The organism is Bacillus sp. SJZ110 (assembly GCF_006715455.1).
In the GTDB taxonomy this organism is placed as follows: Bacteria; Bacillota; Bacilli; order Bacillales; family Bacillaceae; genus Bacillus; species Bacillus subtilis.
The window spans coordinates 173,015-230,685 of record NZ_VFNF01000006.1 but is presented as its reverse complement, the minus strand read 5'-3'; the positions used below and the strand labels follow the sequence as shown (position 1 = coordinate 230,685).

General features: G+C 44.6%; 45 protein-coding genes and 7 pseudogenes (2 of these 52 running past the window's edge). 42 read left to right on the top strand and 10 right to left on the bottom strand.

The window, feature by feature from the left end:
* Together gatA and gatB are read left to right on the top strand one after the other, a co-directional pair.
* Positions 1–1,439, top strand: the 3' portion of a protein-coding gene (gatA, locus tag FB592_RS17440; RefSeq protein WP_003242878.1) for an Asp-tRNA(Asn)/Glu-tRNA(Gln) amidotransferase subunit GatA. The gene continues 19 nt to the left of window position 1, outside the view; only the last 1,439 of its 1,458 coding nucleotides appear in the window; its start codon lies beyond the left edge, outside the window; its stop codon occupies positions 1,437–1,439.
* A 13-nt stretch (positions 1,440–1,452) separates the two neighbouring features.
* A complete protein-coding gene (gatB, locus tag FB592_RS17435) occupies positions 1,453–2,883 on the top strand; it encodes an Asp-tRNA(Asn)/Glu-tRNA(Gln) amidotransferase subunit GatB (RefSeq protein WP_003219444.1) in 1,431 nt (476 codons plus the stop codon).
* Here the strand turns inward: gatB and FB592_RS17430 are convergent.
* Positions 2,870–3,767 (bottom strand): annotated as a pseudogene (locus tag FB592_RS17430) (TetR/AcrR family transcriptional regulator). The gene gatB and the pseudogene FB592_RS17430 overlap by 14 nt on opposite strands.
* Positions 3,768–3,898: 131 nt before the next feature.
* On the opposite strand from FB592_RS17430, the gene srfP reads away from it, so the two are divergent.
* From srfP to FB592_RS17405, 5 genes are all read left to right on the top strand, one after another.
* Entirely contained in the window at positions 3,899–7,057 is a 3,159-nt protein-coding gene (srfP, locus tag FB592_RS17425; protein ID WP_141949863.1) for a surfactin resistance protein SrfP, read from the top strand.
* A 151-nt stretch (positions 7,058–7,208) separates the two neighbouring features.
* The gene (locus tag FB592_RS17420; RefSeq protein WP_003233894.1) at positions 7,209–8,120 is read left to right on the top strand and encodes a diacylglycerol kinase; all 912 of its coding nucleotides are present in this window, start codon (positions 7,209–7,211) and stop codon (positions 8,118–8,120) included.
* A gap of 255 nt (positions 8,121–8,375) precedes the next feature.
* Positions 8,376–9,761 (top strand): 23S rRNA (uracil(1939)-C(5))-methyltransferase RlmD, encoded by a 1,386-nt coding sequence (gene rlmD / locus FB592_RS17415; protein WP_141949861.1) that lies wholly within the window; start codon positions 8,376–8,378, stop codon positions 9,759–9,761.
* Between the two features lie 969 nt (positions 9,762–10,730).
* The gene (locus FB592_RS17410; protein WP_141949859.1) at positions 10,731–11,531 is read left to right on the top strand and encodes an SLATT domain-containing protein; all 801 of its coding nucleotides are present in this window, start codon (positions 10,731–10,733) and stop codon (positions 11,529–11,531) included.
* A 7-nt stretch (positions 11,532–11,538) separates the two neighbouring features.
* Positions 11,539–12,921 (top strand): reverse transcriptase domain-containing protein, encoded by a 1,383-nt coding sequence (locus FB592_RS17405; RefSeq protein WP_141949856.1) that lies wholly within the window; start codon positions 11,539–11,541, stop codon positions 12,919–12,921.
* Between the two features lie 438 nt (positions 12,922–13,359).
* On the opposite strand, the gene FB592_RS17400 is transcribed toward FB592_RS17405, so the two are convergent.
* Positions 13,360–13,935: a hypothetical protein gene (locus FB592_RS17400; protein WP_061671059.1), complete on the bottom strand. Its 576-nt coding sequence runs from the start codon at positions 13,933–13,935 to the stop codon at positions 13,360–13,362.
* A gap of 346 nt (positions 13,936–14,281) precedes the next feature.
* A pseudogene (locus FB592_RS17395) lies at positions 14,282–14,498 on the bottom strand (hypothetical protein); the annotation flags it as partial.
* Between the two features lie 314 nt (positions 14,499–14,812).
* Here FB592_RS17395 and FB592_RS17390 point away from each other — a divergent pair.
* Positions 14,813–17,680: an AAA domain-containing protein gene (locus FB592_RS17390; protein ID WP_141949854.1), complete on the top strand. Its 2,868-nt coding sequence runs from the start codon at positions 14,813–14,815 to the stop codon at positions 17,678–17,680.
* Between the two features lie 78 nt (positions 17,681–17,758).
* Here the strand turns inward: FB592_RS17390 and FB592_RS21300 are convergent.
* From FB592_RS21300 to yeeF, 7 genes and pseudogenes are all read right to left on the bottom strand, one after another.
* Positions 17,759–18,047: pseudogene (locus tag FB592_RS21300) on the bottom strand (immunity protein YezG family protein); the annotation flags it as partial.
* 93 nt (positions 18,048–18,140) lie between these two features.
* Positions 18,141–18,530, bottom strand: a pseudogene (locus tag FB592_RS17380) (immunity protein YezG family protein); the annotation flags it as partial.
* 34 nt (positions 18,531–18,564) lie between these two features.
* Positions 18,565–19,002: pseudogene (locus FB592_RS17375) on the bottom strand (antitoxin YezG family protein).
* Between the two features lie 40 nt (positions 19,003–19,042).
* Positions 19,043–19,531, bottom strand: coding sequence for an immunity protein YezG family protein (locus tag FB592_RS17370; RefSeq protein WP_141949852.1), 489 nt, complete (start codon positions 19,529–19,531; stop codon positions 19,043–19,045).
* 446 nt (positions 19,532–19,977) lie between these two features.
* Positions 19,978–20,448 carry a TIGR01741 family protein gene (locus tag FB592_RS17365; protein ID WP_260438899.1) on the bottom strand — a complete coding sequence of 157 codons (471 nt, stop codon included), beginning with the start codon at positions 20,446–20,448 and terminating at the stop codon, positions 19,978–19,980.
* A 78-nt stretch (positions 20,449–20,526) separates the two neighbouring features.
* Positions 20,527–21,000, bottom strand: a complete 474-nt coding sequence (locus FB592_RS17360) for a TIGR01741 family protein (RefSeq protein WP_014479086.1) — start codon at positions 20,998–21,000, stop codon at positions 20,527–20,529.
* A gap of 4 nt (positions 21,001–21,004) precedes the next feature.
* Positions 21,005–23,014: an LXG family T7SS effector deoxyribonuclease toxin YeeF gene (yeeF, locus tag FB592_RS17355; RefSeq protein ID WP_141949849.1), complete on the bottom strand. Its 2,010-nt coding sequence runs from the start codon at positions 23,012–23,014 to the stop codon at positions 21,005–21,007.
* A gap of 179 nt (positions 23,015–23,193) precedes the next feature.
* Between yeeF and FB592_RS17350 the strand changes: the two genes are divergently transcribed.
* The 34 genes and pseudogenes from FB592_RS17350 to lplD form a co-directional block, all read left to right on the top strand.
* On the top strand, positions 23,194–24,201 hold the full coding sequence (locus FB592_RS17350) for a hypothetical protein (RefSeq protein ID WP_141949848.1): 1,008 nt from the start codon (positions 23,194–23,196) through the stop codon (positions 24,199–24,201).
* Between the two features lie 142 nt (positions 24,202–24,343).
* Positions 24,344–25,186, top strand: coding sequence for a hypothetical protein (locus FB592_RS17345; RefSeq protein ID WP_231834192.1), 843 nt, complete (start codon positions 24,344–24,346; stop codon positions 25,184–25,186).
* A gap of 164 nt (positions 25,187–25,350) precedes the next feature.
* On the top strand, positions 25,351–26,481 hold the full coding sequence (gene rapH / locus FB592_RS17340) for a response regulator aspartate phosphatase RapH (RefSeq protein ID WP_042978008.1): 1,131 nt from the start codon (positions 25,351–25,353) through the stop codon (positions 26,479–26,481).
* Entirely contained in the window at positions 26,471–26,644 is a 174-nt protein-coding gene (gene phrH, locus FB592_RS17335) for a phosphatase RapH inhibitor PhrH (RefSeq protein ID WP_029317430.1), read from the top strand. Before rapH ends, phrH begins: the two co-directional genes overlap by 11 nt.
* 159 nt (positions 26,645–26,803) lie before the next feature.
* Positions 26,804–27,523: a YebC/PmpR family DNA-binding transcriptional regulator gene (locus FB592_RS17330; RefSeq protein WP_003233863.1), complete on the top strand. Its 720-nt coding sequence runs from the start codon at positions 26,804–26,806 to the stop codon at positions 27,521–27,523.
* A gap of 133 nt (positions 27,524–27,656) precedes the next feature.
* Complete coding sequence (gene yeeK / locus FB592_RS17325) at positions 27,657–28,088, top strand: spore coat protein YeeK (protein ID WP_038828347.1); 432 nt, start codon at positions 27,657–27,659, stop codon at positions 28,086–28,088.
* A 113-nt stretch (positions 28,089–28,201) separates the two neighbouring features.
* Positions 28,202–28,786 (top strand): TetR/AcrR family transcriptional regulator, encoded by a 585-nt coding sequence (locus FB592_RS17320; protein ID WP_103803324.1) that lies wholly within the window; start codon positions 28,202–28,204, stop codon positions 28,784–28,786.
* A 79-nt stretch (positions 28,787–28,865) separates the two neighbouring features.
* Complete coding sequence (locus tag FB592_RS17315; protein WP_038828344.1) at positions 28,866–29,309, top strand: nuclear transport factor 2 family protein; 444 nt, start codon at positions 28,866–28,868, stop codon at positions 29,307–29,309.
* A pseudogene (locus FB592_RS17310) lies at positions 29,306–30,174 on the top strand (NmrA family NAD(P)-binding protein). The gene FB592_RS17315 and the pseudogene FB592_RS17310 overlap by 4 nt, the downstream one beginning before the upstream one ends.
* A gap of 126 nt (positions 30,175–30,300) precedes the next feature.
* Entirely contained in the window at positions 30,301–30,549 is a 249-nt protein-coding gene (gene cotJA / locus FB592_RS17305; RefSeq protein ID WP_003219489.1) for a spore coat-associated protein CotJA, read from the top strand.
* A complete protein-coding gene (cotJB, locus tag FB592_RS17300; protein ID WP_003219491.1) occupies positions 30,533–30,796 on the top strand; it encodes a spore coat protein CotJB in 264 nt (87 codons plus the stop codon). Before cotJA ends, cotJB begins: the two co-directional genes overlap by 17 nt.
* A 14-nt stretch (positions 30,797–30,810) precedes the next feature.
* Positions 30,811–31,380 (top strand): spore coat protein CotJC, encoded by a 570-nt coding sequence (gene cotJC, locus FB592_RS17295; protein ID WP_003233850.1) that lies wholly within the window; start codon positions 30,811–30,813, stop codon positions 31,378–31,380.
* A 124-nt stretch (positions 31,381–31,504) separates the two neighbouring features.
* Positions 31,505–32,047 carry a GNAT family N-acetyltransferase gene (locus FB592_RS17290; RefSeq protein WP_021481270.1) on the top strand — a complete coding sequence of 181 codons (543 nt, stop codon included), beginning with the start codon at positions 31,505–31,507 and terminating at the stop codon, positions 32,045–32,047.
* Between the two features lie 22 nt (positions 32,048–32,069).
* Positions 32,070–32,373, top strand: a pseudogene (locus FB592_RS17285) (YesK-like family protein).
* 114 nt (positions 32,374–32,487) lie between these two features.
* Positions 32,488–33,117 carry a YesL family protein gene (locus tag FB592_RS17280; protein ID WP_103803325.1) on the top strand — a complete coding sequence of 210 codons (630 nt, stop codon included), beginning with the start codon at positions 32,488–32,490 and terminating at the stop codon, positions 33,115–33,117.
* Positions 33,114–34,847, top strand: a complete 1,734-nt coding sequence (yesM, locus tag FB592_RS17275) for a two-component system sensor histidine kinase YesM (RefSeq protein WP_019712808.1) — start codon at positions 33,114–33,116, stop codon at positions 34,845–34,847. The genes FB592_RS17280 and yesM overlap by 4 nt, the downstream gene beginning before the upstream one ends.
* Positions 34,847–35,953 (top strand): two-component system response regulator YesN, encoded by a 1,107-nt coding sequence (gene yesN, locus FB592_RS17270; RefSeq protein WP_049140817.1) that lies wholly within the window; start codon positions 34,847–34,849, stop codon positions 35,951–35,953. Before yesM ends, yesN begins: the two co-directional genes overlap by 1 nt.
* Positions 35,954–36,056: 103 nt before the next feature.
* Positions 36,057–37,340 carry an ABC transporter substrate-binding protein gene (locus FB592_RS17265; protein ID WP_103803326.1) on the top strand — a complete coding sequence of 428 codons (1,284 nt, stop codon included), beginning with the start codon at positions 36,057–36,059 and terminating at the stop codon, positions 37,338–37,340.
* Positions 37,337–38,266: a carbohydrate ABC transporter permease gene (locus tag FB592_RS17260; RefSeq protein ID WP_080351456.1), complete on the top strand. Its 930-nt coding sequence runs from the start codon at positions 37,337–37,339 to the stop codon at positions 38,264–38,266. Before FB592_RS17265 ends, FB592_RS17260 begins: the two co-directional genes overlap by 4 nt.
* Before the next feature lie 3 nt (positions 38,267–38,269).
* Positions 38,270–39,160, top strand: a complete 891-nt coding sequence (locus FB592_RS17255) for a carbohydrate ABC transporter permease (protein ID WP_049140819.1) — start codon at positions 38,270–38,272, stop codon at positions 39,158–39,160.
* A 15-nt stretch (positions 39,161–39,175) separates the two neighbouring features.
* Entirely contained in the window at positions 39,176–40,210 is a 1,035-nt protein-coding gene (yesR, locus tag FB592_RS17250) for a rhamnogalacturonyl hydrolase YesR (protein WP_049140820.1), read from the top strand.
* A gap of 22 nt (positions 40,211–40,232) precedes the next feature.
* Positions 40,233–42,518: a transcriptional regulator YesS gene (yesS, locus tag FB592_RS17245; RefSeq protein WP_049140821.1), complete on the top strand. Its 2,286-nt coding sequence runs from the start codon at positions 40,233–40,235 to the stop codon at positions 42,516–42,518.
* A gap of 13 nt (positions 42,519–42,531) precedes the next feature.
* A complete protein-coding gene (gene rhgT, locus FB592_RS17240; protein ID WP_134156845.1) occupies positions 42,532–43,230 on the top strand; it encodes a rhamnogalacturonan acetylesterase in 699 nt (232 codons plus the stop codon).
* Positions 43,223–43,885: a YesU family protein gene (locus FB592_RS17235; RefSeq protein ID WP_015715476.1), complete on the top strand. Its 663-nt coding sequence runs from the start codon at positions 43,223–43,225 to the stop codon at positions 43,883–43,885. The genes rhgT and FB592_RS17235 overlap by 8 nt, the downstream gene beginning before the upstream one ends.
* Positions 43,882–44,508: a YesL family protein gene (locus FB592_RS17230; protein WP_015715477.1), complete on the top strand. Its 627-nt coding sequence runs from the start codon at positions 43,882–43,884 to the stop codon at positions 44,506–44,508. Before FB592_RS17235 ends, FB592_RS17230 begins: the two co-directional genes overlap by 4 nt.
* Positions 44,509–44,646: 138 nt before the next feature.
* Positions 44,647–46,491, top strand: coding sequence for a rhamnogalacturonan lyase (gene rhgW, locus FB592_RS17225; protein ID WP_465072511.1), 1,845 nt, complete (start codon positions 44,647–44,649; stop codon positions 46,489–46,491).
* Positions 46,492–46,536: 45 nt separating this feature from the next.
* Complete coding sequence (gene rhgX / locus FB592_RS17220; RefSeq protein WP_141949845.1) at positions 46,537–48,375, top strand: rhamnogalacturonan exolyase; 1,839 nt, start codon at positions 46,537–46,539, stop codon at positions 48,373–48,375.
* A gap of 155 nt (positions 48,376–48,530) precedes the next feature.
* Entirely contained in the window at positions 48,531–49,184 is a 654-nt protein-coding gene (locus FB592_RS17215; RefSeq protein WP_003233813.1) for a rhamnogalacturonan acetylesterase, read from the top strand.
* 7 nt (positions 49,185–49,191) lie between these two features.
* Positions 49,192–51,183, top strand: a complete 1,992-nt coding sequence (gene yesZ / locus FB592_RS17210) for a beta-galactosidase YesZ (protein WP_141949844.1) — start codon at positions 49,192–49,194, stop codon at positions 51,181–51,183.
* 43 nt (positions 51,184–51,226) lie between these two features.
* Positions 51,227–53,800 (top strand): exo-rhamnogalacturonan lyase family protein, encoded by a 2,574-nt coding sequence (locus FB592_RS17205; protein ID WP_141949843.1) that lies wholly within the window; start codon positions 51,227–51,229, stop codon positions 53,798–53,800.
* 121 nt (positions 53,801–53,921) lie between these two features.
* The gene (locus FB592_RS17200) at positions 53,922–55,430 is read left to right on the top strand and encodes an extracellular solute-binding protein (protein WP_029726637.1); all 1,509 of its coding nucleotides are present in this window, start codon (positions 53,922–53,924) and stop codon (positions 55,428–55,430) included.
* A gap of 54 nt (positions 55,431–55,484) precedes the next feature.
* Positions 55,485–56,441 carry an ABC transporter permease gene (locus tag FB592_RS17195; protein WP_015482931.1) on the top strand — a complete coding sequence of 319 codons (957 nt, stop codon included), beginning with the start codon at positions 55,485–55,487 and terminating at the stop codon, positions 56,439–56,441.
* Positions 56,442–56,454: 13 nt separating this feature from the next.
* A complete protein-coding gene (locus tag FB592_RS17190; RefSeq protein ID WP_003242715.1) occupies positions 56,455–57,342 on the top strand; it encodes a carbohydrate ABC transporter permease in 888 nt (295 codons plus the stop codon).
* Positions 57,343–57,350: 8 nt separating this feature from the next.
* Positions 57,351–57,671, top strand: the beginning of a protein-coding gene (gene lplD / locus FB592_RS17185) for an alpha-galacturonidase LplD (protein WP_141949842.1). The gene runs 1,020 nt beyond the window's last position; 321 of the gene's 1,341 nt are visible here — the first part of the coding sequence; the start codon lies at positions 57,351–57,353; the stop codon falls past the right edge of the window.

The window sequence follows — 57,671 nt, the reverse complement described above, 5'->3', positions numbered from 1 at the left end:
AAATCACAGAATTAAAACAGCTCATACATAAAAAAGAGATTAAGATTTCTGATCTGGTTGATGAATCTTATAAACGCATCCAAGCGGTTGATGATAAGGTACAAGCCTTTTTGGCATTAGATGAAGAAAGAGCGCGCGCATACGCGAAGGAGCTTGATGAGGCGGTTGACGGCCGTTCTGAGCACGGTCTTCTTTTCGGTATGCCGATCGGCGTAAAAGATAATATCGTAACAAAAGGGCTGCGCACAACATGCTCCAGCAAAATTCTCGAAAACTTTGATCCGATTTACGATGCTACTGTCGTTCAGCGCCTTCAAGACGCTGAAGCGGTCACAATCGGAAAACTGAACATGGACGAATTCGCCATGGGGTCATCTACAGAAAACTCAGCTTACAAGCTGACGAAAAATCCTTGGAACCTGGATACAGTTCCCGGCGGTTCAAGCGGCGGATCTGCGGCTGCGGTTGCTGCGGGAGAAGTTCCGTTTTCTCTTGGATCTGACACAGGCGGCTCCATCCGTCAGCCGGCTTCTTTCTGTGGCGTTGTCGGATTAAAACCTACATACGGACGTGTATCTCGTTACGGACTGGTCGCATTTGCGTCTTCATTAGACCAAATCGGACCGATTACACGTACGGTTGAGGATAACGCGTTTTTACTTCAAGCGATTTCCGGCGTAGATAAAATGGACTCCACGAGTGCAAATGTGGACGTGCCTGATTTTCTTTCTTCATTAACTGGCGACATCAAAGGACTGAAAATCGCCGTTCCGAAAGAATACCTTGGTGAAGGTGTCGGCAAAGAAGCGAGAGAATCTGTCTTGGCAGCGCTGAAAGTCCTTGAAGGTCTCGGCGCTACATGGGAAGAAGTGTCTCTTCCGCACAGTAAATACGCGCTTGCGACATATTACCTGCTGTCATCTTCTGAAGCGTCAGCGAACCTTGCACGCTTTGACGGCATCCGCTACGGCTACCGCACAGACAACGCGGATAACCTGATCGACCTTTACAAGCAAACGCGCGCTGAAGGTTTTGGAAATGAAGTCAAACGCCGCATCATGCTTGGAACGTTTGCTTTAAGCTCAGGCTACTACGATGCGTACTACAAAAAAGCGCAAAAAGTGCGTACGTTGATTAAGAAGGATTTCGAAGACGTATTTGAAAAATATGATGTTATTGTTGGACCGACTACACCGACACCTGCGTTTAAAATCGGTGAAAACACGAAGGATCCGCTCACAATGTACGCAAACGATATCTTAACGATTCCGGTCAACCTTGCCGGCGTACCGGGAATCAGCGTGCCATGCGGATTAGCAGACGGTCTTCCGCTCGGCCTGCAAATCATCGGAAAACACTTTGATGAAAGCACTGTATACCGCGTTGCTCATGCATTTGAACAAGCGACAGACCATCATAAAGCAAAACCTGAACTGTAAGGGGTGAAAAGAATTGAACTTTGAAACGGTAATCGGACTTGAAGTCCACGTTGAGTTAAAAACAAAATCAAAAATTTTCTCAAGCTCTCCAACGCCATTCGGCGCGGAGGCGAATACGCAGACAAGCGTCATTGACCTCGGATACCCGGGCGTCCTGCCTGTCCTGAACAAAGAAGCCGTTGAATTCGCAATGAAAGCCGCTATGGCGCTCAACTGTGAGATCGCAACGGATACGAAGTTTGACCGCAAAAACTATTTCTATCCTGACAACCCGAAAGCGTATCAGATTTCTCAATTTGATAAGCCAATCGGCGAAAACGGCTGGATCGAAATTGAAGTCGGCGGCAAAACAAAACGAATCGGCATCACGCGCCTTCACCTTGAAGAGGATGCCGGAAAGCTGACGCATACAGGCGACGGCTATTCTCTTGTTGACTTCAACCGTCAAGGAACGCCGCTTGTTGAGATCGTATCAGAGCCGGACATCCGCACGCCGGAAGAAGCGTACGCGTATCTTGAAAAGCTGAAATCCATCATCCAATATACAGGCGTTTCTGACTGTAAAATGGAAGAAGGCTCACTTCGCTGTGACGCCAATATCTCTCTTCGTCCGATCGGCCAAGAGGAATTCGGCACAAAAACAGAATTGAAAAACTTGAACTCCTTTGCGTTTGTTCAAAAAGGCCTTGAGCATGAAGAAAAACGCCAGGAGCAGGTTCTTCTTTCGGGCGGCGTCATCCAGCAAGAAACTCGCCGTTATGATGAAGCAACGAAGAAAACCATTCTTATGCGTGTCAAAGAGGGATCTGACGACTACCGTTACTTCCCAGAGCCAGATCTAGTCGAGCTCTACATTGATGATGAATGGAAGGAACGCGTAAAAGCAAGCATTCCTGAGCTTCCGGATGAGCGCCGCAAGCGTTATATCGAAGAGCTTGGCTTGCCTGCATATGACGCGATGGTTCTGACGCTGACAAAAGAAATGGCTGATTTCTTCGAAGAAACCGTTCAAAAAGGCGCTGAAGCTAAACAAGCGTCTAACTGGCTGATGGGTGAAGTGTCAGCTTACCTAAACGCAGAACAAAAAGAGCTTGCCGACGTTGCCCTGACACCTGAAGGCCTTGCCGGCATGATCAAATTGATTGAAAAAGGAACCATTTCTTCTAAGATCGCGAAGAAAGTGTTTAAAGAATTGATTGAAAAAGGCGGCGACGCTGAGAAGATTGTGAAAGAGAAAGGCCTTGTTCAGATTTCTGACGAAGGCGTGCTTCTGAAGCTTGTCACTGAGGCGCTTGACAACAATCCTCAATCAATCGAAGACTTTAAAAACGGAAAAGACCGCGCGATCGGCTTCCTAGTCGGACAGATTATGAAAGCGTCCAAAGGACAAGCCAACCCGCCGATGGTCAACAAAATTCTGCTTGAAGAAATTAAAAAACGCTAATAAAAAAGCAGCCCTTAGAGGCTGCTTTTTTATGGTCAAATTGAGATAAAGACAGAGATGAGGGCCCGAAGCCTTTCAACTTCTTTGTCGTTGGTTCCGGTCAAATTGGACAGCATGCCTTTAATAATCGGCTTGCGCGGTTTATCCTGAGCCAATTCTTCCTCGATAACATCAAGTGACACGGTGATATCCTCGGGCAGCGTGCTGTTTTCTTTCACTTTCTGAATGTCCTCAAGCAGCTGGTCTTTCCCCGCAGGCATCGGGTTGAAAATGTCTTTTGGCACAATCGGATTGAGTGCTGAGCGGCTCAGCCCCTGTACAAGATCATCCAGTCTCTCGATGATAAAGGCTGAGATTTCTTCTGCACCGATATTAAGCTCACTGTTAAATACCATCACATTCATATAGGAATGCACGATGCCTCTTGCCATGATGGACAGATCTGCGACGTACGGCTCGATTCCTTTTCCATAGGACGACAGCAAGGCGTTCCGGTACAGCTTATCCGTCTCCATGGTTACTTTGTAAAAGTATTGCTTGATTTCTTGATTTTCCGGAATGATATTTTCGGTAAGCAAAAGTACGATAAAATCTTTATGATCACGAAAATCCTCAAATTGAGCGCCAATTTGTTTTTTCAAAACATCTTTAGGCGGCTTTCCAGCAAGATCTTCTTCTATATTTTTCATTTTGTTCATAGACATACCGATATAATATTCACAGGCAGATAACAGCAGCGCTTCTTTCGATTTGAAGTGCAAATAAAAAGCGCCCTTCGAAATGCCGCATTCACTGGCGATTTCTTGGATCGTCGTAGCTGCGAATCCTTTTTTCGCAAATAAACGAATGCTGGTTTTTATGATTCTCTCTTTTTTTTCATTCATGACGTGCTTCCCCTTAATCCTTGAAAAATTTAGTAAAATTTTCTGGTATATGAGTTGACGTTGTTGCGTTATAACGTTTAGTATTATATAGAATGACCAGTCAGTCAATAAAAAATGTAATGGAGGATATGATGAACCACGTTATTAATTTCGTTCTGAAAAACAAATTCGCCGTATGGCTGATGACGATTATTGTAACGGCAGCCGGCTTGTATGCGGGTATGAATATGAAGCAAGAGTCTATTCCTGACGTGAATATGCCTTACTTGACGATCAGCACGACATATCCGGGTGCGACACCAAGCCAAGTGGCTGATGAAGTGACCAAACCGGTTGAACAAGCCGTGCAGAACTTGGACGGTGTCAGCGTTGTGACGTCGACGTCCTATGAAAACGCATCGTCGGTCATGATTGAATATGATTATGAGAAAGATATGGACAAAGCGAAAACAGAAGCAGCTGAAGCGTTAGAAAACGTCAGCCTGCCTGATGACGCGAAGGATCCGGAGATTTCACGCTACAGCTTGAACTCATTCCCGATTCTGACGCTGAGCGTGTCCAGTGATAAAGATAACCTGCAAGAGCTGACGAAAAAAGTGGAGGACAGCCTCGTTTCTAAGCTTGAAGGCATAGAAGGCGTTGCGTCCGTCCAAGTATCGGGCCAGCAGGTGGAAGAGGTTGAATTCTCTTTCAAAGAAGACAAACTGAAGGAATACGGCCTTGATGAAGATACTGTGAAGAAAGTGATTCAAGGTTCAGATGTGACAACTCCGCTTGGATTGTACACATTCGGAAATGAAGAAAAATCTGTCGTCGTCAGCGGCGATATTGAAACAATTAAAGATTTGAAGAATATGAGAATTCCTACGGCATCTGCTTCAAGTGCAGGCAGCAGCGCAGCATCTCAAGCGGCGGCGCAAAGTGCACAAGCAGCTCAAAGTGCACAAGCTGCAGCACAGGCACAGCAAAGCGCAAGCACAGCAGTGCCGACGGTCAAGCTTTCTGACATTGCTACAATTAAAGATGTGAAAAAAGCTGAATCCGTTTCACGCACAAATGGCAAAGACAGCATCGGCATCAACATCGTTAAAGCAAACGATGCGAATACGGTAGAGGTTGCCGACAATGTCAAAGCTGAGCTGAAGAAGTTCAAAGAAGACCATAAAGGCTTCAACTACAGCGCAACTCTCGACATGGCGGAGCCGATCACACAGTCAGTTGACACGATGTTAAGCAAAGCCATCTTCGGTGCTATTTTTGCGATTGTGATTATTCTCTTATTCTTAAGAGATATCAAATCTACATTAATTTCGGTAGTTTCAATTCCATTATCATTGCTGATCGCACTCCTTGTGCTGCAGCAGCTTGATATCACACTGAATATTATGACGCTCGGCGCAATGACCGTCGCCATCGGACGTGTCGTCGATGACTCCATCGTTGTCATCGAGAACATTTATCGCCGCATGAGACTCAAAGACGAGCCGCTCCGCGGAAAAGCCTTGGTTCGTGAAGCGACGAAGGAAATGTTTAAACCGATCATGTCATCGACGATCGTGACAATTGCGGTATTCCTGCCGCTCGCACTTGTAGGCGGACAAATCGGTGAATTGTTTATTCCATTTGCCTTAACGATTGTTTTTGCGCTTGCCGCATCCCTGGTGATTTCAATCACGCTTGTGCCAATGCTCGCACACAGCCTGTTCAAAAAATCATTAACCGGTGCGCCGATTAAAGCGAAAGAACACAAACCAGGCAGACTTGCAAACATCTATAAAAAAGTATTGAACTGGGCGCTGAGCCACAAATGGATCACGTCTATCATCGCTGTTCTGATGCTCCTTGGAAGCTTGTTCCTTGTACCGTTAATCGGTGCCAGCTACCTGCCGTCCGAGGAAGAAAAAACGATGCAGCTCACATACAGCCCAGAACCGGGTGAAACGAAAAAAGAAGCCGAAAATGAAGCTGAAAAAGCGGAAAAAATCCTGCTTGACCGCAAGCATGTCGATACGGTTCAGTATTCATTAGGCTCTGGCAGCCCGCTCGCCGGAGGAGATTCTAACGGTGCGTTATTCTATATCAAATATGAAAGCGACACACCTGACTTTGATAAAGAAAAAGATAACGTTCTGAAGGAAATCCAAAAGCAATCTGACCGCGGAGAATGGAAGTCACAGGACTTCAGCTCTTCAGGCAATAACAACGAATTAACATACTATGTGTATGGCGATTCTGAAAACGATATTAAAGACACGGTCAAAGACATTGAAAAAATCATGAAAGATGAAAAGGATCTGAAAAACGTAAACTCAGGCCTTTCCAGCACATATGATGAGTACACATTTGTCGCTGACCAAGAAAAACTAAGTAAACTCGGTTTAACTGCGTCTCAAATTTCTCAGGCCTTAATGTCACAAACATCGCAAGAACCGCTCACCACCGTGAAAAAAGACGGCAAAGAGCTTGATGTGAACATTAAGACAGAAAAAGACGAGTATAAGAGTGTGAAAGATTTAGAGAATAAAAAGATCACTTCCGCGACTGGCCAGGAAGTCAAAATCGGCGATGTGGCAAAAGTGAAAGAAGGATCAACATCAGATACCGTGTCAAAACGTGACGGAAAAGTCTATGCGGATGTCACAGGTGAGGTTACATCTGACAACGTCACAGCCGTATCAGCTGCTGTACAGAAGAAAATCGATAAGCTAGACCATCCTGATAACGTATCGATTGACACAGGCGGTGTATCAGCGGATATCGCTGATTCCTTCACGAAGCTCGGTTTAGCGATGCTGGCAGCAATAGCGATCGTTTACCTTGTGCTCGTGATTACCTTCGGCGGAGCGCTAGCGCCATTTGCGATTCTGTTCTCATTGCCGTTCACAGTCATCGGTGCCCTGGTCGGACTTTACGTATCAGGTGAAACGATCAGTCTGAACGCAATGATCGGTATGCTCATGCTGATCGGTATCGTTGTCACGAATGCGATTGTCTTAATTGACCGCGTGATTCATAAGGAAGCGGAAGGCCTGTCTACGAGAGAAGCGCTCTTGGAAGCCGGCTCTACACGTCTCCGTCCGATCCTGATGACAGCCATTGCGACAATCGGCGCCTTGATTCCATTAGCACTCGGCTTTGAAGGCGGAAGCCAGGTCATTTCAAAAGGACTCGGCGTCACGGTTATCGGCGGTTTGATCAGTTCAACGCTTCTGACGCTCCTGATCGTGCCAATCGTATATGAAGTATTGGCGAAGTTCCGCAAGAAAAAACCGGGAACGGAAGAAGAGTAAAAAAACTAAAAGCCTCAGCTCTGCTGGGGCTTTTGTGCGTTTTCACCTGTAAGATTATGTACATTTTGTTGCGATTTTTTTAACTCATAGTATAATTAAAGGTTGTTAGTGTAAAAATGGATCGGATACTCTTAAGTAGGATGATGAGATAATGAAACGTGCACGCATAATATACAATCCGACTTCAGGACGGGAGATCTTTAAAAAGCATCTTGCCCAGGTCCTGCAAAAATTTGAACAAGCCGGCTATGAAACCTCCACCCATGCGACGACATGCGCAGGAGACGCTACACACGCTGCCAAGGAAGCGGCATTGCGTGAGTTTGACCTGATCATTGCGGCAGGCGGAGACGGAACGATCAACGAGGTCGTCAACGGGCTTGCGCCTTTAGACAACCGGCCGACACTCGGTGTGATTCCTGTCGGCACAACGAACGACTTTGCCAGAGCGCTCGGCATTCCGCGAGAGGATATTTTAAAAGCGGCAGATACGGTCATTAACGGCGTCGCCCGCCCGATTGACATCGGACAGGTCAACGGCCAGTATTTTATCAATATCGCCGGAGGAGGCCGCCTGACGGAGCTGACGTACGACGTGCCAAGCAAACTCAAAACAATGCTAGGCCAGCTTGCTTATTATTTAAAAGGAATGGAAATGCTGCCTTCACTTCGTCCGACAGAAGTCGAGATTGAATATGACGGCAAGCTGTTTCAAGGTGAAATCATGCTGTTTTTGGTCACGCTGACAAATTCCGTCGGCGGGTTCGAAAAGCTCGCGCCGGATTCCAGCCTGAATGACGGCATGTTTGATTTGATGATATTAAAGAAAGCAAACCTTGCTGAATTTATCAGGGTCGCCACGATGGCGCTCCGCGGCGAACACATCAACGACCAGCACATTATTTATACAAAAGCGAACCGCGTGAAAGTCAATGTATCAGAAAAGATGCAGCTGAACCTGGACGGCGAGTACGGCGGCATGCTGCCGGGCGAATTCGTGAATCTGTACCGGCACATTCACGTCGTCATGCCAAAGGAGAAAGCGGAACAGCTGGATGACTAAAACTTGGCTTTGTAAGCCAAGCTCAGAATGTTGACAAAATCCTAAAACAGTTTTCGTTTTAGGATTTTGTCATCTTTTCAGCGTGATTGAAAACCTTTGAAGTCTAGGAAGGGCGAGCATCGGAGCACAGCGAATGTTGAATTCGTGAGCACCGAAGCACAGGCCTGACAACGAATGCGAAGGTTTGCCTACACGCTGAAACTTGGCTTGAATAGGCCAAGTTTTTCTTTCGCTTAAAACAAGAGGTGAACATACATGAAAATGAAACCCCCAGTTGAAAAAAACGAATACTACGACGTGACATTTGAGGATTTGACCCACGAAGGAGCGGGTGTCGCAAAGGTCCAAGGCTTTCCGATCTTCGTGCCGAACGCCCTGCCGGAGGAAAAAGCCCAAATCAAAGTGACACGCGTCAAAAAAGGGTTCGCCTTCGGCCGTCTGATTGAGCTGAAGGAAGAAAGCCCGCATAGAACGGACGCCCCATGCCCGATTTACAAGCAATGCGGAGGCTGTCAGCTTCAGCACATGACCTACGAAGGACAGCTCCTGTTTAAACAGAAACAAGTCAAAGACGTCTTAGAACGCATCGGCAAGCTGGACCTTTCAAAAGTCACCGTGCACCCGACACTCGGCATGGAAGACCCGTGGAACTACAGAAACAAAGCACAGGTGCCGGTAGGAGAACGGGAAGGCGGACTCGTCGCGGGATTCTATCAGCAAAGAAGCCATGACATCATCGACATGAGCGCCTGCCTGATCCAGCAATCCAAAAACGACGAAGCCGTTCAAGCTGTCAAAGACATTTGCGCAAACTACGGTGTCAAAGCCTACAACGAAGAACGCCACAAAGGCTGGCTCCGCCACATCATGGTCAGATACGGCGTTGTTACAGGCGAAATGATGATCGTTTTCATCACAAGAACAAACGATTTCCCGCATAAAGCGAAGATCATCGAAGACATCACAGCGCAATTCCCGCACGTCAAATCCATCGTGCAAAACATCAACCCGAACAAAACAAACGTCATTTTCGGAAACGAAACAAACGTCATCTGGGGCGAAGAATACATCTACGACCTCATCGGAGACGTCAAATTCGCCATCTCCGCCAGATCGTTCTATCAGGTTAATCCGGAGCAAACAAAAGTGCTCTACGACAAAGCGCTTGAATATGCGGAGCTTCAAGGTGAAGAAACCGTCATCGACGCCTACTGCGGAATCGGAACGATTTCTCTCTTCTTGGCGAAGCAAGCGAAAAAAGTGTACGGAGTAGAGATTGTGCCGGAAGCGATTGAGGATGCGAAACGAAACGCTGAACTCAACGGCATCACAAACGCAGAGTTCGCGGTCGGAGAAGCGGAAACCGTGATTCCAAAGTGGTATGAAGAAGGCATTACAGCTGATACGCTAGTCGTCGATCCGCCAAGAAAAGGCTGCGACGAAGCCCTCCTGCAGACGATTATAGAGATGAAGCCGAAGCGGGTGGTTTATGTATCCTGTAATCCTGGCACGCTTGCGAGAGACCTGCGGGTGCTTGAGGATGGCGGTTATGCGACGCGCGAAGTGCAGCCAGTGGATATGTTTCCGCATACGAATCATGTGGAGTGTGTGGCTGTGCTGGAACTTAGAAAAGGCAACTAACCTCTTTGTGGGTGTTGCTTTTTTTATTGTAAAAAAAAGGCTTAAGTTTCCATGTTTTTCTTTAGCGATTTTATATTTAAATCACTAATTTCGGATATATGCCATTCAAGTGAGGTCATCATTTTGTGGATTTCGAACAGAAGTTTATCAACATCTTGAACATTGTTAAGATCAATGTGTTTTCTTTAGAAGTTTGTCCATATCGGTTAATAATACAGATAAATCATTTAGATTGTTCTTGTTGTTCTTTGATTTCTTCAACAGGCAGTATATTTGTTTGACCATTGTTATTTATTTTTTCTAGGTTTACAATTTCTCTTAATTGGTTATACATTGCTTCCACCCTTCTTGTTTTTTAAGTTTTTTATTCTGTTTAATTCGTAGTGGCAGTGATAATCATAAACTTTGTCCATCGATATAAAAAACGTCAGAGCCCCTTTTGAGTTTTACACCTTCTTTTTTACATCAGACGAGTTAATAGACTTTATCAAGGGTAAACGCAGCGATAACTCAGACCTATACCATTTTTACTTTCAGTATAGAAATGGCAGGTATGTAGAGGTTCGTGATCTAGAGTATAACGTCTCTAAATTCTATGACAGGTGGACGTTGGTTTCAGATTTAATTTAATAAATATCTTAATAAGAGGCATTTAGAGGTATACCCTTTGAATGCCTCATTTCTGTATTACTACGGCAATGTTTCCATCTAATACCTTGATAATATTGTAAAAATGTGCAGGGTATGAGATATTTAAAGAGAGTAAGGTTTCCAACCTAGTGACCTCATGAGGTGTTCTAATCAATGGTACATATCTATGTATCTATAGTGATTCCTACGGGAATATTCCATCCAAACCATCGGAGACCTTACTCACTCTATTTAAGAGGTGAATACATTGGTACAAGCAACTGAAACAAGGAAAAAAACAGTGAAACAAGTGATGCTGGAATAGGTGAAGAACCAAAAATGGTTTTTGATGAAACTACCCAGCCTCATATTGAAAAGAATACCGTAGAAGAAAAAAGCATTGGAAGCATAGATAGTGTTCTTTTAAATGAGGTCAGAAGGTTATTTCAAAATAAAAGTAATTCGGAAAATCAAGATTCCAAAGTTTTAAATGAAGTTAAAAAATTATTGATTGAATTAACCACTGAGGAAAGTTCAGATAAGGAAAAAGGTCTCTTAGCTGAAATAACATATTTTAAAGATCATAGAGTATGGGTTACAAAGAAAACTAGGATGGAATCAGAGGCACGCATGAATAATAACAACATTTTTTCACTATTCGTTGTTAACTTTTATACCTTAATTGTATTGTCCTTATCCATTTTAGGGCTTGTAATTATTGATAAAGGAATAATTGATAGGATATCAGTTCTAACAGTGATTTCCTCAGTAGCTTTATTTGGAATATCACTTTTTGTTTCCTTATACGGTTACAAAGAAAAGGCAATTTCCTATAAGCAATGTTACTTAGATTTAACAAGAATTGAAAGTCAATGTCAGGATCTTATACTTCAGGGTTTAGGTTATGAAAATAGACTAACTAAGTTTAACGAAATTAAAAAAGAGTACAATCATATCTTAGAAAAAACTGATAATCATAGCTTTGCAGACCGATTAGTTTATTTAAGAAACAACAAAAAGTTAAATTCACTTGATGATCAAATAGCCTATTATAAGTATAAATTTGTTAAAGGTATTATAAAATTTTCATTATTCTTTATTCCGATTGTTGCACTAATAATATTGTTTGTATGGAAGTGAAATGTAAATGTCATTACCAGCTTATAAACATTTTAAAGTACTATATAAAACAGAAAATTTAAAAGACCTGTATGAGAAAACAATACATTATAATACTGTCTCTGGAATAGATAGAATGGTAAAGAGAGTATTCGACAAAAAAGTGGATTTACATTTAGGTATCGTTACCAGAAAAGTCTTTAATGGTACATACAAATATACAGCATATAGGGAAAAGTTATTTATCAAATCTAAAAGTAGCTTTCCTAGAGTAATATCTATTCCGACTATTAGAGATAAAATAGTTCTTAAAGGACTACACAAAATAATTCAAGAATCGTTTTCAATTGAACAACCATTGGTTCAAACAGTAATTGGAGACATGAAAAACGAGTTAAAGAACTTTGACTCGTTTATTAAAATCGACATAAAGAACTTTTACGATAATATAAATCATAGTAATTTAGACAAGAAATTATCTAAAAGGATTAGAACACCTCTTGTAAAAAATTTAATTTTAAATGCAATTAGAACACCAACAGTATCCAAAAACCATTCAAAAGAGGACAGCTTATATTCAAACTGTGTAGGTGTCCCGCAAGGATTGTCTATTTCAAATGTTTTAGCAGAAGTATATTTTCAAGATATGGACAAAAAATACAAAACGAAAAAAAGATTACGATATTACAGATATGTTGATGATATCCTGATTTTATGTAATGAAAAAGATATACCTAATATCAAAAATGATATCTTTAAGGAAATTGAAGAAGAACATAAATTGAAATTGAATAAAGGGAAATGTAGTGAGGGAAGATTAGACCTTGTTGGCTATGATTTTTTAGGTTATAGAATTGAAAATTTAAAGTCAACAGGAGATATTGGTTTAACTATAAAGAAGTCTACAAAATTAAAGTTTGAAAAATCTATTGTTGACATGTTTTCTCGATACAGTCATTCAAATAATATTTCACCGAGAGAGTTTATTTTTTATTTGAACAACAAGATAACTGGTTCAATAAGTAATAAAGTAAATGGAACTTCCGAGAAAGAAAAAAAGTATGGTTGGGTTTTCTTCTATTCCCAAATAGACGATATAAATGTTTTTTATCACTTTGATTGGTTTGTGAAAAAACTGATCGACGACTTTAAACTTAAACAGAATTTTAAGGGGTTAGAGATAAAAAATTTCGTAAAGACCTATTATGAAATCATTTATAATAGATCAAGGACTAAATATATCCATCGCCCTGATATCCTTTCAATTGATGAAAAAAGGTTCTTATTGATAGATACGTTTAATGTAAAAGAAAGATCTCTTAAAACTGATGATCAAATAGAACGATTCTATTATGCAAAGGTTTATAAACCAATAAAATTGTTAGAACAGGATGTTCAAGATTTCTCGTGACTATAAATTATCGATCTCATATATTATTGCAAAAATCAAAACTCAGCACATTTAATTGAGGGGGGATTCATACAGAATAACAAGGCTGTTTTTCAATCAAAGTATCATTCAAAATAAAGGGGGGAGGGGGGTCTAAAAATTACCCTATAGGGGTTCCTAAAAACAGCCTAATAGAAACACACCTCACTATTAGCACAGCACCTATATAGCACTACCCCTTTAAGGCACACAGCCACTATAGATAGTAGGTAACAGCAAGGGGGGCATATAGGAGGCACACAGGCACAGCCACAGCACACATGGCAAGGAAAATATCAAAAATGGAATTTTATGGGAAATGGTGGTTAAGGAAATAGTGATCTATAAAAAGCAAAGTAGCTTCAAAAATTTTTCGGCAATTTTCTATAGCTTTTTCATAAAAAAAAGGACAACAATTAGTTATCCTTCTAGAGTTTTATATCTATCCCAATCTGTAAGCATAATGTGTAAAAAGTCATCTTTAGTACATTCAGTTTGGCTATATCCTAAATCTTTTCTTATTAAAACTATTAGTTCAGCTAGAATAATTATTACCTGTTTTGCCTCATATTGAGGAGTGTCAACGGTTAAAGAATACTTACGCCATTCCACGAATTTCTTTACAGTTTCGTCTGAGGCGAAAAAGAATAATTTTGTTCCTAAGTCTAACATTTTTTTGTTATGTTCTTTTTGTATTCTCTTGTCTGAACCTAATTTTCTTACATAGTCCTTGTCCGTTAAGCTGATTAACAGAACTTCAACTAACTTAGAAAATTCTTGTGTTTTATGAATATGTAGCTGAGATTCGTTTATCTTCATTAACTCTAAATCTGTTGTTAATTGATTCCTAAACTCTTCTAACTGTTTATTTAGATCGAGTTCAAAAGCCTTTAGATTCTTAGCGTGTACTTGGTCTGGTAACTTCTTCACATATGTATATAGAAACCAGCCAGCGAACAACAAAGCTAATTGAAATATAGCAAGTAAAATATCCAAATATTTATGCCCCCTTTTTACTCATTATACCATTCAATTAATATAGCAAAAGCAGCGATTCCCTTTTATGCCGATTTTTCAATACCATTTACACAAAAAGAGGACAAAAGGTATTTAAACCCTTGACCTTCATTGTCCTGATTCTATCTATTAAAAATTATCCCCAAATACAGAACAACTAATTATGTAAATTTTATCAATATTGAAATTTAATAGGAAGGGATTGAGAGACCGCAAAAAAAAAATTTTCAGGTGCAGTCCGCAAAAGGGAGTTTGGGTGTTTCGGGTTATATTTGTTTTTGTGGAGGTTAGCCAATCTCAATTTTTGAATTTGGGATTGCGGTTATCACGACTTACCAGTTTCATCATATTTTTTTAACAGCTTTTCTGTTTTATGCATTTCCATGAGCATAGGATTTCATGTAGTCGTTAGCTAATTCTAGATATGCTTTTGTCAAAGTGTCTAATTTGTTGTTTATTTTAGAAAAGCCTTCTTCGAATTGTACCTCGGATGAATGTTTGATAAAGTTTTTCGCCTCTTCGTATCTTTTTAATAGGGTCTCTGATTCTGTCAATTATTTTTTTAATCATTTCATGGTTATATTGATTTGATTAGCAATTCATCCTTTAGATAGTGTGCTCCTGTTTTGATTAACCAGATAAAGAGTTCTACCTGGTCGTGAAATAAAATTAGTTCTACAGTTATTTATATTACGTTTTATTAGTCTTTAAAAATGATATCTTATTTTAACCCTCACCACCTTAATAGAACCTCTTTGAAGTTTAATCAAGTTCTTTATTCCTATATATATATAGGATATAATTGTTTAAATATATATTATTACCACAGAATGCATATGCCCGGGAGGAACAGAAATTGACTGCCCATCATATAACAAAGTACTTCAGAGATAGCGTAGCTGCTGATCTGAAAATCAACTTCAAAAACATACTTTTCACGATAACGGATTTAAATAGTATTTATAAAGGAAAACTTAAAAAAGAGGATTTTCAAACCCTGTCAGATCGTCAGGGAGATAAATTAAATATTATCATTATTGCAAAGACGATTAAAACAATTTTTAATGGCCAGCAAAAGGTTGATGTGAATCAAGAGGAAATGAGCGGGATTCTATATATTCCAGCGATTTTATCTTCTAATGGTGTGCTTTATCCATCCGAAGATAAATATCCATGGATTCCGAGAGAACACCTTTATCCTATTATTGATCAAGACTTGGCTGTTGGTCATTTAGATGAGTTCAATGAATTTATGAGCAATAATTTTCAAAGATTGAAAAGAAATCTGAATTGGAATAATTATGTTGGTTTTGCAAAAGATATGTATGAGACTGTAACAGATACTGAATTTACCTCTCTCTCAGTAAAAGGTATTGAACTGGAACAAAACGTTTATGTAATCAAGGACAATGTGATAAATGCTACGGGACATATTTTAAAATTGTATGATCATCTTTTAGCAAACCAGACGAATCACCTTCCTCTTTACAATCGTTTTATCAAACAACAAGCTGAAACTATAACTCCTCTTACCCCAAATGGGCTTTCGGAAATGAAAATGCACGTCGGGCAAATGGGTGGAGAGTACCCTTTATCTCCGTCTCAAAGGGAATGTCTAAACCATTTTAATCACATGGAAGAGGGGGATATTCTTGCTGTTAATGGCCCTCCGGGTACAGGGAAAACCACATTACTCCAATCATTAGTAGCAAATTTATATGTACAAAGGGCGTTAAAGAAGACAGAGCCGCCTCTCATTGTCGCCTCATCAACAAATAATCAGGCTGTGACAAATATCATTGAATCATTTGGTCAAATTAAACCTATATGGCAAACTACTAATTTAGAATGCAGATGGATTGAAGGAGTAAGCAGTTTTGCCGTTTATTTTCCATCAGTAACGAAAGAGAAAGAGGCAAAGGAAAAAGGGTTTCAATATACAAATTCAAAAGGAGAGAACTTTTTTGACGAGGTAGAAAGTGAAGAGAATGTAGAGCGTTCAACAAAAAAGATGATAGATGAATGTAACCGTTATTTTGGAACACATCATACAAACATAGAACAGTGCGAGCGATCAATTTGGAATCGATTATCAACGATAGAGAAGATTAGACAAAAGTTATTATTAATATTCCAAGAATATGAACGTATTGCGCCTCAAAAAGGATCTATCGATACATACCATAATTATTTATTAGATGAAAAAAGAAAAGCTGAAGAATCATTTCAAACAATACAAGCGAGAATCGAAGAGTGGACTGTTCATTTTTCGAAAATACCTCTTGTTGGTCGATGGTTTTCCTTTCTGCCTTTCATAAAAAGGAAAATTCAAAGTCATGTTCGTTATTTTATAGGGCAAAATGAAAGTTTTCTAAATGAATCAATGAGCATTGACGATATTGTCTCTATTTATAGTGTTAAAGCCCAAGAGACAAGAGTAAAGATGCAACAAATAGATAGTATTTATCAATCCATCAGTAAATTGAATCAAAGATATAATAACATGATAAACAGTCTAGACGAAATGCAAATTTCTGTACATGAGCATAAAACAGTACACTCTTTAGATAACATGAACGAAAGATTGGATATAAGCATTAAATATGCTTCATTTTGGCTGGCGATTCATTATTTTGAATGCAGGTGGCTAAGGGAGAAAAGACTGACTGAGAAGCAGAAAGGGAAAAATTTCGAAAATGTTCTGAAGCAGTTCCATTTAAATATGAGTATGCTGGCGCCCTGTTTTGTCATGACGTTCTATCAGCTGCCTAAATTTTCCCTTGCCTATGATAATGGAAAAGAACACTTTATGTATAATGAAATCGATTTATTAATCGTTGACGAAGCTGGACAAGTTACTCCTGAAATTGCAGCATGCTCTTTTTCGCTTGCGAAACGGGCGGTAGTCGTTGGTGATGTTCATCAAATCGAACCCGTATGGAATATCAACCAGTCATTAGACGTATCATTAGCTCTATCAAATTGTGTTATAGAAACAATCGAGGATTTTGATAGGCTTCGCGAACTTGGGCTAAATACATCAGAATCAAGCGTTATGAGAGTAGCATGTAAAAGCAGTAAATATGAAAAATATAAAGAACGTGGTCTGTTCCTAAGTGAACATAGACGCTGTTACGACGAAATCATTGATTATTGCAACAAGCTAGTATACAAAGGGAACCTTGAACCAATGAGAGGTAAGGCAAGTAATGATAAGAAAAACCGTATTAATCGCTTATTAATCCTGCCCTTTGGTCACATACAAGTTGATTCTAACCATTCGAGCAAAAAAGCAGGGAGCCGTTATAATAAAGTAGAGGCCGAGGCAATTGCAGGGTGGATTAATCGGAATTTTAATGATATCTGTAACGCCTATAAAGGAGAAAATCAGGAAAGTCTTATTGGAATTATTACCCCGTTTAAAATGCAAGTTGGGATCATTAAACGAGCATTATCTCCTGCGGTGAAAAAATATGTTGATGTAGGAACAGTTCATACATTTCAAGGCGGAGAAAGAAAAATCATCATCATGTCCACAGTTTATGGGAAAAAAGATGGGTGTTTCTTTATAGATGCTAATAAAAGCCTTTTAAATGTTGCTGTATCGCGCGCAAAGGATAGCTTTATAATCATGGGAGATATCAATTGTTTATCGGATAGTGTTAGTAAGCCTAGCGGGTTATTAAAGAAAATGCTTTTGGAATATAATATTGTTTATGCTTAGAAATAGGAAGTGTTTTGTATTTGTTCCAGGGGAACCATTGTTACTTGTAAAAAAGATTCTAAAAACTCGAAATGTTTTTTAGAATCTTTTTCGTTTTAAATAATGTAATATTAACCTTTTAGCTTCAATAGATACAGTTCTATAAATTTTTCTATCATTTTTGTTTTCCGGGAAAATACCTAAATATTTAAGCTCCCATACCACTTGGCCTTGAGTACCGTTTAAGTCTGAGGTAATGACATCGATGTAATTGTAATATATTGAGAAATTCCCGCTTCGTTCTAGATGTAAAGAGAGGTTTGTCCAAGTCTTCATTGTTTGGTTTGAAATCATTCTGTAACTCTTCAAAGTAGTCATGCAGCTCAAACAGAAGTTCAACATAAATATCTTTATTTACGCTAAAGTGTTCTGGAATGTCATGAGAATTCGGCATAAAGAGCCACCTTTTCCCACTCAGACGGTCTCGTCTTTGAAGGTCATCAAGCTCAGACGATAAAGCTTCATCATAATTATAATCAATTGAAAACTTGCCGTTGTTTTCTAATTTTAAAGTGAGATTTGTCCAAATATCTTGGTTGCCTAGTTTAAATTCTTCTTTTAGTTCTTCAAATAGCTCTTGAAGTTCAATCAGCAGTTGATCGTAAATCACTTCGCTTACATTAAATTGTTCAGGTATATAATGAGAATATAAGTAATCACTATTATTTGGTGTTGTAAAATAAAAGTATATATCTGCTGAGTCATCAAGTATTTCAGCATATAAAATGATATTTTCCCATTGAGATGGAATCATTTCATTTAGATGTTCAGCAATCTTTTGATATAGTTCACCCATTTTTTGAGTTTCCATAAGATTAACCTTTAACTTTGAATTGTTGATGGCATTATTTAATATTTAAATAATCCTTAACAAATTCTTTATCCTCTTCGTCTTCAGGAAAAATACCCAAGTTATTGTACTCCCAAATAATTTGTCTTTGGTATTCGTCCAGAGTAGATTCAATAACATCTTCATAATCATAGTCAATTGAGAACGTTCCATTGCTTTCAAGATTCAGTGTCAAATTTGTCCATGCTTCAGGATTATTTTCTTTAAACTCATTGTGTTAACTGTTTAAATAACTCTTGAAGATCTATTAATAGTTCGGTATAAATTTTTTTACTGACTTGAAATTGTTCTGGAATCTCGTGAGAGTATATATATTCATCGTTTTCTGGTGTTTGAAAGAAAAAATACACTTCTCTGAACCGTCTAGTATTTCGGCATAAAGAACAACTTTGGTCCAATCAGCAGGAATTATTTTTCCTATGACATCAGTTATTTGTTAATAAGTGCTTTCTAACATCATTATCCCAACTTTATTAAATTGGATTTTCAGGATATTCTTCTAAATATTTTTTTATTAATTTTTGTAATGATGGATCCTTAGGTTCTTCTCCTAAATATTTAAATTTCCAGATGATAAGCTGATCACTGAAACTATAATCTGTCCTAAACCAATCTGTATAATCAAAGTTGACAGTTAATTTTCCTGATCTCTCTAAGCTAAGAGTGAAGGAATAAAATAATTCTTGATCATGATCTTTGAATACATCTCTCATTTTTTCGCTTAGTTTAAATAATTCCATCTCATACTGATCGAATTCATTTTCGTCAATATCAAATTCAAACGGAATTTCAAGACTATACTTAAAATGATTAGGTTCATTTTGAGAATTATAAAAAAAGTAAGTACCTCCGCCTGTCTCTGAAACCTGAGCATAGAACAAAAATTTCTCCCATGGTTCTGGTATCATTTCGTTAACGGTTTCAGCTATGCTTCTATATAATGCATTTAATTCATTTTCCAAAAAGAATCAACCCCCAGCATTAGCTATTTTGGACAAAGTTCTAACAAGTCATGAAATAAGTGAAGTTCTACCTCTACCGTGATTTGGGGACCGAATAAAGTAAAGGCTCTGTTTTTATATCAAGATCACAAATGACTTCGTTCATTTCTGGATAATCCAGTTCGTTGTATCACCTTTGGAGACCTTCTCATATTTAAGAAATTCAAAGTAAAATGAAGCAGAGGACCAGATTTCACCCATGCTTATATTCTCAAATTGTATCTCCATTGTTTTTACAAATGTTTTATTTCTTTGGGTAGTGTTAAAGGTTGATTGCATAATGATAGATAATTGTTCTAAGGAAGGTTAGCCTCATTATAGAGTTAATTTTATTTTATATAGAAAACATTTAAATCTATGGTTTATAAAAAATAGCTCAGCAGAGTAGGGGTGAGCCATTTTTTTATTTATAGACCTAGGTAGCTAATTACAAATTCTTTATCATCCTCATCTTCAGGCAAAATACCAAGGTTTCTATATTCCCATATTGCGATTCTTTCATATCCATCTAATTCTGATGCTAAAATATCATCATAATTATAATCTAATTGGAATTCTCCGCTACGATCCAATGTTAGTGTAAGGTTCGTCCAAACATCATCGTTATTATTTCTGTGTTCAGTTCTTAATTCTTCAAAAAGTTCTCTTAGTTCTCTTAACAACGTCTTGAAAATATCCTTGCTTACGTTGTAATGGCTAGGTATATCTTGTGAATAAATAATTTGATTATTTTCTAGTGTTCTGAAGTGAAAAAGAACCATTGTGGAATCATCTAATACTTCTGCATAAAGATAAATTTTTGTCCATTCACAAGGTATGATGTCATTTAATTTCTGACTAATAAGCTGATACAAATCTTGCATTTTTTTAGTTTCCAATCTTTTCACCTTCAATCGTCTAGAAATCTTAGTTATCAAAAATAGCCCAGCAGAGAAGGGCTGAGCCATTTTTTTGATTTATAGACCGAAGTAGTTTATTACAAATTCTTTATCGTCCTCATCTTTAGGCAATATCCCTAAATTTTGATATTTCCAAACATCTCGTCTTTGAAGGTCATCAAGTTCAGAGGATAAAACATCATCATAATTATAATCAATTGAAAACTTTCCGGTGTTTTCTAATTTTAAAGTGAGATTAGTCCAAATATCTTGGTTGCCTAGTTTAAATTCCTCTTTTAGTTCTTCAAATAGCTCTTGAAGTTCAATTAGTAGTTGATCGTAAATCTCTTCGCTCACATCAAAGTGTTCAGGTATATAATGAGAAAATAAATAATCACTGTTATTATTTGGTGTTGTAAAATAAAAGTATATATCCGCTGAGTCATCAAGTATTTCAGCATATAAAACGATCTTTTCCCATTGAGATGGAATCATTTCATTTAGATGTTCAGCAATCTTTTGATATAGTTCACCCATTTTTTGAGTTTCCATTAGATTAACCCCCAGCTTTATTCTTAATGATTGTTCTAACAGGTTCTTTATCCCCAACTTTATATACAACAATAAATTTAGAAGGTCTTAAAGAATCACCCTCATAAATGTTGTTAATTTTAACTGTCACCTGTTTCGGTGGTTTTTGACTTAAAGCTTTAGACCACACTTGCTCCATGTTGTACCATTTCCCGCCGCTTCTATTAATCTGAGAATTCATCGGCACGATATTGTCGAACTGGCCTGAGCCTTTGAATTGGGTGGCGATTAAATGGCCTCCGTCATCGTCAGGCTTTCGGTCCTGAGGCTTTCCAGCATTCGTCTGTGCATATTGGTTTCGTTTTGCTTCTCCCAGCTGCAAGTCTGCTTTGACACTTGTAATTCTACCATAGTTGTCAGTCGTGTATGTGTAGCCTTCTTTTGTTTTGTAGATGATATTGGGCTTCAGCACTTTCTTTCTGCTCCATTTTGCGTAGTGCTCGCCGTATTTGACGGTTACCGGCGGTACATGTGGTGCTGGAGTTCGTCTTCCGCTTGATGACGTTCCGTATGGTTTCGGAAGGATGACCTTGGCGAATTTTTGCAGTCCTTCTTTAAGCGTGACCCCGTTGACTGCGTTGTAAGGAACGCCTGCCGGCACTAAATCGTGACGGGGATGATAGGGGAGAATATCCGCAAGTGTGAGATCTCCGATTTGATTTAACTTGGTTTTGACGTGTTTTTTTGATACTTCTATGCCTGTGTTTACTTTTTGTTTGATGTGATCAACGGTTTGTTTTGAGACTGTTATGGCTTTTTGGGCTGTTGCAGATTTGCTTGCTGCTGTTTTGACTTTGGCCGTCACTTTGGCAGCTGTGCCTGTTTTAGAGACGGCTCCTACGCCTTTTGTGCCGACAATTGATGTGACAACAGTGCCAACCGCATATGACACCCATCTTGCTCTTGAGTAGGTGTCGCCATTCACCATGTCTTTTTGGTACGATTCTTCGATTGCCGCTGAAATGGCTTCATACGTTTTGATCGGGTGAGCCACAGCTCCTGTAATGGCTTCAACGGTTCCGCCCGGATCTGTGACCATATCCCACAGGCCTACGACCGCGTCTTTTCCGGAATCATAAAGGCCGACGGCAACCCCTTTGAAGCCTGCTTCAAGCTCACGCGTGTTTTCAATTTGGGTGAAATATCTCTGTTGTTCTGCTGTCAGATTTTCATAGCCGATCGTTTTTGCCATTGAGTAAAATTCATCGGCATCTGCATAATCGTAGTTTTTTAGTCTTTCTTTTAGTTTTTCAATCTCGCGTTCCTTCGCTTCCTCTTTCTTAATCTTCAAGTAAGCCTCAGTCCGCTTTTCAATGTCGCCTTTTTTCTTATGTATGTCACTCTCACGGTACGCTTTGGCGTTGTAGTGGATGGGTGTTGCGTTTTTGCCTTTGCCCGTTGCTTCTTGGAGCTTTTGGAAGTCGGATTTGATGAATTGTTCGTTTGGTTCTGACAGGGCGTATTCTGTTTTCAGGTCTTCGTCCAAGGCGTCCAATTTTTCCAGTGTTTTTTTGCGTTTGTCGTTGGCATCGGCCAGCTCGTCTTTGAAGGTTTCTGTTGAAAACAGGTCGAGCGGGAGGATGTCGTCGATATCGTTCAGGATGTCTTTCATCGCTTTTTTCTGTTCGGACATGATGGATTTTGATTTTTTATTGGCATTTGCCAGTTCGTGCTCCAGAAAGGATTCTTCGATGTATGCGTCTGAGAGGCCTTTGTCTTCGGCGGCTCCGGCGATGCTATTGAAAAATGCGATTTTCATGTCGATGTAGTCGATCCATTGGTCGGTGACGCCGACGTGGTCGTGATAGAAGGCTTTGATGTTGCTGGCGCCTTTTCCTGAAAATTCACTGTCACTGAGATCAGCGACTCCTTTTAATGCTTTTCTCAAGTTGACCATTTGCGTTCTTAGTTCTTTGTACTCTTTTGCACGGTCTGTCGCTTCCGAAAGCAGTGTTTTCGCTTCAAATACTTTCATGACCATTTCCCTTCTTTTGTTCGCTCAATATCAAAATTTTACCACGGTGCGGGATAAGGGTGGGGGTGAGAACGTATTTTGGTGGAAAAATGAGTCATTTGGCATGTGTCTTTATTCATGAAGGGATTGTGTAAACATAGTAGAAATGATTATTGGTAGACAGTTAAAGGAGCATTTTGATGAAGAAAAAATGCATTACATTCAGTTTATTAGGGTTAATGGTATGCATCATACTGTTTGTTCAGTTACGCAATAAAGACAGTATCCCTGTCCAATCTTCCGCCATCCACCCCGAAGAAGACCGCATCTTTTTTATTTACTCCAATCCTTTCATAAAAGAAAGCGTGCTGCTTTCAACCTCAACAGGCGAACGGTTTAACAGGCGTACGTTTAAGGTGGCGGATGTGCCTTATATTCAAACGAAATCTTATGCATCAATAGACCTTGTATTATTGGCGGAACACGAGCCTTTTTACTACACGCTGGAGAAGGATGTGATCAAAGAGCATCCGCTTTCAGATCCATTTGCGTTTTGGCATGAGGGGAAGGATGTCTCTGTTAAGGCCTATAATGTTGATACGATGGGAAATGAGATCCACATAAACGACAGAAAAACGAAAAAGGAATATACCCTTACCTTGCCTTCGCTTGTCACGCTGGGGGCCAGTGATGAGAACTATATTTATATCATTCAAAGCATGGCTATTTACGTGATTGACAGAAAAACAGAGGAAATGGTTGAGACCCTGAGTTTAGCCTCATACGCTGATCAATTCGCAGACTCGGAGGAATTTATTGTTGCGAGCTCGGAGCATGAATTGACTGTGATTGAAAAAGGGACATGGAAGACGACATATATTCCGTATCCTGAAGATCTTGAATATGCAGATACTGTGTATTATGACAAAGAAAGCGGCAGCTTTTACGTTACGTACGAGGACAAAGAGGGTGAGGCGAACTTGCTGGAGTATGGGAAGGAATTTTCTTTTCATACATATAGTTTGAATTTCCCTTATATGGAAGCGAAGTTTAAGGGGAATCTATTGTATATAGTTGCCCAGGAAGAGCATAAAAAGGGCATCGGCGGATACGTGGGTGTGTTTGATATCCATTCTAAGGAGATGCTTTATCAGTTTGATTTGCCTGAGGAACAGGTGAAGGTTCAGGATTTTGTTGTGGTTGATTAAAGTGAAAGCTCTTAGCGTCTTTTTCTTTTTTGTTCAAGAGTTGATCTTTGCTGATAACAGTGTCGAAATTCTATGAAACTTTCATTCAAAGTACGCGTATATGAACCAAAAGGAGGACGATGAAGCAATGGGTGGTTCATATTTGAGTGATTTGTGTTCAATGTATCAAAAAGATAAGTTCTTTACCGGATTTGTCCCTGAGGAGCTTTTGACATATGTTTGTGAGTTATTCCCGTTATCGAAGAAAGAAACGGTGACGGCCTTACTGAATTGTTCCATGGGAAGTAAAGCGAAAAGCTTTGTTATGTTTACGAGTAAGGGATTGTACTGGAAGAGATTTGGAGAACAAGAGGGATGTGTGACTTGGGAAGCATTCACTGATATCCAATCGATTAAATCGACGGATGATTATGAGATTTGGTTTGATGGAGTAGAGGTTTTTGATGTCGGCTTCAGTTCATATCCTGCGGATCTGTTGGCAGAGCTGTTGAGGATAATTCAGCAATTTCTTAGTGAAAATGGCTTAGATTTGCTTACGGAACCCCGGATAGATCATGTATCTGTTTCTGCCAGTGAATTGAGGGAAATCAGTATTTTGTTTCAGAACAGCCATGACAAGATGTTCGGTTTGACCAATGGGCTACTGGTCGGTAACGAGATTTCTGAAAAGAGAGAGGTACGATTGAGAAAACGGCTGCATATTCCTAAGAATCAGGAGATGATCTCCTTCTGGAGTACTTTTCCCGTGAAGCAAACAGATGGCATCACATTAACAGACAAAGGGATTTATTTTTCAGATCCTTTTCTCAGGTTATTTTATCCTTGGCATGTGTTTAAGGAAACGCCTGTAATGTTAAAAGATCAGGAGTTAATTGTGGGGAAAAAGAATGTCATTCAATTGCTGGAAAACCTGATGCCTGCTAAGGACGTATTTGCTTTTTTAGAACAAATAAAACGAAGAATCAGCGCTGTTACGAGCTGGTGAATACGTATATGAAATAAGATTGACATGGACCCTTGTGTAAAGGGTTCTTTTTTACGAAAAAAAACAAATTGACAGGATGAAAAAACAATTTCTTCCTTCTATATTGTTTTCAAAATTTGGGATTGATAGAATATGACATATCTCATAGAGAAGGAGGGAAGCCGTTGAGTCAAGCCATACCGTCTTCGCGTGTAGGTGTTAAGATTAATGAATGGTACAAGATGATTCGCCAGTTCAGTGTTCCGGATGCTGAGGTTCTGAAAGCGGAGGTTGAGCAGGACATTCAGCAGATGGAAGAAGATCAGGATTTACTGATCTATTATTCTCTGATGTGTTTTCGGCACCAGCTGATGCTTGATTATTTGGAGCCGGGACAAACATACGGGAATCGCCCTACAGTGACAGAGCTTCTTGAAACGATTGAGACCCCTCAGAAAAAACTCACAGGCCTTTTGAAATACTACTCTTTGTTTTTCCGCGGCATGTATGAATTTGACCAAAAAGAATATGTGGAAGCGATCGGGTATTATCGCGAGGCGGAGAAAGAACTGCCGTTTGTGTCAGATGAAATTGAGAAAGCGGAATTCCATTTTAAAGTGGCCGAAGCGTATTATCACATGAAGCAAACCCATGTGTCGATGCATCATATTCTTCAAGCCTTAGACATTTATCAAAAAAATCCCCTATATAGCATTAGAACGATACAAAGCTTGTTTGTGATCGCCGGCAACTATGATGATTTCAAACATTATGATAAAGCGCTCCCGCACTTAGAAGCGGCGCTGGATTTGGCAATGGACATTCAAAATGACAGGTTTATCGCCATTTCTCTATTGAACATCGCGAACAGCTATGACAGATCAGGAGACGATCAGATGGCTGTAGAACATTTCCAAAAAGCGGCGAAAGTAAGCAGAGAGAAAGTGCCTGATCTGCTTCCGAAAGTCTTGTTTGGATTAAGCTGGACATTATGTAAGACAGGCCAAACACAGCGGGCGTTTCAGTTCATAGAGGAAGGATTAGACCAAATGACAGCACATTCTCACAAATTTTATAAAGAATTGTTTCTGTTCTTGCAGGCCGTGTACAAGGAGACTGTTGATGAACGAAAAATTCATGATCTTTTAAGCTATTTCGAAAAAAAGAACTTGCATGCGTATATTGAAGCGTGTGCCCGGAGTGCTGCCGCTGTTTTTGAAAGCAGCTGTCACTTTGAACAAGCTGCTGCGTTTTATCGGAAAGTGCTGAAAGCCCAAGAAGATATTCTAAAAGGAGAGTGTTTATATGCCTATTAAGAAAAAAGTGATGATGTGCCTGGCTGTTACTCTAGTTTTTGGAAGCATGTCGTTTCCATTCCTGACAAACTCCGGCGGATTTAAGGAATCAACAGATCGAAATACGACGTATATCGATCATTCCCCTTACAAACTCAGTGATCAGAAGAAAGCCCTTAGCTAGGGCTTTTTCTTGCTTTACGGAAGACGTTCAATTTTCCATATCGCGGCATTCCTTCTATTTCTAACGCAAGACACTCGAAACAACCAAACCATTTGAGGTATAATGGATAAAGTGAATAACAGTATTTAGATTGATATATATGAAAGAGAGTGGAACATCATGGGCCGTAAGTGGAACAATATTAAAGAGAAGAAGGCGTCTAAGGACGCGAATACGAGTCGGATTTATGCGAAGTTTGGCCGTGAGATTTATGTGGCGGCGAAGCAGGGCGAGCCTGATCCGGAATCCAACCAGGCGCTGAAGGTTGTGCTTGAGCGTGCGAAGACTTACAGCGTGCCGAAAAACATCATTGAGCGTGCGATCGAGAAGGCGAAGGGCGGAGCGGAAGAGAATTACGATGAGCTTCGTTATGAGGGCTTCGGGCCGAACGGATCAATGATTATCGTTGATGCGCTGACGAATAATGTAAACCGTACGGCGCCGGAAGTGCGTGCGGCGTTCGGGAAAAACGGCGGAAACATGGGTGTGAGCGGATCTGTTGCTTACATGTTTGACGCGACGGCTGTAATCGGTGTAGAAGGCAAAACTGCTGACGAAGCACTTGAAATCTTGATGGAAGCGGATGTTGATGTCCGTGACATTTTAGAAGAGGATGACAGCGTGATCGTATATGCTGAGCCTGATCAATTCCATGCGGTGCAAGAGGCGTTTAAAAACGCGGGTGTCGAGGAATTTACAGTAGCGGAGCTGACAATGCTTGCGCAAAGTGAAGTAACGCTTCCGGATGATGCAAAGGAACAGTTTGAAAAATTGATTGATGCATTAGAAGATTTGGAAGATGTTCAACAGGTATATCATAACGTTGATTTAGGTGAGTAAGGAGTGAGCAGGCTGTTATGGCCTGCTTTTTTTGTCCTGGAAATTGTTTTAGCTGTATGTAGGCGGCCGCCTATACGATCTATAAGATATTCTCATACTCTGGACTGTAACCTATGTGAAGGAGAGAGTGAATATGACTGATACAAGACATATGTATGGCGGACCTGGTTTTGGTCATTATCAGGGCTTTGGTATTGGCCACCCGGGCTATGGCATGCAAAGCACAGGCCACCCGGGCTTTGGCATGTATGGAGGCTACCCAGATCACGGCATACATGGAGGTGTCGGCGGCTATCCGGGATATGGAACGTACGGAGGATACGGAGGATCCGGCGGTTACCCAAGCGGCGGCTATGGAGGCTCTCCGGGAACTGTAAATTATCCGAACATGCACCATGAAAATGATGGCCATCACCACTATTATCACCATCATCATGATGGAAAAGATAATCTTCATCACCATCATCACCATGTTGGAAAGGATAATTATCACCACCATCATGATGGTCATTATGGCCACCATCACCACCATATGGGCCACTGGGGAAAAGACGGTTATAAATAAAGAAGATGATGGTATAAAGAGGACACTCTTGCAGATCAAGAGTGTTTTTTATCTTTTTTCTTGACTGTTCAGTCTGGAAACTGGTAACATTTGTTTCAGGAGGTGATCTTTTTTTGGGGAGGAATAAAGAATTTGATACGGCACTTGTTCTTCACAGGGCGATAGAGGTTTTTGGAGAGTATGGCTACGAAGGAACGTCTCTTCAGGGTCTGCTCTCTCATTTAGGCATTGCGCGCCAGAGCTTGTATGATACGTATGGCACGAAGCGTGATTTGTTTTTGTCCGCTGTGAAAACGTATCTTGAAGGGAAAAACACTGCCGTTATGGAAAGGCTTGAAGCGCCAGGATCTGTAAAGGAAGCCATTCGTGATATTTTTCAGGAGGGTGTCAATGCCCTGAGGGATCCGGAACGGGCGAAGGCGTGCTACATTATGAACAGTGCGATTGAACAGATCCCGCATGACCCTGAGCTTGCCCGGTATTTTGAAAGACAATCCAAGCAGCTTGAGGACGCTTTTTATCAGGCGCTTTTAAGGGCGAAGGATCAAGGAGAATTGAATGGCGAAGATCATGATATATCTGCGCTCGCCCGGTACCTGAATCAGAGCAGGCTGTCACTGACATTTATTGCAAAAGTGACGGCAGATATGGATCGTCTTAAGGACCATGTTGACGTGAGTTTATCAGTGCTTGATTAACATGTGGTAAAGAATGCTTTGCCCATGTGTGTATTTTTTGGACTGAATGGTCTGAAAATAAAAAAAGAGGTGATGATGAATGTTGATGAATGAATTTGAAAAAGCATGTGAAACATTGAGAAAGTTTATGGCTTATATGCTTGAGAAGGACATGAAGAGCTGGATGGAGCTTTGGGATGAGAATGCTGTATTTGAGTTTCCTTATGCGCCGGAGGGATCACCAAAAAGAATAGAAGGAAAAGCGGCCATTTACAACTATATTAAGGATTATCCTAAGCAGATCCATCTTTCTTCATTTACCACTCCGACAGTGTACCGTTCAGCAGACTCGAATACGGTGATTGCGGAGTTTCAATGTGACGGCCATGTGATTGAGACTGGACTGCCTTATCGCCAAAGCTATATCAGTGTCATCGAAATGAGAGACGGCCGCATTGTGCGTTATAGGGATTATTGGAATCCGCTTGTTGTAAAAGAGGCCTTTGGAGGATCATTTTTGCAAACAGAGGAGAGTGGCAAATGATGAAACAGAATCCGATTTTAATCACGGGCGGGACTGGCACAGTCGGCAGCCGAATCGCCAGCCGTTTAATAAAGCTGGGATACAGAGTGCGTATTGCAAGCCGAAAAAAGGGCGCGCTTGCAAGTGCGGAGCATGTGTATTTTGATTGGAAGGATGCCTCCAGTTTTACGCCTGCTCTAGAACAGGTAAAAGACATCTATCTTGTTGCTCCGGTCGGTGTACTTGATCCGGCTCCCTATGTGCTTCCCTTTTTAAAGGAAGCAAAGCGTCTCGGCGCAAAGCGGGTAGTGATGCAAAGTGCGTCTGTTGTCTCCGAGAACGGTCCCGTGTTTGGCGCGCTTCACCAGGCAGTGCGCGAGTTTCCTGAATGGACGGTGCTGCGGCCCTCATACTTTATGCAAAATTTCATCAATGTCCAGCATCGCATGTCTATTCAAACGGAGGGCCGCATCACAACGGCTTCGGGTGAAGGAAAACTTGGGTTTATTGACGCTGATGACATCGCAGAAACAGCCGTCAGGGCTTTGATTGATGATGTTCCTCATCAAACACATCATATTCTGACAGGTCCCGAGGCGCTGAGCTATGCCGAAGCGGCGGAGATCATTGGAGCTGCGGCGGGACGCCGGGTGGAGCATGTCAGCATTTCTCGTTCCGAGCTGCAGCATAAAATGGAGGCAGGAGGTTTGCCCGCGGATTATGCCCATTTTATGGCGAAGCTTGATGAGGCAATCAGCCATGGTGCGGAACATCGGGTAACGGATACAGTGAAGCGTGTGACGGGAAAAGAACCTCGTTCGCTGTCAGAGTTTGCGGCTGCTCATGCTGCATATTGGAAACACTGACCTCATTTTGGACTGAATAGTCTAGAAAGACCTTCGGCGCTTCCGAAGGTCTTCTTATTGAAAAAGCTAAGTCGTGTTTTAGTCATAATCATGCCTCCTGCCTCATACCTATTAAGGTCATTGTTTTTGAGAAAGGAGGAGCCGGAATGAAGGATATGCAGCCGTTTACGCCTGTCAAATCATATACGCCCTTTCACAGCCGTTTTGATCCCTGTCCGCCCATAGGGAAGAAATATTACAGAACGCCCCCTAACCTTTATATGACCTTTCAGCCTGAGCACATGGAGCAGTTTTCGCCGATGGAGGCTTTGAGGAAAGGCACCCTTTGGAAGGATCTCTATGATTTTTATGAAAACCCTTATCGAGGGGGAGACGCACATGGCAAAAAAGGTTGACGCCGAATATTATCGTCAGCTTGAGCAAATACAGGCTGCTGATTTTGTGCTTGTTGAGCTGAGTCTTTATTTAAATACACATCCTCATGATGAAGATGCGCTGAAGCAATTCAATCAATATTCCGGCTATTCAAGGCACTTAAAAAGACAGTTCGAATCCTCTTACGGACCGCTTCTGCAGTTCGGCAACAGCCCCGCGGGCAAGGATTGGGATTGGGGAAAAGGGCCATGGCCGTGGCAAGTATAAGGAGGAATGCCTGAATGTGGGTGTATGAAAAGAAGCTGCAATACCCTGTCAAGGTCAGTACGTGCAACCCGACGCTGGCGAAGTATTTGATTGAGCAGTATGGCGGAGCGGACGGCGAGCTGGCCGCAGCTCTCCGGTATTTGAACCAGCGTTATACGATTCCTGATAAGGTCATCGGCCTTTTAACAGATATCGGCACGGAGGAGTTTGCCCATTTGGAAATGATTGCGACCATGGTCTATAAGTTAACAAAAGACGCCACACCGGAGCAGCTGCGTGAAGCTGGGCTTGGCGATCATTACGTCAATCACGACAGCGCGCTTTTTTATCATAATGCGGCGGGCGTGCCGTTTACCGCGAGCTATATCCAAGCGAAGGGCGATCCGATTGCCGATTTATACGAAGATATTGCCGCAGAAGAAAAGGCGCGGGCGACGTATCAATGGCTGATTGATATTTCGGATGATCCTGATTTAAACGATTCCCTGCGTTTTTTGCGTGAGCGTGAAATCGTACACTCTATGCGCTTCAGAGAAGCGGTTGAAATTTTAAAAGAAGAACGGGATAAAAAGAAGATTTTCTAATAGGCAGATTGGCCTCTCTTTCATACACCCTTTTACATACAGAGAAAATGGTCTGTTTTTGCAGTTTGGTCTGCATTATAATCAAGGTGTGTGTGCAAGCTTACTTTTTGATTGGGAGGCCTTTATGTCAGCTTTTAAGATTGAGAACGAAACGATTGCAGATGGATTTTACGCGTGTCCGGCCGTCTATGAGGATGCAGAATCGATTACCGGGTTGCTCGTCCGAACAGCTGAATGGCTCCGAGATCGGGGTTCTAACCAATGGAGCGGACTTCTCAAAGGGCAAGATATACATGATATCACGGGGTCAATTGAAAAGGGACATGTGTTTGTGTTTAAAAAAGATGAAGAGCTTGCGGCTGTCGTGATGCTGCTGCCTGAACCGAGCGAGTGGGACCGGACGCTTTGGGGAGACGATGGGCATGAGGAGTCCATTTATTTGCACCGCCTCGCAGTAAGCCGCCGGTTTGCGGGACAGGGGCTTGGAGCCCGCGTCCTTCAGTGGGCGGAGACGGGCATACACTTTCCGGGAAAAACACGGATCCGGCTTGACTGTGTCGCTGATAGCGACGCCCTGCATTCCTTTTATCGGCGTATGGGATATGAATTCATGGGTGCTGATGCGTCCGGATATCATTTGTTTGAGAAAGAGATTTCGGCAGAATAAGCGTCCTTTGCAGGGGGCTTTTTTGTCTTTTTCTAAAAGGGAGGGCAGGCGATGTGTGGCCAATTTTATTTGTGACAGGGATTGTGACGGCTTGTCTGTTTGCTGGCGTATCCGTTTTGATGCAGATGAGATTTCCTGACAAAAGTCGACCGGAATGGATGTTGGCCGGGCTGATCGTCCTTGGTGTGTTTGCGATCTGGTACAGCCTCGTGTATGTACGCGGCTGGGAAGGGGCTGCGCTCGGAATGCTTGGATTCAATGTCATTTTCGGAGCCATTGCCGGATATTTGATCGATAAGGCCATCCGGCGTTACAGGAAAAGATAAGGCTGCTGCCGTCTCTCATCATGTCGAAATTTTCACAGAACGGCAGGAATTTTCTTTCGAAAGGAGAAATACATATTACTTTAAAATGAAAGCGTTTTCCGAAGCGGGAAGGTGATGTTGATGATACACAGTGTGACAAATGGGCTGAATCGTTTTTGTACGTGGGTGATGAGACTGGCCTATTTGAATGTGCTTTGGATTTTGTTTTCTCTTGCAGGCCTGGTTGTATTTGGGCTGATGCCCGCTACTGCCGCGATGTTTACAGTGGCGAGAGAATGGGCGAAGGGGAATACAGATGCCCCGGTGTTTTCTGTCTTTTTTCGGACGTTTAAAAAGGAATGGCGGGCATCACAGATCCTCGGGCTTATCGTTGTGACGGCTGCCCTGTTTCTGTTTGCGGATATGCGGATAGCGGCTCAGATGGACCAGCCTGTGCTCGTCAATGTATTCCTGAGCATTAGTTTGATTTTCGTGTTTGTTGTGCTGTATGTGTTCCCGGTGTTTTCTCATTTTGATGTAAAAATCAGAGAGGTGCTGAGCATCAGCTTTTTGATTGCTTTCAGCCGTCCGGCGGTGACGCTTTTGATGGCAGCGGGCGCTGTCGGTGTGCTTTGTCTCGTTCTGTTTCATGTCACGTTTCTATTGTTTTTCAGCGGGAGTTTACTCAGCCTGATCTTAACGAAGCTGTCCTTTAAAGCGTTTCGGTCAATGGATCAGCGGCAGGAGAAAGAAAAGGCGGCATGAAGAAAAGAGTTGCTGGCTGGTACAGGCGGATGAAGATTAAGGATAAGCTGTTTGTGTTTCTATCGTTGATTATGGCCGTATCCTTTCTGTTTGTATACAGCGGGGTCCAGTATGCCTTTCATGTGTATGATGAGCAGATTTACCGCAAGTCCTCGGAGGTGCTTCGCATGTCTTCTGAAAGGATCGAAGACGAGCTGAAGAAGATAGAGGATGTGTCATATGAAATCATTACAGACGAACAGATTCAACGCATCCTGAGCATGCAAAATCGGGATGATACGTATGATCAATATCAAATGAAGCAGGAGCTTTGGGATCAGCTTGCGGGATATGCCAGTGATGAAAAGTACATAGATTCCATTCATTTGATTGATGCCCGCGGCTCAGAGTATTCAGCCGGAAGCAGTTCTTCAGATCTTTTGCAGCAGGAGCAGGAAGAGGTATTTAAGCGAGCGAAAGCGAAAAATGGAAGAAATCTTTGGATGACGCTCGGCGGGTCAGATCCTGTCCTGATTTCAGCACGGCAGATCAGGTCCTATCACCAGCTGAGTCTGAACGGCTTGGGCATGGTGCTGATCCAAGTCAATGTAAAACAAATGATTCGTGATGTGCCGAAGGATTGGGGCGATTCAGTCGGAGACATTATGATTGCTGACCAAGGCGGGAATTTGGTGTATACGGCACATGCATCAGCGCATGTTCCTGAGGCAGCAAAAGAGACGCTGAAGCACCCCGGTTATGACTTGATAAAAAAGAATGGCAAACGTTACTTTATTTCTTATCTTCAATCATCCTACCAAAATTGGAGCTACTATAACGTTATCCCCTTTGATCAGATGTTCGCGAAAATTTCCTTTATGAAAACAGTGATCGGCACATGCTTTCTCCTCTTTTTCTGTGTGGTTTTGCTTTTCGGAAGGAAAATCGCCAACAGCATCACGGAGCCGATTGAACAGCTTGTGACCGCGATGAAATCGGTACAGCACGGCGGTATTGAAGCAGGTGTGTCGCTTTCTCTGCCGGAACATACACAGGATGAGGCCGGCATGCTGAACCGCCATTTTACTGTCATGATGAAACGGATTAATGAGCTGATGGAAGAAAATGTGGAAAAACAGCTCATTATTAAAGAAACCGAATTGAAAGCACTGCAAGCCCAGATCAATCCGCATTTTTTATATAACACGCTCGAGTCCATCAATTGGCTGGCCAAGGCGAATCAGCAAAAGCAAATCTCAAAAATGGTGGAATCGCTCGGTTTTCTTCTGAGAAACAGCATACATATGAAAAAGGATATCGTGACCATTCAGGAGGAGGCGGACATTTTACGTCACTATATGACCATTCAGCGATTTCGATTTGAAGAGCGCCTGAATTTCACGTTGGATATTGACGATGAGGTGAAGCATTGCCTCATTCCGAAACTGACGCTCCAGCCGCTTGCGGAAAATGCGATTCAATACGCGCTTGAACCCTTTACAAGGCCATGCGCCATCCGGATTCAGGCGAAAAAGGCAAAGGAATGTGTCTGTATTACGGTCGAAGATAACGGTCCTGGCATGGATGGACGGATTCTTGAATCAACGGGCGGAAGAGGAATCGGACTTTGGAATATTCGCGAGCGCATCAGCCTGACATTCGGAGAGCCATACGGCTTGCGGATTCATAGTGAGCATGAAAAGGGGACGAGGATTGTGATCACAATACCGTGCCGAAATGAGGTGGTGTGATGTATAAAATACTGCTGGCTGATGATGAGAGGATTATCCTTGATGGAATGGCAGGAATCATTGAGTGGGAGTCGCTTGGCGCCTCATTGATCGGTAAAGCGCAGAACGGACATGAAGCATATGAAAAGATTGTACATAAGCAGCCGCATATCGTCATCACAGACGTCAAAATGCCCGGTATGGACGGGCTTGAGCTGATCAAAAAGGTGTCAGCCATCAGTCCGTCGGTGCAATTTATCGTCCTGTCCGGGTTTGGAGAGTTTGAGTACGCAAAGGAAGCCATGAAATATGGGGTGAAGCATTATTTGCTGAAACCCTGCAATGAACAGCAGATTATCAGCTCGCTGGAGGAAATCATTGCTGAGCTGAAGCGGCAAGATGTGCACAAAAAGAAAACAGCCCATCTGAAACACGAGCTGGACCATATCCGTTCCTTTGCAGCCGATCAATACTTGGAAGGCTTGATCGCAGGTGTAGCCCAGTTGTCTCCGCCGCCTTCACTTGCCGGAAAAAAGATCCGCCTCTTGATCTTAAAAGGGGAACAATCTATTGATGCCGCAGCCAGAGAGGCACTCGGATCGGCACTGACAGCGGTTTGCAGCAGCGGAGAATGGACAGTGCTCGCCGTAGAGGAGAACGCCGCTGAAAAGGCGGCGGAGGTTTTTGCGGACCGCAAGATGGCCATCAGTCAGGCGGGAGAACTCCGGCACGCGGGGCAGCTGTTTCGTGACACAGCTGAAGCGTCTGGTGACCTGCATGGGAGCGCAGTGATTTCAAAAATGATCAGGCTTATTGCCGACGAGCTCGGAAATCCGAATCTGTCCTTAAAATGGGCGGCGAAGGATATGCTGTTTATGAATCCTGATTATCTCGGGAAGTTATTTAAGCAGGAAACAGGCGAGAAATTTTCCCAATATGTTACACGAGTGCGTCTTGAACATGCGATGAAACAGATGAAAATGAGGCGGGACGCGAGTGTATCAGAAATTGCTGAAGAAATCGGATTTGGCGATAATCCGAAGTATTTCAGTCTTGTTTTTAAAAAATATACCGGTCTGACACCGTCAGAATTCAGAAGAAAACAGGGAGGCGCTTCCGCAGGATAGCCATCTCTGTTTTTTTGACTTTCGCCACTGTTTTTTGAGTGTTTCGCCCTATCCGAACGCTTTAAAATAAAATGTAAGCACTTACATTAAAGGGGGGATTGGTTTGAAGAAGATTTGTTACGTTCTGTTATCGCTTGTCTGTGTCTTTATTTTCAGCGGATGTTCTGTGGGCGAAGAGGCATCGGGGAAAAAAGAAGACATTACGCTCAGAATCGCGTGGTGGGGCGGGCAGCCAAGGCATGATTATACAACAAAGGTAATTGAACTTTACGAGAAAAAGAATCCTCACGTCCATATTGAATCGGAATTTGCGAACTGGGATGACTACTGGAAAAAGCTTGCGCCCATGTCTGCCGCCGGCCAGCTTCCTGATGTCATTCAAATGGATACCGCTTACTTAGCCCAATACGGAAAGAAGAACCAGCTGGAAGATTTAACGCCGTATACAAAGGATGGAACGATTGACGTCAGTACAATCGACGAGAATATGCTGTCGGGCGGAAAAATCGACAATAAGCTTTATGGATTTACGCTAGGTGTCAACGTGCTGTCTGTGATTGCGAATGATGATTTGCTGAAAAAAGCCGGTGTGTCTATCAATCAGGAAAACTGGACGTGGGAGGATTACGAGAAGCTGGCGTATGATCTTCAGGAAAAAGCTGGTGTCTACGGTTCCAACGGAATGCATCCGCCTGATATTTTCTTCCCGTATTATTTGCGAACAAAGGGTGAGCGCTTTTACAAAGAAGACGGCACTGGCCTCGCGTATCAAGATGATCAGATGTTTGTCGATTACTTTGAACGGCAGCTGAGGCTGGTGAAAGCGAAAACGTCCCCAACACCTGATGAAAGCGCACAGATTAAAGGGATGGAAGACGATTTTATCGTCAAAGGCAAATCAGCGATTACATGGAACTACTCCAATCAATATTTGGGCTTTGCCCGGCTGACAGACTCGCCGCTGTCTCTCTATCTGCCGCCGGAGCAAATGAAGGAAAAGGCGCTGACATTGAAGCCGAGTATGCTGTTTTCCATTCCGAAAAGCTCTGAGCATAAAAAAGAGGCAGCGAAATTTATTAATTTCTTCGTGAATAATGAGGAAGCGAACCAGCTGATTAAAGGCGAGCGAGGCGTTCCAGTCTCCGACAAGGTGGCGGATGCGATTAAACCGAAGCTGAATGAGGAAGAAGCCAACATCGTGGAGTATGTAGAAACCGCGTCAAAAAACATCAGCAAAGCCGATCCGCCAGAGCCTGTGGGAAGCGCGGAGGTCATCAAGCTGCTGAAGGATACGTCAGATCAGATTCTGTATCAGAAGGTATCGCCGGAAAAAGCCGCCAAAACGTTCCGGAAAAAGGCCAATGAGATATTAGAGAGGAATAATTGACGGGAAATGGGGCTGACGCAATGAAAAAAAGCCGGAGTATAAGAAAAGACAATCTGGCGGGATATGCTTTTATTTCTCCGTTTATCATCGGGTTCCTATGTTTTACGGTGATCCCGATGGGGGCGTCCCTGTTTCTGTCCTTCACGAGCTATGACTTGTTTACGGCGCCGAAATGGATCGGGCTCGACAACTTTAAGGAAATGTTTACGGGTGACGAAAAGTATTGGCAGTCTCTGAAGGTGACGTTTACGTATGTGCTTGCCGGGGTTCCGCTCCGCCTCGGCTTCGCGCTTTTTATCGCTGTCATTTTAAACAATGCAGCAAAAGGAACGTCCATTTACAGAACGCTCTTTTATCTGCCTTCGATCATCGGCGGGAGCGTCGCCGTGGCAATCATGTGGCGCAATATTTTTGGCAATGACGGGGTCATCAATGCGCTGCTGTTTTTTGTCGGGATTGATCAAAAAATTCTTTGGTACCAGAATCCGACAAGTGCGCTGTGGACATTGATTCTGCTGTCCGTCTGGCAGTTCGGGTCGTCAATGCTGATTTTTTTGGCCGGGCTGAAAAACATTCCGTCTTCGTATTTGGAAGCGGCAAGTGTGGATGGGGCAAATCGGGTGCAGCGTTTCTTCAAGATCACGCTTCCGATCCTTACACCGATTATTTTCTTTAACCTAGTGATGCAGACGATTTCTGCTTTTATGACATTTACACCTGCCTATATCATTTCGAAGGGCGAGGGCGGGCCGCTTGACGGGACACTTCTCTATTCGCTCTATTTGTTCCAGCGTGCGTTTAACTATTTTCAAATGGGCTACGCATCGGCGATGGCGTGGGTCATGCTTGTCATTGTCGGGCTGATTACGCTCATATTGTTTAAAACATCATCATATTGGGTTCATTACGAGTCAAAGGAGGAATGACGGATGGAGCCGGTCAACCAGCCTGTCAGAGAAGCCCCGGTTTTTGAGAGAAAAAAAGCCGGGCGCGTCAGTCCCAAACGCATACTGTTCCATGTTTTTACGGCAACGCTGGCGGTGTTGCTGCTGTACCCGGTTATTTGGCTGTTTGTCAGCTCGTTTAAAGAAAGCGCCAGTATTTTTACAACCTCACATTCTCTCATTCCAGACCCTTTTATTCTCAGTAACTATGCTGAAGGGTGGAAGGGCATTGCGGGACAGCCGTTTCTGACGTTTATTAAAAACTCGGCGATTATTGTCGGGCTGTCAACAATCGGTGCCGTCATGTCATCGGCTGTCATTGCGTACGGATTTGCGCGTATACCGTTTAAGGGAAAAAAATTTTGGTTTGCGTGCATGATGGGGACGTTAATGCTGCCTCATGAAGTGTTGATGATTCCGCAGTATATTATGTTTGCGAAATTAGACTGGCTGAATTCCTTTAAACCAATTGTCGTTCCGCAATTTTTCGGGCATGCGTTTTTTATCTTTCTGATGATCCAGTTTATCCGGACGATTCCCGAGGAGCTGGATGAAGCCGCGCGAATCGACGGATGCGGACGTTTTGCCTGCTTTTGGCGGATCATTCTCCCGCTGATTGCCCCCGCGCTTGCGACGTCTGCGATTTTCTCCTTCTATTGGAAGTGGGAGGAGCTGATTCAGCCGCTCTTGTATTTGAATAAGCCGGGGCTTTACCCTGTTTCACTTGCACTGAAGCTTTTTCTCGATACAGAGTCGGCTTCGAACTGGGGCGCGATGTTTGCCATGTCAGCCGTCTCGTTATTGCCTGTGATTCTTGTTTTCTTTTTGTTTCAGAAATATATCGTTCAGGGCATCAGTACGACCGGATTAAAATAAAAAGGAGTGTTGCAGATGGCACAGCTTATCTTTGATGAAGAAAAGGTGACGTCGGTTATTGACCGGATCGTGAAACGGACATTTCAGATGGATTTTGCATGGGATTGGCCGGGCGGCGTCGCGTTTTACGGCGTGGCGGAGGCCTATAAAGCGACAGAAAACGAGGAATATATCAATCTGTTAAAAACGTGGGTGGATGAACAGCTGGAGGATGGGCTGCCGCCGCTTTCGATCAACGGAGTTTCCATTGGGCATACGCTTTTGTTCCTCCACAAGGTGACAGGTGATGACGTGTATTTGGAAACAGCGGCCGAGATGGCGGAATATGTGCTGCATAAGGCGCCGCGCTTTGGCGAGGGTATCCTTCAGCATACGGTGAATGCGGCAGAATACGTATTCCCTGAACAGGCATGGGCGGATACGCTGATGATGGCTGGGCTGTTTATGCTGAGAATCGGGCGGGTCATGGAGCGTGAGGATTATTTTGAAGACGGCCTGCGCCAGTTTCACGGACATGAGGATGTGCTTCAGGACCCTGTCACGAATTTGTACTACCACGCCTGGGACAACAAAGCGCAAAATCATCTGTCGGGGATTTATTGGGGCAGGGCGAACGGCTGGGCGGCACTCACGATGGCAAAGGCGCTCCCGCTTATTGAGGTGACACATCCTTCCTTTATGATCATCGACGGATCGCTCAGAGACCAGCTGAGCGCGCTTGTCCGGCTTCAGGATGAATCAGGGCTGTGGCATACGATTTTGGATGATCCGGATTCTTATCTGGAGGTTTCGGCATCAGCGGGTATTGCTTCTGCTCTGATATCGAGCGGAAAGCTGTATACAAAATATGTGCAGAAATCGCTTGCCGCCATTTTGGATGCGGTGGAAGAGGACGGACGGGTCAGCAAGGTATCGGCCGGGACAGCCGTCATGAAAAATGCCGAAGGATACAAACAGGTGCCTTACAAACGAATACAAGGATGGGGGCAGGGGCTTGCGCTGACGTTTCTTGCTGATGTTTTGAAAACGAAAAAACGCGTGTATCAGTAAAGACAGCGGCGGGGGGAAAGGGATGAAAAAACAGCCTCAACAGAAGGAACGGGTTTCTCGCTGGAAGGGAACGTATTTCAAAAGAAACTTTGTCTTCATTTTGCTGATTGCCTGTATTCCCGGATTGCTGACTGGCGGCGCAATCTACTTTCTTTCGATCGACAAGGTGGAGAAAGAGCTTCAGAGATCGCATGAAACACAGGTGGCGCGTGAGGTCAGCCGAATGGATGAGAAGCTGGGAGTGCTTGAACTGGCACTCACCCAGATGGCCTACGATTCTTCACTGATGAACGGATTGGCCGAGAGGGATTTGGAGAAAGACTTTACGTTCTCCTATCAATTAACGAAAAAGCTGTTTCTTTTGCGGGACCAGCAGCCGCTGATCGAGCAGGCTTCCATCTTTCTGAACAGCCCCCGGCCACTTGTGCTGAGCCCTGAATACAGCGCTTTGACAGAACAGGAGGCGCTTCGCAAGTATCGCTCGCTGCTTGCCTCAGACCACAGCATTTATTGGAAACGGTCGGGAAAACAAGCGATGCTGATCCAGCTCATTCCGGGCGCGGCGGAGAAACCGTTCGGCGCGATCATGCTGGCGGTTGATCCGAAAGAAATGGAATCAATCCTGCAAAGCTTGTCCCCCTATCCTGATGGCAGTGCGCTGCTTTTAGATCAAAATCAAGAGGTGCTGTTTCATGAAGGGGAAAAAGATTTTGAAAAGACTTTACTTCAAGAGATAAAAAAACAGCCTGCTGAGAACGGCCATTTTCAGTTGGAATGGGAAGGCAAGGTGTATTCTGTCTCCTTTGGAGAAATGAACCGGATGCATCAGCAATGGACCTTTGTGTCAGCGGCGCCTCTTTCAGCTATTACAGCGCCGATGGTGTTTTTATCAAAAGTGATCATCGTGATGCTGGTCATTTGCATCGGTTTGGCGGTATGCATGACATGGTATGCATCAAAAAAAATCTATCGTCCCATTCAGCATTTGCTTGGCTTGTTTACCGGAGGAGAGAAGAAAGTATGGCAGGCGTCCGGGCAGGATGAATTCAAGTGGATTGAAAAGAGATGGCAGGATCTATCCCTTGAAAGCCGGAAGCTCCAAGAGCAGCTCCTGCGGCAGACGCCCCATATGAAAAAAAGTTTTTTGCAGCACCTCTTGCAGGGGGATTTTTACTATGACAACGAGGACAGTCTCAGATCTCGGATGGAGGAGGCCGGCTGGAACATCGGCGGAAACGTGTTTCATGTGCTTGATCTACAGGTGACAGGACTCCGCTGTGAAAAAAGCATCTTCTGTTGCGATGATGAACAGCTCGCTGTGTTTACACTGACTAATATCGCTGAGGAATTGGCGGATAAACGCGTTTTTCAGCTCTCCATACTTGATATCGGCCGGCTTTCTATCACCGTTCTTGTGATGAAAACAAACAGCTCTGATCTGAAGGCGTATATAACGGAGCTGGCACGCCAATTTGGGGATGTAACCGGACTATGCCTGACCTCGACATTGAGCAGCAAAACGGAGCGTATCACGGAAATCCCTTCTTTATTTCAGAATGTGAAAAGCGGCAAATCCCGCAGGCAGTTTGCTAACCGGGATCAGGTCATTGATTTGCAGGCAGACTTTCCTCAGAATGAGCAGTTCGCTCCTTATTACCCCTTTGAGCTGGAAAAACAAATTGTTCAGGCCATCCGGCTGGAAAGAAAACAGGAAGCCAAGGAACTGATAGATGGATGTATGAGGGAACTGGCGGAAAAGGCAGCCATAGACAGGCATGTGCATTCCGCCCTGATTCAGCTGTTTTCCCGCATTCAGGAGGATATTTTGCATTCCGGGCTCAATCCCAGCGAACTATTTCAGCACCGGAATCCGTTTCTTGATATTTCAGAATTGCGCGAACCTAATGAAGCGGCGGCCTGGCTGATGGATGTAGTGGTGACGCCTTACCTTTCCAAGCTTGAGGGCAGAAAAAACAGACAGCAAAAGCAGCTGGCAGAACGTGTGATTGCGATGATTCACGAACAGTATATGGCGGACATTTCATTGGAAAGCTGTGCCGATGCGCTTGGCATGAATTCATATACGTTAAGCAAGGCATTTAAGCAAGTGACCGGCATTAATTTTATCGATTATGTGACCCAGATCAGAATCGAAAAGGCGAAAGAACTGCTGGTCAATACGAATAAAAAAATTCATGACGTGTCAGAAGAAGTCGGCTACCGCCACAATTACTTTAACCGGATTTTTAAAAAACAGGTCGGCATGCCGCCGGGTGTCTTCAGGCAAATGTATCAGGAAACGCCGTGAAAGGAGAGAACATGTGATGAAGAAACCGATTCAAGTATTTTTAGCGGGGGATTCCACTGTGAGTGACTGCCCGCCTCATGAAGCGCCGATGGCGGGGTGGGGGCAGGTATTCGGGCAATTGTTTTCTGAAGAGGTAGTGGTGCACAATCATGCCAAAGGAGGAGCGAGCACCAATTCTTTTGTGGAGGAAGGAAGGCTTCAAGCAATTGCCGAATGCATCACACAAGGCGATTATTTGTTGATTCAATTCGGCCACAATGACCAAAAACCGCGGGGGACGAAGCCGTACTCCACATTTCAGCAGTTTCTTACCTTGTTTGCAGATACGGCACGCGAAAAGGGCGCGCATCCTGTGTTCGTCACATCGGTGCAGCGCCGCCGCTTTGATGAAAACGGACGGATCGAGCATTCCCTCGGTGAGTATCCCGATGCGATGAAAGCACTGGCGAAGGAGCTCGATGTACCTGTGATTGATCTGCTTGCGAAAACAAAGGTGCTGTATGAAGCATACGGGCCGGAGGAGTCGAAGCGATTGTTCGTTTGGTTTCAGCCGAATGAACATCCGAATTACCCGGACGGTATTGAGGACAATACGCATTTTTCGGAAAAAGGTGCAATGGAGGTTGCGAAGCTTGTGGCAGAAGGCATTGAAGAGCTCGGACTTCCGCTTAAGGACCACCTTGTGAGCCGGGAGGGAAAAGAACATGTATAAGGAAGGCGCGTGCCTGTACCGCAATCCGCTCCGGTCTAAAAGCGATGTGAAGGACTGGCGGATGGAGGGAGGCGGACAGATCTCATTTGATGATCACAGCTTGCACCTGTCACATGTCCAGGACGATGTGCACTTTGTCTTTTGGTGTCCGGAAACCTTTCCAGACGGCATCATTGTGACATGGGACTTCTCTCCGATCGAGCAGCCGGGATTGTGTATGCTGTTTTTTTCTGCTGCGGGAATGGGAGGCGAGGATTTGTTTGATCCAAGTCTCCAGAAAAGAACGGGAAAATACCCCGAGTATCATTCGGGGGACATCAATGCGCTCCACCTGTCGTATTTCCGCAGAAAATACGCGGAGGAAAGAGCGTTCCGCACCTGCAATTTAAGAAAAAGCCGTGGTTTCCACCTCGCCGCAATGGGGGCCGATCCGCTGCCTTCTCCAGACGACGCTGATTCTCCGTATCGTATGAAGCTGATCAAAGACAAAGGCTATGTGCACTTTTCAATCAATGGTCTGCCCATTCTTGAGTGGATGGACGACGGCAGCACATATGGGCCTGTGTTAACAAAAGGAAAAATCGGGTTCCGGCAGATGGCCCCCATGAAAGCCGTTTACAGGGATTTTGCCGTACATCAAGCGGTGAGAAGATGAAGACGACTGTAACGGATGCGCTTTATGCAGGCTCCGAAGCGGTGGTGAAAATAGCATGGCTCAACGGGCTGTGGCTGTTGTTTACACTTTTGGGCGGCGTTCTTTTCGGATGGGCGCCGAGCACAGCCGCGATGTGTGCCGTTATAAGGAAATGGCTGATGGGGCAAAAGGATGTCCCGATATTTCCGTTATTTCTCGATACCTATAAAAAAGAGTTTCTCAAGGTTAATGCGATCGGATTGGCGTTTTCGGCTCTTTTGATCATATTGTCTGCCAACTATCATTATTTTTCTGCCAGTACGAATTGGCTGTCCTTTGCCGTAACAAACTGCACGCTGCTTGCAGGGCTTTTGTATATCATCGCGCTGATGTATGTGTTTCCCCTTTATGTGCATTACCAGCTCCCGCTTCGCAAATATATTCCGCAGGCACTGCTGTTTGGCGCCATGAGACCGCTGACAACCGGCTGTATGCTGATCGGGTGCGGATTTGTCCTTTATTTGCTTTATACGCTTCCTGGCCTGATCCCATTTTACGGCCCGTGTTTATTTGGGCTTGTGTTGATGTTTTTTGCTCTAAGGGGATTTCAAAAGACGGAGGCCCAGCACCATCAAGCCGGGTAACAAAAAAGTGACAAATACGCAAAAAAGTGCAGTGTCCGAAATAGGCAGATGCAAAAAAGTGAAATTGAAGACAGCTCACACAGCGCATAAAATCCAATTTAAGTAAGCGCTTACAGATAAATGAGAAGGAGCTGTCTGATGATTACACGAAGGAAACGCATGTTTACCGCTGTTACGTTGCTGGTCTTGTTGGTGATGGGAACCTCTGTATGTCCTGTGAAAGCTGAAGGGGCAGCGCGGCAGATGGAAGCGCTGAACCGGGGGCTTGTAGCGGTCAAGACGGACGGGGGCATTTTTGTCAGCTGGCGGTTTCTTGGAACCGAAAACGCATCTGTTTTGTTCAATGTGTACAGAGACGGGCAGAAACTGAATGCTGCGCCTGTCAAAACCACGAACTATGTAGATAAAAACGGATCGGCGGGCTCAACGTATACGGTTCGGGCTGTTGTAAACGGTACCGAACAGCAGGCTTCTGAAAAAGCCTCCGTATGGGCGCAGCCGTATCATTCCGTCCCGCTGGATAAACCGGCTGGCGGCACGACGCCAAAGGGTGAAGTTTACACGTACAGCGCTAATGACGCAAGTGTTGGCGATGTGGATGGTGACGGGCAATACGAGCTAATCCTGAAATGGGACCCGTCTAACTCAAAAGACAATTCACAGGATGGCTATACGGGTGACGTGCTGATTGACGCGTATAAACTGGACGGCACAAAGTTATGGCGGATCAATCTCGGCAAAAACATCAGAGCGGGCGCGCACTACACCCAGTTTATGGTGTATGACCTTGATGGTGACGGAAAAGCGGAAGTGGCAATGAAAACGGCAGACGGGACAAAAGACGGCACGGGCAAAGTAATTGGAGATGCCAATGCAGATTACAGAAATGAACAGGGGCGTGTGCTTTCAGGCCCTGAATATCTCACTGTGTTTCAAGGTTCAACCGGGAAAGAGCTTGTCACCGCAAATTTTGAACCGGCGCGCGGCAATGTGTCGGATTGGGGAGACAGCTACGGCAACCGTGTTGACCGTTTTCTCGCCGGCATTGCCTACCTTGATGGACAGCGGCCGAGCCTGATCATGACCAGAGGGTATTACGCTAAAACCATGCTAGTTGCCTATAACTTCAGGGATGGAAAGCTGTCAAAGCTTTGGACGCTGGACTCCTCAAAGTCAGGAAATGAAGCGTTTGCCGGACAGGGGAATCACAACCTGAGCATCGCGGACGTTGACGGGGATGGAAAAGATGAGATTATTTTCGGCTCAATGGCTGTTGATCATGACGGGAAAGGCATGTACTCGACCGGCTTAGGCCATGGGGATGCCCTCCATACAGGAGATCTTGATCCGGGCCGGCCGGGGCTTGAGGTGTTTCAAGTTCATGAGGACAAAAATGCAAAATACGGCTTATCTTTCCGGGATGCTGCAACCGGAAAAATCCTTTGGGGCGTTTATGCCGGCAAGGATGTAGGCCGGGGAATGGCTGCTGATATTGACCCGCGTTATCCGGGACAGGAAGTGTGGGCAAACGGTTCTCTCTACTCAGCGAAAGGGGTCAAAATCGGAAGCGGGGTTCCGTCCTCGACCAACTTCGGCATCTGGTGGGACGGCGATCTGCTCCGGGAACAGCTGGACAGCAACCGAATTGATAAGTGGGATTATCAAAACGGCGTATCGAAAAATGTGCTGACTGCATCAGGCGCAGCGGCTAACAACGGCACAAAAGCAACACCGGCGCTTCAGGCTGATCTGCTCGGTGACTGGCGCGAGGAAGTCGTGTGGAGAACGGAGGACAGCAGTGCTCTGCGCATTTACACGACGACCATTCCGACTGAGCACAGGCTGTATACGTTGATGCACGATCCGGTGTACCGGCTTGGCATCGCCTGGCAAAATGTCGCCTATAACCAGCCGCCGCACACAAGCTTCTTTTTAGGAGACGGCATGGCGGAACAGCCAAAACCAAATATGTATACGCCTTAACTGAAAGGGGGAAGGAACGGGCTGCGCGCAGCCCGTTCCCATCAAATGAAACCAAAAAAGAGGCAAATGGAATACTTGACCAGAGGTTTGATTGCGGTAAAGACAGAACAGGGCGTGTTTGTCAGGTGGCGTTTTCTCGGCACGGATCATGAGACGACGGCTTTTCACCTTTATCGAGATGGAAAGCGGATCACCCGCGATCCAATCGCTGAAAGCACTAATTTTCTCGATCAAAACGGAACGGCTGACTCTGTTTATCAAGTGGCGGCTGTCAATAAAGGACGGGAAGAAAAGCTTTCCAAGGAAGCTCGTGTTTGGCAGGAAAATGTTCTGGAGGTTCCGCTTGCCAGACCGGAAGGCGGTGTGACGCCGGACGGAAAGCCGTACACTTACAGCGCCAATGATGCCAGTGTCGGGGATGTAGACGGGGATGGAGAATATGAAATGATCCTGAAGTGGGACCCATCCAATTCAAAAGACAACGCTCATGACGGTTATACCGGGGAGGTGCTCATAGATGCCTATAAACTGGACGGCACCTTTTTGTGGCGCATCAACCTCGGCAGAAACATCAGGGCGGGCGCTCATTACACGCAATTTATTGTGTATGACCTGGATGGTGACGGAAAAGCAGAAATCGCCATGAAAACAGCTGACGGCACAACAGACGGGAAAGGACATATCATCGGTGATGAGCATGCCGATTTTAGAAACGAACAGGGCAGAATTTTGTCCGGTCCGGAATATTTGACGGTGTTTAAAGGAGAAACCGGTGAGGCGCTCACAACCGTGGAATATGAACCGCCCCGCGGCAAGCTGGAGGATTGGGGAGACGGCTATGGAAACCGGATGGACCGTTTTCTCGCCGGGATCGCTTATTTGGATGGGGAGCGGCCGAGCCTTGTAATGGCACGCGGCTACTATACGAGAGCCGTGCTCGTGGCATACGATTTCAGAAACGGAAGGCTCAAAAAACGCTGGGTATTTGACTCCAACCAGCCGGGACATGAAGTGTACGCAGGACAGGGGAACCACAGCTTAAGCGTGGCGGATATCGACGGAGACGGAAAAGATGAAATCATATACGGCGCAATGGCTGTCGATCATGACGGAACCGGCCTGTACTCAACGGGGCTCGGGCACGGAGACGCGATGCATGTAGGGGATCTGGACCCGTCACGAAAAGGGCTTGAAGTGTTCCAGGTGCATGAGGACGCCACGAAGCCGTACGGACTGTCGCTGCGAGATGCCGGAACCGGTGAGATATTATGGGGCGTCCATGCTGGAACTGACGTTGGCCGGGGCATGGCGGCTCATATTGACCCAAGCTACAAAGGGTCGCTCGTCTGGGGAATTGATCCGCCGGGCAATGATGGCATGTCGTATGGGCTTTTTACGAGCAAAGGCGAAAAAATCAGCGACAAAGCGCCCTCTTCAGCCAATTTCGCCATCTGGTGGGACGGTGATTTGGTCAGAGAACTGCTTGATCATGACTGGGACGGAACGATCGGCAGGCCAAAGATTGAAAAATGGGATGCTGAAAACGGCTGTCTGAAGACGATATTTCAGCCGGCCGGCGTGCTGTCCAACAACGGCACGAAAGGAAACCCGGTTCTTCAGGCCAACCTGTTCGGAGACTGGCGGGAAGAAGTGATATGGAGAACGGAAGACAGCAGCGCGCTCCGTATCTATACAACGACACATCTCACCCGCCACCGCTTTTACACGCTGATGCATGATCCGGTTTACAGGCTCGGCATCGCCTGGCAGAATACCGCCTACAACCAGCCGCCGCACACGAGCTTTTACCTCGGAACGGGAATGAAAAAACCGCCGAAGCCCGCCCTGTACATAGCGGGAAGCAAAGCGGAGGCGCCGCTGTAGGAGGACTAAGGGATAAGACGTAAAGGCTGAACGCTACGACAAGATGATTAGAGAACGGGCAGGACGAACCAATGCACAAACGCTGTACGCACCGGTTTTTTCAAGGGAAGAGCTATCCGTGATGGAAGCTGTATAAAAACGAGGGGGAATGAAAAATGGCAAATCATATTTATCTTGCCGGCGATTCGACTGTTCAAACGTATGGAGACAGCACAAATCAAGGGGGCTGGGGGCAGTTTCTCGGCTCGCATCTGCCGGAGCATATTCAGGTGATCAACAGAGCGATCGGGGGAAGAAGCTCGAAAACATTTGTGGAAGAGGGCAGGCTTCAGGCAATCCTTGATGTGATCGAGCCGGATGATTGGCTGTTCGTGCAGATGGGCCATAATGACGCGTCGAAAAATAAGCCGGAGCGCTACACCGAGCCCTACACTACTTATAAACAATATTTAAAGCAGTATATCGCAGGCGCGCGGGAAAAAGGCGCCCATCCGCTTCTCATTACCCCCGTAGCCCGCTTTCATTACGAAAACGGCGTGTTTTTGAACGATTTTCCAGATTACTGCATTGCCATGAAGCAGACGGCTGAAGAGGAAAATGTCCAGCTCATTGATCTGATGGAGAAAAGCCTTGCTTTCTTTACTGAGAAGGGCGAGGAAAAAGTATACACCTATTTTATGATTTCAGAAGGGATTAACGATTACACGCATTTTACAAAAAAAGGCGCAAATGAAATGGCGAAACTTGTGGCAAAAGGCATAAAGGAGCTCGGCCTGCCATTGACAGAATCGATCATCAAAGAAAGGTGAAAATATGATGAGAAAACTGTATCATGGCGCTTGCTATTATCCGGAATTATGGGATGAAGAGACGATTCAGCAGGACATTGACATCATGCGTGAAGTTGGCGTAAATGTTGTGCGGATCGGCGAATTTGCCTGGTCTGTCATGGAACCTGAAGAAGGAAAAATTGACGTCGGTTTTTTCAAAGAAATCATCGCCCGGCTGTATGATAGCGGGATCGAAACGATTATGTGCACGCCGACGCCTACACCGCCGATTTGGTTCTCACATGGCCGGCCCGAACGCATGCATGCCAATGAAAAAAGAGAGATCATGGGGCATGGCTCCCGTCAGCATGCCTGTACGAACAACCCGTATTTCCGAAAAAAAGCCGCCATCATCACCACAGCCATCGCCAAGGAGCTTGGCCGGCTCCCGGGGCTGATCGGCTGGCAGCTAGACAATGAGTTTAAATGCCATGTTGCAGAATGCATGTGTGAGACATGCTTGCGCCTATGGCATGACTGGCTCAAAAATTGCTACGGGGTAATTGAGCGCTTGAATGAAGCTTGGGGAACCGATGTGTGGAGCGAGACCTATCAGACGTTTGAGCAAGTCCCGCAGCCGGGACCGGCCCCGTTTCTGCATCATGCCTCTCTACGCACTATGTATCAGATGTTTTCGATGGAGATGATCGCTTCGTTTGCGGATGAACAGGCCAAAATCATCCGCTGCTATTCAGATGCGCCGATCACGCATAACGGATCAGTCATGTTCAGCGTGGACAATGAGCGAATGTTTCAGAATCTCGATTTTGCCTCCTATGACACGTACGCTTCGCAGGAAAACGCCTCTGCCTTTTTATTGAACTGTGATTTATGGAGAAATCTGAAACAAGGGCGCCCGTTTTGGATTTTGGAAACGAGTCCGTCGTATGCCGCCTCGCTTGAAAGCTCCGCTTACCCGCACGCAGACGGGTATTTGCAGGCCGAAGCCGTATCGTCCTACGCCTTAGGGAGCCAGGGGTTTTGCTACTGGCTATGGCGACAGCAGCGTTCAGGCAGCGAGATTTCCCACGGTTCGGTTCTCAGTGCCTGGGGCGAACCCACCATCGGCTATCAAAATGTGCTGGCGGTTGAGCGGGCAAGAAAGGAAATCGAGCCTATTATTCTATCGACTGAACCCGTTCAAGCCGAGGCGGCGATGACTTACTCTGACAGAGCAAAAGCATTTATTAAAACTGAGCCTCACCGGGGACTCCGGCATCGTTCGCTTGTGACGCATTTTTATGAACGTATTCTCAACACGGGGATTCATCGTGACCTTATTCCGGAAGGCGCTCCACTGGACGGCTATCGCTTGCTGTTTACGCCATTTGTGCCGTATTTGTCTTCTGAATTTATCAAAAAAGCTTCGGCATTCGCTGAAGCGGGCGGCATCTGGATCACCGGGCCGCTGACAGGAGGGCGCACATGCGAGCATACCATTCATACCGATTGCGGACTTGGCGAACTTGAGAAAACGTCAGGGATCAAAACACTTTTTACCTTTCCGATGAATGAGAACGTGAATGCAGGAAAAGCGTTTGGCATCACGGCGCCGCTCGGACTATGGAGCGCGGTGTTTGACACAGAGAGCGGAAACACCCTTGGCACGGTTGAAGCAGGACCGGGGGCGGGCCATGCTTTTCTGACGGAACGGAATTACGGCGAGGGGAAAATTGTCATGCTGGGCTCGCTTCCATCCGGGAAAGAAGGGGATGCGATGCTGGAGGCGCTTGTCAGGCATTACGCCGCTGAGGCAGCCATTTCTGTCCGCTCGGATGTAACACCCGGCACGATCGTTGCCCCGCGCAAAGGCGATAACGGCCTTGTGTGGATCATCGTGAATATGGATGGAAAAGGAGGAAGTGTGACACTGCCGGAAGCGGGAACAGATCTGTTGACGAACCGTTTGGAAAAGGCGGGGAGGCTGGCGGTCGGACCGCATGAATACCGTGTGATTCAATTTGACAATCACAGCTGATTCTTTGCATCGAATCAGCTTTTTTCTATGGAGGGAGAGACCGATGAAAAAGATCAAATGGTTATCAGAACAGCCAAAGTTGACAAGCGGCGTGACGTGGGGCGTGCCATGGAAAAAAGGAGAATTAAAAAAGGGAGACCGTCTGGCGCTTATGAATGAAAACGCGGAAACGCGATATGTGCAAAGCGAACCGTCGGCCTATTGGCCGGACGGGAGCATCAAGTGGACGAAGCACGCGGCGGTGTTTGGCGGTCAGGAAAACCAAAGCTTTACAGTTCGCAAAAGAGAAGTGCCGCAGCCAACTGAATCGCTCAGCATTCTTGAGACAGAGCATGACATCCAAGTGAATACAGGAGCACTCGTTTGTACCATTCATAAAACAGGATCTGATTTCATTCAATCATTGCAGATCAACGGAAAGCCGATCGCCGCAGGCGGGAGGCTCGTTGCAATAAGAGAAACGAGAAAAGAGTCGGCGGCGGAAACGGTTTTTTTGCATGAAAGGTCTGCCAGCTTTATCAAACGGGCGGCGATTGAGCAGAGTGGTCCTGTCAAAGCAGTAGTCAAAATCGAGGGAGTGCATGTGCTCCATAAAACGTATGAGGAATGGCTGCCGTTTGTCATCCGATTAACGTTTTATGCCGGGCTGTCTGAGATCGGCCTTGTGCACACGCAGCTGATTGACAGGAGCGGTAAACTAGAATTCGTTAAGGGGCTCGGCATCGAATTCGACCTTTTTTTGGAGGGAGAGCCGTACAACCGCCATTTCCGCTTTGCGGGAGAGAAAGGGATGTACAAAGAACCCGCCCAGCTGTTTGGCACACGTAAATTCAATGAACGGTATCCGCTTTATGAAAAACAAATCAATGGAGAAACGCTATCACCAGATGAAGAGCATAAGGAATGGTTTGCGCACGGAACACAGAATGCGGTTTGGGACGATGTGAAGCTTGTTCAGGATTCAAGCGATCATTACAGCCTGTCTAAACGGACCGGAAAAGATTATGCGTGGATCGGCATGCTGCATGGCTGCCGGGCGAAGGGGCTTTGCTATGCGGGCGGAAAAAATGGCGGTGTGGCTCTCGGCCTGCGGTATTTCTTTGAGAAATACCCTTCAGCACTGGAAATCACAGGTCTTGCCGGCAGCCGCCCCAAAATGACTATCTGGCTTTGGCCTCCGGACGGCGAAGCGATGGATTTGCGGCATTATACAGGAAACACCCACGTGGCCAGCGCGTATGAAGGCTTTGATGAAATGCGCTCTGATCCGACAGGCATTGCGAACACAAATGAAATCAGCCTGGCGTGCTTTTCGCACATGCCGTCTGACGAAGTCCTCAATGCGCTGGCTGACAAATGGCAGGCGCCGCCGCTCATTGTATGCGAGCCGGACGTCTATTACGAATCAAAAGCACTCGGGGTATGGAGCATCATTGACACATCCCATCCGCTCAAAAAAGAGCTGGAAGAACAGCTTGATGCGGCCTTTCTGTTTTATAAAAAGGAAGTAGAGCAACGCAGATGGTACGGTTTTTGGCATTATGGCGATGTCATGCATACGTATGACCCGATTCGGCATATGTGGCGGTACGATCTCGGCGGATACGCATGGCAAAACAATGAGCTCGTTCCGACCCTATGGCTGTGGCAGGCGTTTTTCCGCTCAGGCAGAGAGGATATCTTTCGCATGGCAGAAGCCATGACCCGCCATACGAGCGAAACGGACAGCTTTCACCTCGGTGAATACGCCGGGCTTGGCTCACGGCATAACGTTGTGCACTGGGGATGCGGCTGCAAGGAAGCGAGAATCAGCATGGCCGGGCTTTATAAATTCTATTATTATCTGACGGGTGATGAGCGGACGGGAGATCTTTTGACAGAAGTGAAGGATGCCGATTATGCCCTCGTCAAAACCGATCCGATGCGCGCTTTTTACGAGAAAGGCAAGCACCCGACTCACGCCAGAACGGGACCGGACTGGGCGGCGTTTTGCTCGAACTGGCTGGCGGAATGGGAGCGGACCGAAAATCCGGAATATCTCAAAAAAATCGAAACGGGAATCAACTGTCTGAAGCGGCTGCCGCTCCGCTTATTATCTGGCCCGACATTTGAATATGATCCGGCGACCTCGATGCTTCATCATATAGGAGACGGCATTGCGGGCGGATATCATATGATCATTGCCTTCGGCGCGCCGCAAGTGTGGATGGAGCTGGCTGAGCTTCTTGATGACCGGGAATGGGAGGATATGCTGAGTGAATTCGGCGAATTTTACACACTCAGTGATGAGGAAAAACGAAAAAAAAGCGGAGGCGCTCTTCATGACGGGCATTTTCACTGGCCGATGTTCGCCGCCGGTATGACAGCCTACGCCGCAAGAAAAAAACAAGATCCTCATCTCGCCGCCAAAGCGTGGAATCTTTTGCTAGAAGATAAGCTCAGCCATACGCCGCTTCCGATCAAACCGGAGCGCATCGAGACATGGACGCAGCTAGAGGAGCTTCCATGGGTGACAACGAACACTGTCTCTCAATGGTGTTTAAATGTCATAGCGGCGCTGGAACTGATCGGAGATTCCCTTCCGGCAAAAAAAGAAACATCGGGCAAAAAAGGATAACAGCCGGAATTTCATAGGAGAAATGGTGCAAAAAATGAAGATTGCAAGAATTTATGTAAGCGCTTTATATTGAGAGGGGCAAAGGGGAAATGCAAATTGAAAAAAGGGGGACTTACGCAACATGAAAATAAGAATGCGAAAAAAATGGATGGCCTTGCCGCTTGCTGCCATGATGATCGCCGGATGCAGCCATTCGGAAACATCCAATTCAGCAAGCGGTTCGAAAGATACGATCAAAATTATGGCGCCGCTCTTATCGCCGGAAAGCCCGAGTGATAAGAGCCCTTCATTAAAAGCGCTCGAAAAATACACAGGCAAAGAGATTAAGGTCACATGGGTGCCTGATTCATCCTACAACGACAAATTCAACATCGTCATGGCTTCAGGAGAGATGCCTCACGCGATTGTCATTAAAGATAAGTCAGCCGGCTTTATCAAGTCTGTCAAAGCAGGGGCGTTTTGGGAACTGTCTCCTTATTTAAAAGACTACAAGAATTTAAGCCAGGCAGATGAAAAGATTTTGAAGAACAGCTCGGTGAACGGCGAGGTGTACGGAATCTACAGAACGAGGGATCTGATCAGGGCGTGTATGATCATCAGAACCGACTGGCTGAAAAATGTCGGTCTGGATATGCCGGAAACGCTTGATGATTTCTATGAAGTGCTGAAAGCCTTTAAGGAAAAAGATCCTGACGGAAACGGCAAGGATGATACGTACGGCATGGTCGTGCCGAAATGGATGGGACTCGGCAACGGAAGCCCATGGGATGTTCTGCAAATCTGGTTCGGCGCTCCGAACCGCTACGGTGTTGAAAACGGAAAGCTGATTCCAGATTTTACAACGAAGGAATACATGAATGCGCTCACGTTTTTTAAAAAGCTCTATGATGAGGGATTGATCAATAAGGATTTTGCTGTCATGGATTCTGCGAAGTGGAATGATCCGGTTGTAAAAGGAAAAGCGGGTGTCATCGTTGATACAGGCTCAAGAGCGTCTCAAATCCAAAGCGCGATGGAGGAGGCGGATGAGTCGAACAAGGATATCATTGATATCGTCGGCTCGCTTGAGGGACCGAATGGCAAGCGCACTTTCCCGACATCTGGTTATTCAGGCATGATCACGATACCAAAATCAAGCGTCAAAACCGAAAAAGAGCTGAAAGAGGTGCTGTCCTTCCTCGATAAGATGAATGATAAGGAAGCGCAGATTCTCACGAACAACGGAGTGAAGGGCCGCAATTACGAGCTCAAGGACGGCGTATTCACCTCACTTGAAAAAAACAACAAATCTCTCCTGTATGAGCATGAAGGCTTGGCACAGTTCAGCATGTCGATTCCGAAAAGTGAGTATTACATCGAAGACCAGAAAACCAAGCTCTTCCAGCATCGCAAGGACATCATAACCGAAGGAGAAAAAATAGCCGTCTTTAACCCGGCTGAGTCGCTTGTATCTGATGTCTATACCCAAAAAGGAGCCCAGCTTGACAACATCATCCTCGACGCGAGAACACAATTTATCATTGGAGAAATTGATGAAAAAGGGTTCGCTGATGCGGTGGAGCTTTGGAAAAAAAGCGGCGGCAATGACCTGATGAAGGACTTGAACAAATTGTACCAATCGTCAAAATAAACCGATGCGCCTGCCTTTCGGCGGGCGCCCCGGTATCACGAAAGGAGAACAGATATGGAAACAGTGCCGAAGAAGGGAGATTCACCTGTTCTCACCGCTGGAAAAGGCATCAGCTGGATGGCTGCGCTCAAACGGGACAAATGGCTTTATCTTCTTCTTATTCCCGGTCTGCTTTATTTTTTGATTTTTAAATACTTGCCGATGTGGGGCGTGCTGATCGCTTTTAAAGACTACTCGCCATATCTTGGCTTCTGGAAAAGCGAATGGGTCGGCTTTGATTATTTCAAAGACTTTTTTATGAATCCGGATTTTTTCCGGCTGCTGCGCAACACCCTCATGCTGGCGAGCCTGGATCTTTTGTTTGCCTTTCCCGCGCCTCTCATTTTAGCCCTGCTTTTGAATGAGGTAAGAAAGGCCGCGTATAAAAGATGTATCCAAACCTTCATTTACGTACCCCATTTTGTATCATGGACAATTGTGGTCAGCATCACCTTCGTTTTCTTTACTGTCGATACAGGTGTGATCAACAAAATGATCATGAGCCTGACAGGTGAGCAGATTTCTTTCTTGTCGGATGCAGACTGGTTCCGGCCGATGATTGTGATGCAAAGCATTTGGAAGGAAACAGGCTGGGGAACGATTCTATTTTTGGCAGCGCTTGCTACGGTTGATCAAGAGCAGTATGAAGCGGCCATCATGGACGGAGCGGGGCGGTTCAGGAGAATGTGGCATATTACGCTGCCGGCGATCAGAAGCACCATTATCGTTTTGTTGATTTTAAGAATCGGCAGCTTTTTGAATCTTGGCTTTGAACAGGTGTATTTGATGACGAACTCACTCAACCGCAGTGTGGCTGACATCTTCGACACGTATGTGTACATGATGGGGATTACCCAAGGGGCGTATAGCTACAGCACGGCGGTCGGTTTGTTTAAATCAGTTGTCGGGATTATCTTGATTTTTGGCGCCAATTACATTGCGAAAAAGTTTGATCAGGAAGGATTGTTTTAGAGGAGGGAGAGGTATGGCTGAAATTCACACGATGCACAACACCAAAGCCGGACGGGTGTTTGACGTCTGCAACATTCTGTTTCTCGGCGGTGTCGGCGCGATTACCATTTTGCCGTTTTTATATATTATCGCCGGTTCCTTTGCGACAGAAGCGGAACTCGCCCAGCGGAGCTTCTTTATTTTCCCGAAAACCTTTACACTTGATGCTTACAAGTATGTGTTTTCGACACCAACGTTCCTTCGAAGCATGGGTGTGTCCATCTTCATCACGGTGGTCGGGACGGCTGTACAGCTGTTTTTCACCTTCACGATGGCATATCCGCTGGCGAAGCGGCATGTGAAGGGACGGAATCTGCTGTTGAATCTGGTGATTTTCTCCATGCTGTTTTCAGGCGGCATGATTCCGACGTACCTTGTCGTAAAATCACTTGGCCTTTTGGATACGTATTGGGCATTGATTCTGCCGATGGCGATTAATCCGTTCAACCTTATTATTATCAAAAACTTCTTTCAGCAGCTGCCGCGCGAGCTGGAGGAATCAGCAAAAATTGACGGCTGTTCCGAAATCGGCGTCTTCTGGCGGATCGCCCTGCCACTGTCAAAGCCAGTTATTGCGACCTTTGCGCTGTTTTATGCGGTCGGGATTTGGAATGATTTCTTCCACGCTCTCTTATATATCAATGACAGTGCAAAATGGCCGCTGCAAATGGTGCTTCGCCAAGTCACAATTTTATCGGATTTAACGGCGACCAATGGTGATACGATGCAAAATGCAGTTCCGCCGGAGCAGGGAATTAAACTCGCTGTCATTGTCATTGCGACGCTGCCGATTTTGGCGGTCTATCCATTTTTACAAAAACACTTTGCAAAAGGAATGCTGATCGGTTCGGTGAAAGGCTGAGAAAGGGAGTGTTTCATATCAGTACATTAGATCAGATTAAGATTGCCTATATCGGCGGGGGGTCCCAAGGTTGGGCCAGAAGCCTGATGAGTGATTTGTCGATTGATGAACGGATGTCAGGCACGGTGGCGCTCTATGATCTTGATTTTGAAGCCGCTCAGAAAAATGAAGTGATCGGCAATCACAGCGGGAACGGCAGATGGAGATATGAGGCTGTTTCTACTTTGAAAAAGGCGTTATCAGCCGCTGATATCGTCATTATTTCCATTTTGCCGGGATCACTGGATGATATGGAAGTCGATGTCCACTTGCCTGAGCGCTGCGGTATT

Coding starts and splice junctions, on each gene's coding strand:
- srfP (WP_141949863.1), top strand. CDS start 3,899: ATGAACCACGTTATTAATTTCGTTCTGAAAAACAAATTCGCCGTATGG.
- FB592_RS17420 (WP_003233894.1), top strand. CDS start 7,209: ATGAAACGTGCACGCATAATATACAATCCGACTTCAGGACGGGAGATC.
- rlmD (WP_141949861.1), top strand. CDS start 8,376: ATGAAAATGAAACCCCCAGTTGAAAAAAACGAATACTACGACGTGACA.
- FB592_RS17410 (WP_141949859.1), top strand. CDS start 10,731: ATGGTTTTTGATGAAACTACCCAGCCTCATATTGAAAAGAATACCGTA.
- FB592_RS17405 (WP_141949856.1), top strand. CDS start 11,539: ATGTCATTACCAGCTTATAAACATTTTAAAGTACTATATAAAACAGAA.
- FB592_RS17360 (WP_014479086.1), bottom strand. CDS start 21,000: ATGGAAACTCAAAAAATGGGTGAACTATATCAAAAGATTGCTGAACAT.
- yeeF (WP_141949849.1), bottom strand. CDS start 23,014: ATGAAAGTATTTGAAGCGAAAACACTGCTTTCGGAAGCGACAGACCGT.
- FB592_RS17350 (WP_141949848.1), top strand. CDS start 23,194: ATGAAGAAAAAATGCATTACATTCAGTTTATTAGGGTTAATGGTATGC.
- phrH (WP_029317430.1), top strand. CDS start 26,471: ATGCCTATTAAGAAAAAAGTGATGATGTGCCTGGCTGTTACTCTAGTT.
- FB592_RS17330 (WP_003233863.1), top strand. CDS start 26,804: ATGGGCCGTAAGTGGAACAATATTAAAGAGAAGAAGGCGTCTAAGGAC.
- yeeK (WP_038828347.1), top strand. CDS start 27,657: ATGACTGATACAAGACATATGTATGGCGGACCTGGTTTTGGTCATTAT.
- FB592_RS17315 (WP_038828344.1), top strand. CDS start 28,866: ATGTTGATGAATGAATTTGAAAAAGCATGTGAAACATTGAGAAAGTTT.
- cotJA (WP_003219489.1), top strand. CDS start 30,301: ATGAAGGATATGCAGCCGTTTACGCCTGTCAAATCATATACGCCCTTT.
- cotJB (WP_003219491.1), top strand. CDS start 30,533: ATGGCAAAAAAGGTTGACGCCGAATATTATCGTCAGCTTGAGCAAATA.
- cotJC (WP_003233850.1), top strand. CDS start 30,811: ATGTGGGTGTATGAAAAGAAGCTGCAATACCCTGTCAAGGTCAGTACG.
- FB592_RS17290 (WP_021481270.1), top strand. CDS start 31,505: ATGTCAGCTTTTAAGATTGAGAACGAAACGATTGCAGATGGATTTTAC.
- FB592_RS17280 (WP_103803325.1), top strand. CDS start 32,488: ATGTTGATGATACACAGTGTGACAAATGGGCTGAATCGTTTTTGTACG.
- yesM (WP_019712808.1), top strand. CDS start 33,114: ATGAAGAAAAGAGTTGCTGGCTGGTACAGGCGGATGAAGATTAAGGAT.
- yesN (WP_049140817.1), top strand. CDS start 34,847: ATGTATAAAATACTGCTGGCTGATGATGAGAGGATTATCCTTGATGGA.
- FB592_RS17255 (WP_049140819.1), top strand. CDS start 38,270: ATGGAGCCGGTCAACCAGCCTGTCAGAGAAGCCCCGGTTTTTGAGAGA.
- yesR (WP_049140820.1), top strand. CDS start 39,176: ATGGCACAGCTTATCTTTGATGAAGAAAAGGTGACGTCGGTTATTGAC.
- yesS (WP_049140821.1), top strand. CDS start 40,233: ATGAAAAAACAGCCTCAACAGAAGGAACGGGTTTCTCGCTGGAAGGGA.
- FB592_RS17235 (WP_015715476.1), top strand. CDS start 43,223: ATGTATAAGGAAGGCGCGTGCCTGTACCGCAATCCGCTCCGGTCTAAA.
- FB592_RS17230 (WP_015715477.1), top strand. CDS start 43,882: ATGAAGACGACTGTAACGGATGCGCTTTATGCAGGCTCCGAAGCGGTG.
- rhgW (WP_465072511.1), top strand. CDS start 44,647: ATGATTACACGAAGGAAACGCATGTTTACCGCTGTTACGTTGCTGGTC.
- rhgX (WP_141949845.1), top strand. CDS start 46,537: ATGAAACCAAAAAAGAGGCAAATGGAATACTTGACCAGAGGTTTGATT.
- FB592_RS17215 (WP_003233813.1), top strand. CDS start 48,531: ATGGCAAATCATATTTATCTTGCCGGCGATTCGACTGTTCAAACGTAT.
- yesZ (WP_141949844.1), top strand. CDS start 49,192: ATGAGAAAACTGTATCATGGCGCTTGCTATTATCCGGAATTATGGGAT.
- FB592_RS17205 (WP_141949843.1), top strand. CDS start 51,227: ATGAAAAAGATCAAATGGTTATCAGAACAGCCAAAGTTGACAAGCGGC.
- FB592_RS17200 (WP_029726637.1), top strand. CDS start 53,922: ATGAAAATAAGAATGCGAAAAAAATGGATGGCCTTGCCGCTTGCTGCC.
- FB592_RS17195 (WP_015482931.1), top strand. CDS start 55,485: ATGGAAACAGTGCCGAAGAAGGGAGATTCACCTGTTCTCACCGCTGGA.
- FB592_RS17190 (WP_003242715.1), top strand. CDS start 56,455: ATGGCTGAAATTCACACGATGCACAACACCAAAGCCGGACGGGTGTTT.